Source organism: Allobacillus sp. SKP2-8 (genome assembly GCF_007559355.1).
Taxonomy (GTDB): Bacteria; Bacillota; Bacilli; order Bacillales; family Alkalibacillaceae; genus Allobacillus; species Allobacillus halotolerans.
Map to the genome: position 1 here is coordinate 589,478 of NZ_VMHF01000001.1, position 41,815 is coordinate 631,292.

Consider the following 41,815-nt stretch of genomic DNA (forward strand, 5'->3'; position numbering starts at 1 on the left):
GCTTAAACAACGTTTCATACACTTGGTATGTAACGTTAGAAGAAACTGAATCGTTTGTATCAATCGGTGAAAGTCCTGCTGCATCAGAGGTCGTCGCATAGGTGACTTCAAACGCCCCTTCATTATCACTTTCAGCACCTTCTCCGTTATTTCCATCACTACTACTTTCACTGTTGCTACAACCTACGAACAATAACAGTACTGTCATTAAAAGGAACAATAAGCTAATCGTTTTTTTCAATCTCATCATTTCTCTCCTCCGTTTGTTAGTTATTTACGTCCATATTCGGATCTAGTGCATCTCTCAAACCATCACCAACGACATTAAATGCGAAAACTGTCAGCATGATCGCAATTCCTGGGATAATGGATATATGTGGTGCATCCCACATAAAATCTTGTCCTGCTGCAATCATAGCTCCCCATTCTGCTGTTGGTGGTTGAGCACCTAATCCAAGGTAACTTAAGGCAGATGTTGAAAGAATTGCCGTTGCCATTCTCATCGTTCCATAGACAATTAATGGAGCTGTACAGTTAGGTAGGACATGCTTCAAAAGAATTCTTAGATCACTTGCACCTACCGTTTTCATCGCCTGAATATATTCCTGGTTCTTAATGGATAACACACTACCTCTAACAATCCTTGCGCACCCAGGTATGGACCAGATACTTATTGCGATAACAACATTCACTAAACTAGTACCTAACATGGCAATAATGAGCATGGCGAGTAAAATACCAGGGAATGCAAACAGTAAGTCTACGAATCTCATAATGATACTATCTAATTTACGATAATAGCCGGCAAGCAACCCTAGAATGATTCCACCAAATAAACCAATACCGACAGAACTTAATCCAACTAATAATGAAATGATTGCTCCATGTGCAATTCTCGACCACATATCACGGCCATAATTATCCGTACCTAGGAAATGACCTTCCGATCCAACACCTAGTTTTGTCCTTTCTAAATTTTGCTCGTATGGTCCATAACTCGTAATAATCGGTGAAAATATAGCGACTAGAACAATCAATGTAATGATGATAATCCCTATTAATGAAAGTTTATTTTTCATAAGACTTTTAGCTACTTCAACGAACCGATTTGTCGTTTTCTTTTCGGTGTTTATATTCTTCTCTGTTTCAGTAACTGCAGACATCTGATCCCCCCTTTCTAGTCATAACTGATCCTTGGGTCAATAAGCGTATAAATAATATCTACGATTAAATTGACTACTACAAAAATGGCCGCTATCAATAATACGGTGCCTTGAACGATTGGAAAATCACGCGCTGCAATGGCGTCGATCATTAACCTTCCGATACCATTAATTGCAAACACCTGTTCAGTGACGATTGTTCCTCCAAGTAATGAACCGAAGTTAATTCCAATAATTGTGAGTACTGGTATCATTGCATTTTTCAACGTATGTACCCAAATCAGCGGCCGCTTTCTTACACCTTTTGCTTTTGCCGTTCGAATATAGTCAGAACGAATTACTTCAAGCATCGAGGACCTCGTCATTCTCGCAATCAAAGCTGCAGAAGCTGTTCCTAACGTTATTGCCGGAAGAATCAATTCTTTCATACCTTCAAATGTATAAAAGGGTGAATTTAATCCTCCAACAGGCAAAAGCTGAAAGTTAACGGAGAAAATTAGAATGAGTATAGTTCCTAACCAGAAGTTCGGTATAGAAACACCAACTAACGCGAAAGTTGTACTCGTCACATCGACCCATGAATTCTGTTTTCTTGCAGAAATAATTCCAGCAATGATGCCGATTAAGACTGCAACGACCATACTGGCTACCGCTAATTTAACCGTTGTAGGAAATCGAGTAATAATAGCCTCTGTCACTGCCTGATTCGTTTGGTACGAATAACCGAAATCCCCTTGCAAGATTCCACCTAGGTAATCAAAATATTGTACGAGAACTGGACGATCAAGGCCCATTTTATCTCGTATAGCCTCCAAATCTGAGGAAGTAGCATTCGGTCCCCCTATAACGGTAGCTGGATCACCTGGAGCTAAATGCATGCTCATGAACACCAAAAAAGAGATACCTAGCAAAAGGAAAGTTAATTGTAATATACGACGGACGATCATCCCGATCATTCGTTCACCCCCATTCATCAGAATTTTCTTGCTTTTTTATGTATTCTATTTTACATATGTTCGAAAGTCAACCTATTATTCTGAATAAATTTAATTTTTTTTAAAAAACGCTTACATTTTTTAAGAAAATGAGACGTATTAACTACATTTTGTTATCTAGAGTATAAAAATGTATAAACAGTTAAATTGAATTGTGTCCTCAGTTTGTTTTGATAAAGGATATTGTCCCTTATAAAACTGTCAACTTAGACTTATTTTGTTCTGGATTGAGTTTAGACGCGTTTTTTCTGTGACATCAAATTCCATATCATTTAAATTTCTAAATCTAATTGCCTAATACATTGATCCTAAATTTCTTAAAAGGAATACAAAAAAACCTCCATCCTTAAAGGAAAAGAGGTTATAATATTGCTCTTATTTAATTTAGATTAAACCGTTGAATCTGCTTATTTAAACTTTGAGCTTGGCTTTCTAATTCATTTGCAAAGTGATTAACATCTTCAATTGTACTCGCTTGTTCTTGAATCGAGGCATTGACTTCCTCGGTACCAGCTGATGTTTCTTCTGCGACTGCGGCAACCTCTTGTGACTGTGAAGCCGTTGATTGAATGGCTTCTAACTGTTCATTTACTAATTCGGAAATCGAATCAATCTCTGTTGCGACTTCTTCTACAGAATCGGCAACTTCTTCAATCGCTGCATTTGTTTTAACACCGTTTTCTGACTCAACCCTTGCTGTCTCTACATTTTCATTGATTCGCCCAACAACATTACCGACATCCTTTTGAATCGCTGCAATCAATTCAGAGATGTTTTTAACGGCTTCAGCACTTTGATCCGCCAGCTTCCGAATTTCCTCAGCAACAACTGCAAAACCTTTACCATGTTCTCCTGCACGAGCCGCTTCAATGGACGCATTCAATGCAAGCAAGTTTGTTTGCTCGGCAATATCACCAACCATCGTAATAATCGTTTCTACTTGCTTCGTATTTTCTTTTAAGCGATTAACATCCGTCAAAGAAATTTCCTGGTTCTCTGTTAACTGCTGGATGCCATTAACTAATTGATTGACAACCATTTTCCCATTTTGCAATGTACCTAACATCGAACGCGATTTATCCCTTGAAGTAGAGGCTTTCTCTTGAACATTTTCAGCTAGCTCAGTAACCCGCTCAACCGACTCAACTGTTTGTTGGATTGCTTCTGAAGAACTTTCGGACCCACTGGCAATTTCATCGGTCGCTGAACGAATTGTATTTGAATAACTCGCAAGTTCTTGTGAAATAGATTTCATTTTAATAACTGTATCATTCGTGTGTTCAAAATGCGTATCAATATTCGTAACGGTATCTCTTAGATTTGTCAGCATCTGATCAAACGCCTGTCCTAAGGCACGAATTTCATCATCCGAAGAATGAATATCAATTTCTTGGTTCAACTGTCCATCGGCGGCTTCTGAGGCTGCGTGCTCTAATTTTTCCAAAGGCTTTGTAATGAACCGAGCAGCAAAAAAAGCTAAAATTCCTGACCAAATAACCCCTAACAATAAGGTTAAGGTCGTAAATACTTCCATGGAAACAGACCAATACTGCGTAATGTAATCATAGACTACATACAAAAACAAAGCACTCATCGAATATGTAATGATTGCTAAAATTGTTGTGAAAAATATTAATTTTTTACGAAGTCCAAAACGATATTTCTTTTTCATGTACTCTCCCCCGATTGCTAGATTGATCAAAAGCTACGTATATATAAATTCCGATCTTCAATGATACAATTATTTCGATCGGAGTTGTTACCTTAGTCCTATAATTATATCGGAGTATTCTACGTTTATTTAACAGTCATTTGGACAATTATTTAACAATACAACGACACCTTGTTCACTCTATGGATCATATCGGTTGGATTTTGCAAATTTGAAGTATAGATACGGATTGAGAGATTCGAAAGGTGAGAATATACTAATTTGTGAATTGGAGAAATTAAAAACGCTCAAGTAATAAATAGTGGTTTAGGAATCTATACGCTAGCAAAATTCCAAGGGGTACTAAATTGTATACAACCGCTGATCAATACGAGAAAGGTGATGCCCCATTCATCATTTTGGTGGAGTATAATGATGAAGTGCTTGTTTATGATGCACTTGTTGATGGGTAATTGGTGGCTGGATACCAATCTATGCTTTCCATATTTCAGACATAAATAAAAATCCCCCAACACCAAATGTGTCAAGGGATTTCAGGTATGACTCCGATTGGACTTGAACCAACGACTTCCACCCTGTCAAGGTGGCGCTCTCCCACTGAGCTACGGAGTCATTTGAGATAAAGTTTTTGTCGACAATTACTAATATAATGTTTTATACTGAACTTGTCAATCTTTTTTTGGAGGTTTTATTATGATCGCCAGAATACTTACTTTTCTGTTAATTGGCGGACTACTATTGGCAGCAATTGCCGTAGCAGCACCTCAATACTTAACTGAATTTTGGATTGTTTTAGCGCTTTTATTTTTAATTGGTATATCGACCTTAGTTATTATTTACTTAAGAAGGGCTATATCCTTAATCAAGGAAATGAATGCTAAGGAGTAAATTGATTCATTTTTTAGATATTACTTTCAATTCGCACTCCCTTCGAATAAACTATAGGTAAAGAGAGTCTTTGGGAGGGGTTATGATGTCAAACCAATTCGTAACAGCAATTAATTGTATGGATGGCCGTGTACAAGAGCCGGTCATTAAATGGATGAAAGAAAAATACAATGCTACCTATGTCGATATGATTACAGAAGCAGGTCCGAACAAAACACTCCTTTATGGAACCGACGAAGATAGAAAAAGAATTAGGGATAAAGTGGACATTTCCTATCATAATCATGGTTCTAAAGTTCTCGCTATCGTTGGCCACCATGATTGTGCAGGTTATTCACTTGAAGACTCTAGAAAAAAAGAAAAAATTAAATCAAACGTACAAATGTTTAAAGATTTGGGTTATGAAATGGAAATCATCGGACTTTTTGTAAATGCAGATTTTGAAGTCGAAGTTGTAGTTGATTAATAAGATGCCGTTCAAGTGATTCATCATGCTTGAGCGGTTTTTAAATGCATATTTTTAATCCGTTTGGGGAACCTCGTTTGTATGGGATTGGGGTGTAAAAATGGCAGATGTTCAACTGACAAAAGAAACAATTGAAATCAATCATACAAAGATCTATTGTGAGCATGCAATAAACGATCGGCCACCGTTATTCTTAATACACGGCTTTCTTGCCTCTACATACACGTTTAATCGAATAATTCCATTATTGGCTGAAGATTTTTCAATAGTGGCATTCGATTTACCAGGGTTCGGGAGCAGTGAGAAATCTACTTCTTTTAATTATTCATTTGAGAGCTATTCACAGTTCGTCAATGATTTAATGGATTACTTTCAATTGGATAAAGTTTTTATTGCAGGACATTCCATGGGTGGCCAAGTTGCTTTGTACACTGCGAAAAACTTTCCTGATCGTGTAAATAAGCTCGTATTATTAAATAGTTCTGGTTACTTAATGAGACCTGCACAAAAATATGTGACAGCTTCTTATCTTCCTTTTTTCCCATCATTTTTAATGCGTTATTTTAAACGAATAGGTGCTGAAAAAACATTACAAAATGTTTTATATGATCACTCGCTGATTAATCAAGAAATGATTGATGTATACGAAAAACCTTTTTTAAAGAAAGATTTTTATCGCTCATTAGTACGTCTCATCAGGCAGCGGGAGGGCGATCTATCTCCCGAACAACTTCGTTTAATTCATCAACCTACATTGTTGCTTTGGGGGAAGAATGATAAAATCACCCCCCTTCGAACAGGAAAACGACTGGCAACAGATTTACCGAATGCAACCTTGAAGGTATATGATCAGACTGGACATCTGATCACAGATGAACGACCGAAAGAGATTGTTAAGGAAATGAAGCAATTTTTACTTGAATAGTCCATCTTTAATCACTTTTGATTAACTGGTGGTCGAGCGGTTGCATCACTTTGTCGAGCGGCTGCATCGCTTTGTCGAGCGGTTACAATGCTTTGTCGAGCGGTTGCATCGCTTTGTCGAGCGGCTGCATCGCTTTATCGAGCGGCTGCATCGCTTTGTCGAGCGGTTGCAATGCCTGGTCGAGCGGCTGCATCGCTTTGTCGAGCGGTTGCATCGCTTTGTCGAGCGGTTGCATCGCTTTGTCGAGCGGCTGCATCGCTTTGTCGAGCGGCTCGAGTGTTTTGCAATGCCGACGCCAAGAAAAAGCCCTGAACGAAGAATCACTCCTTCGTCCAGGGCTTTTATACTTACGTTTATTTTGTAACATTTCCCTCTGCAGGGATTGGTTTCGCATTCAACATTCGTGCGAAATGAGTAGTGTTATAAGCTAGCGTTGTAATGGCGTTTTGGGTGAAGTCGCTATCTGTGCCAGCTTCCATATAAGACGGACCTGGTCCTGCTTCGCCTACCCAATAGGCATCGGCGTTTGGTGGGATTGTAAATCCTAGATGGCTCAATCCATAAATGATGTCGTGTGAGGCATGCTTAGCGCCGTCCTCATTACCTGTAACGACTGCCCCTGCTACACGGTTATAAAATATTTCTTGTCCTTTGTCATTCGTTTGCCCACTGCTTCCGTTCAGTCGCTCTAAAGCCTTTTTGGCCAAGCTACTTTTCTCACCTAACCATACTGGTGATCCAAGGATAAAAATATCTGCATTAAGGATTTTTTGGAGGATTCCAGGCCATTCATCACCCTCACCTAAATCATCTGAAATTCCAACAGGAATATTGTAATCGGCCATCCGCAATACTTCTACTTCAACGCCTTCTTTTTCATAAACTTTTTTCTCCTCATCAAATAAGGCTTCTGTATTAGATTTTTCACCACTTTTCTTAAGTGATGTGTTTAAGAATACACATTTTAAAGCCATAAAAAATACCTCCTATCTATAAATTCTTTTCCCGTCAGATAGGAGGATTAAACGAAGTTGGTTACTGGACCATCTCTACAGCCATGACGTGACGTTTCGTTCGCATGCATGCTTCTTTATTAACATCCGATTTCGGACAACCTTTACAATACTTACCGCTATTTGTTTCATAATTAAAGCAGCATGTCCGGCGTACACGGACCGGTTCATCTTTACCTTCTACTTCAATTTTATTAGTATAAAAGCGTTGTAATGGGTTGAAGCTCGTTTGGAAGAATTCCCCCTTCAATTGGAGGAGATAAGCAAAGTCATTCCATGCTTCCTTTTGTTCATACAAGTTCAATACTTCACTTTGTAACTTCGATTCATATAATTTATAAATATAAACAGCCACATTCTCCCATAACAAAGGAGTTGGCACTTTTGCGACTTTGTTGATTGCCTGAACATAATAGGAAATCTCACGGATACTTTTTTCCAAATATGCATTGCGGTCTGCACGATTAATTACTTCTGTTACTTTATCTGTCTCGCTATATAAGTAAGGCATCCATTTTTGTTTTTTCATCGCTGAAATGATATATCGATTGTCGGCACTAAAGTCTATTTTTTTATTGAAAACAGCTACGGTATATAGAGCAGGAACGAATAGTATGTTTGTTAAACGTTTTATTAGTTGTGATCCTACAACCAATAACTGGTCTGTTTGCAAGATTTCACCCGTCTGCTTTAGATAATCATATAGATAGCCTTCATCTAATAATGATTGAACTACAACAGGTTGGTCAGTTAAGTTGTTTTGAAATAAAATTCGAAATGTTTGTTGTAGCTGTTCTTTTTCTATTCTTGTAAGCGTCATTTCCATATTGATCATCCTTTACGAATTAACCTTTTCATGATTTAACAAACCTCAGACATTTTTAACAACTCAATCTATACCTCATTATAGCTTAAATGATAATCATTCTCAAACATAGTATGTCAATGATTAAAATGACACAAAAAAAACCACAGCTTATTTACTGTGGCGTGAATGGCTCTATCTCATTGTTTGATTGCTTCTATAGGCAAAACCTGTCTTTTCGTTACCATACATGCAGCCTTATTGACGTCTGTCTTTGGACAACCTTGGCAATACTTTTTTCCAGCCTTTGTTTCATAGTTGAAACAACACGTTCGTCTGATACGGATCGGTTGATCATTTCCTTTTACATCGATTTTATTTGTATAAAAACGGTGTAATGGATTAAACTGTTCGTCAAAACACTGCGGATCAAGCTGTAACAAGTAAGCAAAATCATTCCATGCTTCTTTTTGTTGGAGTAATGTAAGGTCTTGATCCTTTAACCGTGTCTCATATAACCAGTAAATATAGACCGCGACATTTTCCCATAATAAAGGCCTTGGCACTTTTGCTACACGATGGACAGCTGTAATGATTTTTGCGATTTCTTGAATGACTTGTTGGAGATAAAGTTCACGGTCGGATTGATCCTCAACAGAAGTTGCATTCCAATTTTTCTGATATAAATGGGGCAACCATAATCCTTCTTTTATTCTCGATACTAAATATAAATCATCCATTTGTATGTTTAATTTCTTTTTGGAAGTGGCTAATAAGAAAAATGCTGGAACAGTTAAGATAAATCCAAGTCGTTTAATAAATTGAGAGCCCAGTGCCAATAGCTGATTTGTTTGAAACTGTTCCTTCAAATTCGGCAAGTAGGTTGATAAAAATTCTGCGTCACGTAATTGTTGGAATGAAACGGATGTATCTGTTTCATCCAAATCAAAAAGAATTCGAAATTGATTTTGGAATTGCTCTCGATTTTCAGGCATCCATTTTTCTTTCATGGTCAGCATCCTTTTTAAGTCTTCCCCTACTGAATGGAATACACATTGGTGTTCCACTATGCGGGTCATTCATAATTTGGCAACGAAGACCAAAAACATTCGCCACTAATTCTGGTGTTACGATAGTGTCTGGGTCACCTTGTTGATAAATATTTTTATTGCTGATTGCTACGATATGATCAGCGTAACGACAAGCAAGATTGATATCATGCAACACCATCACGATTGTCCGATTTTCTTCCTCATTCAAATCACTCAACAAATCCAAAATATCAATTTGATGCGTCAAATCTAAGTAAGTCGTTGGTTCATCGAGTAAAATAATATCTGTATCTTGCGCTAAATTCATCGCAATCCAAGCCCGTTGACGTTGTCCACCGGAAAGTGAATCTACTTTTCTTTCGGATAAATCTTTTACTCCGGTTACTTCCATTGCCCGCTGAACCGCTTTTTCATCTTTCTCAGACCATTGATTTAACCAACTCTGATACGGATACCTTCCCTGTTTAACAAGTTCAAGAACAGTCAAACCTTCCGGAGCTACAGGTGATTGAGGTAATATCGAAAGCTTCTGGGCAATTTTTTTCGTTGGCGTCCGCGCAATATCAGCTCCATCTAATACGATAGATCCATCTTTCGGTTTTAGCAAGCGTGCCAGTGAACGAAGCAATGTCGATTTCCCAGAACCATTCCCTCCGATGAATACAGTGATTTTTCCTTTTGGAATCACTAAATCAAGCTCTTCAATGATGTCTTCTTCTCCATAACCTAGCGTCAATGCATTCGTACGAATGGCATCCATTCCAAACACTCCTTTCAGGTCGATCATTCTGAACCTTTATTGATTTCTACTTTTGTATAGCAAATAAATGAAATACGGTGCACCGATCGCTGAAGTGAGCACACCTACTGGGACCTCAAGCGGTGCGAATGCCGTGCGTGCAATTAAGTCAGCCGCAATGACAATACATCCACCGACCAAAGCTGAGACTGGTATAAGCGATCCAAAAGATGAACCAACTAATCGTCTAGCCATATGCGGAGCCATCAAGCCAACAAATCCGATTCCTCCCGCAAATGCGACTGCGATTCCAGCTAAGGAAGTACTAAGGGTAATCAACATGAATCGGTCACGTTGAATGAGGCTACCTGCATTCGCTGCAAGATCCTCACCTAGCTCCTGAACATTTAATCTTCTTACATAAACAAACAAAATGGCCATCAAAAGAAAGAACCACGGAATAATTGTCCAAACTTCACTCCAATTTGCACCATTTACACTTCCAGTAATCCATATATTTGCTCGTGAAGCCGTAAATATAGGTCCTAAAATCATAATCATGGTTGTAAATGCTTGTACAGCAGCTGAAACTCCTATACCTATGAGTACTAACCGTATGGGTTTGATTCCACCTTTTTTCCAAGCAAGAAAATAAACAAGAAAGCCTGTGACAATCGCTCCTATAAATGAAGCAAGTGGTAACCACTGAATACTGACCGTTAATGTATTGCTCCGATCACTGAAAAAGGCTAAAAATCCGACGGTCGCGAATGCAGCCCCGCCTGTGATTCCGATAATATCCGGAGATGCCAATGGGTTACGAATCATGCCTTGCAGAATCGCGCCTGATACGGCTAATCCAGCACCTGCAAACAGGGCCATTAATACACGAGGCATTCGAAAAGATTGTACGACTAAGTTATTCATGTCTGAACTGGAGTCGAAAACTGCTCTGACTACTTCTAGTGGTGACACTTTTAATTGTCCAATGCCTAAGCTTAAGATAATTAATATGATTGTTAATAAAACTAAACCGATCACATAAGCAATAGATCGATAATTCATTAAGAAGGAAATGTTTCCAACCCGAAAAGGCACATATCTTTTCATTCGTTAATCCCCCTTCTCGCAATGTAAATAAAGAAGGGAACCCCGATGACTGCAGTCATGACACCTACCGGAACTTCTGCTGGCATAATGATATACCGTGCTCCAATATCGGCGATCAATAATAGTACTGCACCTAACATACCACTATAGGGAATAACCCATCGATAATCAATGCCAACCATCCATCTTGCGACATGTGGAATGACGATTCCAATAAAACCGATTGGTCCTGCAACTGCAACAGCTCCCCCTGCTAACAGAACAATTGTCAATGCGGCCAACACTTTGATTAACCATGTTTTTTGTCCTAAACCCTTAGCCAAATCTTCACCCATCGCAAGGACATTAATTTGCTTACCAATCAGTAAGGATGCAACCAAGCCAGTTAGTATATATGGAAAAACTGCAGTTAATATGTTCAAATCCCTTCCTTGCACAGAACCTGCAAGCCAAAATAACGCCTGATCTAATGATTGCTCATTTAATGTAAGCATCCCTTGTGTCAAAGATGAAAATAATGCCGCAATGGCTGCACCAGCCAATGTCATTTTAATCGGTGTCAAGCCATCTTTTCCTAATGTGCCCAATGAATAAACAATGATGACCGCTAATGTTGCTCCTAAAAAGGCCAACCATGTAAATGACATGAGTGATGTCATTCCGAAAGCGGTAATTCCAAGGACAACGAAGAAGCTGGCCCCAGCATTCACACCAAAGATACTTGGTGAAGCTAATGGGTTATTCGTGATCCCCTGCATAATGGCTCCAGCCATCGCTAAGCTTGCTCCGACTGCTGCAGCAATGAGCGAACGCGGGATTCGGGTATCTTGAATGATAATATGCTCATTCGATCCATCAAAACGAAGAAAAGAATCGATGACCATTTGCGTATCAACTTTTGTCAAACCCCAGATGACACTTCCCCACATAAAAAATAGTACAATAATTGAACCAATTCCTAGTCCAATCCATTTCCCTTTATTTTTTTCTATCATAATGAAGTTACCTTTCCACACTGAAACTCCGTAAGTACGGGCAAAAAGCACTAGCTTTCACCAGTCTAGATGAACGTGCCTAGCGTGTCAAAACAGAAAACGCTTATCAATTAGCTTTTACAAAAAAAGATAAATAAAATTTAATAATTTTGTTGACACTCTTATTATAAATGATTACGATTGTTATTGTAAATGATAATCATTCTCACCAAGGTGAATGGAGGAACAGAAAATGAAAAAAAGCATATTTTATTTAATTACTGGTTTACTCGTATTATTCTTAGCTGCTTGTGGCGGAGATGATTCGTCAGAAGAAAGTGGTAGCAATGAGAACGGTGACAACCAGACTGAAAGCGAATCAAGCAATACTTATGAAGTAGAGCATGCGATGGGCACAGCAACCATCGAAGAAAATCCGGAGAAAATCGTCGTATTGACAAATCACGGAACAGAAGCTTTACTCTCTTTAGGCATCACACCAACTGGCGCCGTCCAATCGTGGGTTGGCGATCCTTGGTATGAACATATTAGCGACGATATGCAAGGTGTTGAAGTCGTCGGTACGGAAAGCGACATTAATTTAGAAGCAATTGCTGCTCTTGAGCCTGACTTGATCTTAGCAAACAAAATGCGTCAAGAAGAACATTATGAAGCCCTTAACGCTATTGCACCAACGGTCATGGAAGAAACATTGCGAGGCGATTGGAAAGTAAACTTTGAATTGATTGCCGAAGCTGTCGGGATGCAAGACGAAGGCCAACAAGTACTTGATGATTACCAAAGCAAGGTTGAAGAACTTTCTGCAGATTTGGAAGACGCAGGTAAACTAGATACAAAAGTATCAATGGTACGCTTCATGCCACAAGATGTGCGTATTTATTATAAAGATTCATTCTCAGGAATTATCTTGGAGGAGATTGGATTAGATCGTCCAGAATCCCAAAAGAAAGATGAATTTGCAGCAAAAGGTGTTACAAAAGAACGAATCAATGAAATGGATGGTGACGTCATCTTTTACTTCACCTACCAAAAAGCTGAAGATGGTCAGCAAGTCCAAAGTGAGTGGACAGAAGATCCATTATGGCAAAACCTTGAAGCAGTTCAAGAAGGAAAAGCCTACGAAGTCAGTGATACAATCTGGAATACGGCTGGTGGCGTCATTGCAGCCAACATTATGCTCGATGACTTAAGAGAAAAGTTATTGAATGAAGGAGAATAATGCATAAGAAAAGTACCGGTGTTCATTTATAAGTAGTTCCGTTTCGGTGGAGAAAAGTTTAAATAACATACCATATGGGAGACCAAATCGCATAGCGATTCGGTCTCTTTAAAATGCTGTTATATCAATGCTTATGTTAAATTATCATATGAAATCGCATTGAAAATAGCATACTAAATAGCTAACTGACAATAGCTGTTGTCAATTGAATCTTTAGTATGCTAATTAGGGTTCTAATTGGAGTGTTATTTGGTGTGTAAACTTAGAATGAACAAAAGGCAGTTTTAGTGTTCAAAAGATAGCTGGCAACCTAAGTGAACGAATTGTTTTAAAGGTAAATGGAAATTTTATGTTAATATTAAAAATAGAAATTATGATAAATTGTACTTAAACTAACTGGTAATTTAGTGCAAGAGCTATGATTAACTGATATTTCAACAAACGGGCCATTTTGTTGAGAAAGGGGAACAGGATGAGTGTAATAAATATAATCGGCATAATTTTAGTAATAGTTCTGCTGGCATTGAGTTTGTTCAATGTTTCCTTAAGTAAAATAATTATAGTATTATTTATTAGTTCTCTTGGATTATTTGTTGTAAGAATGACTATTGAGAATAAGGATTTTTTAGATGCCTTTATAAATTCATTTGGTTTAATGACAATAATTTCGTTTGTCGTGGTTATCGTCAATTTTTATAAAAATCGTTCGTTTGAAAATAGCGAAAAGGAATAATGGGATTTCACCAACAGGGCGCGTTTGTGGAATAAAATGTGAAATGATGTACTTAAATTAAAGTGTGAATTAGTAATACAAGACAGTATAAAAGAGCAAACGCTTGGACATTAAAATGTTCAAGCGTTTTTGGTTGATATTTATACTGTTATTTTGATGTTAATTATAGTAATTTTTAGTGTGATAATCAGAATGTTTTTTCGCATTTTCTCCACAGTATCGGAACTACTTATGTTCATTTACCGGTACTTTTTCTTATTCCATTTGTATATGCGACCTAATTTCGGATATATGAGCCAAATACCTGGGATATGCTCCCTCGACCGCGACTTATGCTACCTTCTCTCTTGTTTATGCTCCCTTCATCGTATTTTATGGGACCAAGTCGAAAATATATGTACCCTGCTAACTTTTCAATGAAGAAACAGTCGATACTTTTTCATTCCATTTGTATATGAGACCTAATTTCGGATATATGAGCCGAATACCTGAGATATGCTCCCCCGATCGCAACTTATGCTACCTTCTTTATTGTTTGTGCTCCCTTCATCGAATTTTATGAGCCCAAATCGAAAATATATGCGCCCCTTTTCAAGCCTTCCCACAAAGAAAAATGCCCGTGAGTGACCACTCACGGACATTTTCTTCATTATATTTAACTAACCCGTCTTCTTCTCTTTTTTCTCGGAGGATTTTTTCTTGGATGTGCTTTTTTCGGATGATTTCTTTGCCGTCGATTTCTTTTGTGTCGACTTTTTCTTTATTCCGGTCGATTTTTTCTTGTTTTTTTGCAAGGATTTTTCTAAAGCATCCATCAGATCAGTGACATTATCCTGCTTTTTCGGTTCTTTTGGAATGGTGACTTCTTCCCCGTCTTTTTTCTGTTCGATTAAGTCCTCTAAATTTTCACGGTACTCATCTTTATATTGTGTTGGATCGAATTCCGCTGTTAGTTGGTCGATAAGCAATTTTGCCGTATCGAGTTCTTTTTTACCGACATCCTCTTGCTCAGGTACATTCGGTACTTCTCCGACATTTCTCACTTCATTCGGATAATGAATCGTTTCCATGATTAATGTATTTTCGTAAACACGAACGACAGCAAGGTGTTCTTTTGAACGAATCGTGATTTTAGCCACTCCTATTTTCCCTGTGTCTTCCAAAGCTTTTCTTAATAACGAATACGCTTTTGCTCCTCCTGAGTTCGGAGAAAGATAATAGCTTCGATCAAAATAAATCGGGTCAATTTCTTCCAATTGAACAAAGTCCAAAATCTCAACCGATTTATCATCATTTTCCTCTTTTAACTCTTCTAATTCTTCATCGGTCAAAATGACGTACTTCCCTTTGGCATATTCAAACCCTTTAACAATTTCATCGTTTTCAACATCATCGCGTCCACATTCTGGGCATGTTTTTTTATAACGGATCGGAGTCTTACATTCTTTATGAAGTTGGCGTAATTTGATATCTTTATTTTCTGTCGCAGAATGCAACTTTACGGGTATATTCACAAGGCCAAAGCTAATGGATCCTTTCCACATCGTATGCATAAGGGGCTTCCCTCCTAGTCGAAATCAAAGTATTGGTCCTCTTTATATTCCCGAATTCATACGAATTTATTCATTGGATAATGGTGTAAAGAGTTCATTTCTGTGGTATCAATAACTACGAGGCTTGTGTACATAAGGATGGTGATGGTCATGTGGAAACCAATGCTAACCACATACAGCGAGGATGCGCCAATTGGCGACCAGTGGCGCTATGAAGTGAAATACGACGGTTTTCGCTGTGGTTTGGAATGGAAAGCAAGTAGAGTTACCTTATGGTCCAGAAATGGAAAAGAATTAAATGATCAATTTCCTGAAATCATCAAAGCCTGTGAAGAAAACCAAGACGCCTTCGAAAATGACCTTCCTTTATTGCTCGATTGCGAATTAGTGATTCCCGTCACGAATTTGCGTACCAATTTTTCTGAGTTGCAAACGCGAGGTCGAATGAAATCAACGGAGGCCATAGCAAAAAAAGCGGCGGAACGGCCTGCCAAGCTTTATGTGTTTGATTTACTGAAACATACCGGAAAATCATTAAAGAAAAAAACGTACCAAGACAGGCGCAATCAGCTAGAGAAGCTATTCAAAAAGAACCCGACCAAAAGGTTAAATCTGGTAACCCAATACAAAGATTTAACCAGCATCGAAGAAGATGTATTTTTGCATCAAGCTGAAGGCATTTTAGCCAAGAAAGTTGATTCAACCTATCAAGAAAATACACGCTCAAAACAATGGTTAAAAATCAAAAACTGGCGGCAGGTTCAAGGCATCGTTACGGGATGGAATCAAGCGAACGATTATTACGACCTTAGCGTTTATGACAAGCAAGAACTTGTTCCACTCGGTAAGGTAAAAAACGGTTTTCCAGACGACGACCGACAGACGTTGAATCAATTCATCCGAGAAAATGGACAAAAACTGAACCAATCCACTTGGCAAATCCCTGAAGGCGTTTGCATTGAAGTAAACTGTTTGAATGCACGCAATGGAGAAATTCGCGAACCGTTATTTAATCAGTTTCGATTTGATTTAGTTCCAAAAGAGTGTACGTGGGACCGCGTTCAAGAACAACTCGCCCAACTTCCGGAAGACATTGACTACTCAAATTTGGATAAACAACTGTTTTCCAAAGCAAGGAAAGTGGATTTATTGATCCATTTACGAAAAGTTGCACCATTGATGCTCCCCCATTTGTACAATAAAAAATTAACGGTCATTCGCTTTCCAGACGGAATTTATGAAGAGTCGTTTTACCAAAAACATGTCCCAGAATACGCGCCTGGATATTTCCAAGGAAATGAACATCTTGTCTGCAATGATTTAAGGAGTCTGATCTGGTTAGGCAATCATGCGGCATTGGAGTTTCATGTCCCTTTCAATCGGTTGAATGAAAAAAATCCGAGAGAAATGGTATTTGACATCGACCCACCAAATCAAAGTAAGTTCCCGGTTGCCGTAAAAGCCGCACAATTGATCAAAGAATTATGCGATTATAAAGAGTTGGTCTCCATCGCTAAGACTTCTGGACGAAAAGGATTACAAATCCATATTCCGACTGACGGAGCAGGGACGTATGACGAAACGAGAGAGTTCATGGAAACAGTGGCTAAAGTACTTGTACAAAAATATCCCGACTTATTTACGATTGAACGAATGAAAAAAAATAGAGGCGAACGCGTTTATATTGATTTCTTACAACATGCTGAAGGAAAAACAATCATCGCTCCTTACTCCCCTCGTGGACAAGGAAATGCAACGGTATCCACTCCGCTATTTTGGGAGGAAGTGAATGAAGATCTAGATCCGAATGATTACACGGTTTTCAACGTAGCTGAACGCATCCGTAAAAAAGGATGCCCTTTTCAATATTATCAGCCGTAAGGAATACTTTTCACTGGGAAGGGTATTTGTTGTTATGAGGAGTGATAAACAATGCCTTATATCCAAATTAATGATCTCGATATTGAAGCCGTACCTTTTCAGGACTTAGCGCAAGCAAGACAGTTTTGTACAGAGGAACAAATCGTCGTGAAACATGAAGATACCTTTTATGTCGTGAACGAGACATTTGAAGAAGATCTAATCACTTATGGATATGAAAAAGTCTAATGCAATCATCACCGGTTGAGAAATTTCCGGTGGTGATTTTTTAGATTTGGCTCATATATGTTTGAATGGGTCTCATATTTCTGTTCAGCAGGTTCCTATTTTTGAAATTCATGCCTTTATATTTTTCTCATGGGAACATATCAGCCTAATTAGGCAAACACACGAGCAGGGTACATATGATCGCTATTAAGCGATATGACCTTGTCTCAGAAGAGGACTTTAATCAACGGTTATCGAAATAATGATTGTCGAGCAGCATGTCATGAACATATTAAGGTAACTTATCGCATCATTACAACGGGTTATGCAAGTGATCAACTACATAAATATTCAATCGACTATACTTTAATTACCGGGAGGAGGAACATTGTTGAAAGTAAAAATTGATCTGGATGAAAACCATCATGAAACGACCATCACGATTCATGCGAAGGAGTGGTCTAAAGAATTGGAACTCTTAGTTGAAAAATTAAAAGAACAAACAACCGGTAAATTGATTGGTACGGAAAATGACAAATCAATCCTACTACATCCAAACGAAATTGACTTCATTTATGCACAGGACCGAAAAGTATTTGCTGCCGTGAACAAAAGATCCATAGAGATTAACATGAAGCTTTATGAGGTGGAAGAATTGTTGGAGACTTATCACTTTACCCGCTTCTCAAAGTCAGTCATTGGAAACCTGCAACAAATAGATTCATTCGAGTTAAGTTTTAACGGAAACCTTTGTGTCTTTTTCCGTTCGGGTAACAAGGAGTATGTTTCACGGAAATACGTCATGAATGTAAAAGAAAAGCTTATACTAGGAGGTGGTTCGAAATGATGGCTGAAGCATTCAAAAGAAGTCTTGGCGGCATGGCGTTCGCAGCGTTAATCACGTTTATTTTCATTACAGTACTCTTAATTACAGAAACTGAATCAACTATTTTGGACATATGGAAAGGAATGTTCGGTTCTTTAATTATGGGGATTTACTTTGGCTCAGCGTCGTTGATTTTTGACAATGAAAAATGGAGCCCATTAAAACAGACAATCATTCATTTTTTCTTGTCCGTGACCGTTTGGCTTCCTCTTGCACTCCTTCTTGGTTGGGTACCTGTTGGAATCATTCCAATCGTGATGGGTTTAGTTGGTTTTGTATTTATTTACACAGTATTTTGGTTTGTTTTGCGGAGTTACTTTTCAAAAGTCGAAAAGGATTTAAATGAGCATCTCAAAAAAACGTAAAAAAATGGCTGGCAACCCATGAAGGGAGCCAGCCGCCTATTATCGATTTCTCATTTGTTTAAACAGCTGATGACTAAACACAGCAGCACCAGCAATCAAGATCGATTGGATGGTTGATTCAAACGAGAGACCTAGCATCACACCGGTTAACAGGAAACTCAGACCAAGCAATGTGATTGGGATAAAGCGTGTTGGTAGATTCGTTGATATTTTTAAAATCCGACCGATGATGATCAATACGGGAATCAAAATATAAGCTTCTTCCATAATAAAATCCAACATAGCCAATGTTATTCCCCCTTTACTTGCGAAGGATATCGATGAACGCTTCGTACCCTGCCTTCTTGAGCTGTTCGATTCTTTTCTCAGCATTCTCCCTTTTATGAAAGGAACCTGTGACAACACGATAAAATGTTGGGCCCTCTTCTGTCGGTTCCTGGGATGCTTGTCTATAAGGAACGCCTTCTTCAGCACAGATAGCTTGGATGACGCATTCATAAAGTCCTTCGCGATAATTCTTGTCTTTTAATCTATGCAGGTTCGGACCATCTAAGAAGCCATATTCTACAATTGTTGTTCGTGTACTCCCGGTTTCTCGATTCATATAATAATAGTCTTGTTCATTGTTACCTGGATACGTTTTTGTGAAGATCCGTCTGAATGGATACCCGGCTTTTTCAAACTTTCTTTGAAGACTTTTTTCAAATTCTCCATTCGCATAAATACTGTGAATCAATTCCGTTCCTGAGCCCCCACCTGCATTAAAGTGGTGAGAAATTGCCTTATCATATTCGGAAACAGTTGCAATTCTTTCTTCCCTTGTCAATGTTTGATCTGATTTTCGCGTAACATCACTTGTTACACCTAATTCATTTAACCGGCGATTGACATATAGAGCTGCTTCAAGTGTCCAATCCTTTTCAGCTATACCATCATGAGATGCTCCAGAGTCACTCCCACCATGTCCAGCATCTTGAATCCATTTACTCATAAAATCCCTCCCTCAATAATAGATTATGAAAAACCAATCAATCTGCTTGAGTATCTGTTCATAGAATCGTATGTATATCGAAAAATGGGTGGAAAAATTAATAAAAATAAAAAAAGTCAGGCGTATTGCCTGACTCTTTTAAAATAATTAATCGTCTTTTTCAACGTCTAATACTTCTCCTGTCTTAGCATCAATTTCGACTTCTACTTCTTGGTCATCATCTTCAAACTCAACCTCAAAGATATATTGCCCATCATCTTCGTCTAGTTCAGTCTCCTGAACGGTTCCGTTATGAGTTTCTTTTGCAATTTTTATGGCTTCTTCACGGCTAATTAAATCACTTTTTGATGTTTGTTCAGCTGATTTCACTTTTTTATCTTGAGTTGAATTTTTCTTATTTTCAGCAGTATTGTTATCATCATTGTCTACTTCTTGATCGTCGTCATCTTCTGCTTCTTCGTGATCGTCACGATCGTCATAGTCAACTTCGATGACTTCTCCAGAATACGCATCTACATATACATCAGCGTCTCTGTCTTCTTTGCTTTTTATTTCTACTTCGAATAAAAGCTTGCCATTTTCATCTTCCAGTTCAATTTCTTCAATCGTTCCTTGGACTTCGTTAAGTACGATATCTTCTAATTCTTGGGCACCGACTAATTTATTCGTGTCTATTTCCATATCGGTGTCCACCTCTGTTTCAATTCCATCTTTCCCATAACTTTTATCAAGTGCTTGATCACTCATTGCAGATACCCCAAAAGCTCCTCCTGCAGTTACAATCACTGCCACTGTGCCTAATAATATTTTCTTCTTCATTCAACTTCCTCCTTTGATTTCTTGGTATACTCTTACTGTAAACGTTCAATATGAGAAACAACGGATAGGATTATGAGAAATTGATTAGAAAAGGGTAAAAATCCATAAAAAAACGAACGAAGGATAAATAGTTCCTCGTTCGTTTTCGTTCTGTCGCATGCTTTGATTAATCATCTTTAGAAACGGAAATGACTTTCCCTGTGATGGCATTGATTCGAATGACATAATCTTCATCTTCATCGTCTACTTCTTTTTCTACTTCAACATGGTAATATGCCGTTCCGTCAACTTCTTTCAGTTCAATATCTTCTAGTTTTCCGGATATTTTATCCAAAGCAATTTGGCCTGCTTCTTTCTTTGTGATCAATGTTTGTTGCATCTTCTCTTCTTCTGTTGGCTGCTCTTTACTCACTCGTTTTTGCTCGCTTAGTCGACCTGATTCTGCATCCACATGAATTTGAATCGTTTCTTGGTCATTTTCAATCGTTACTTTAATGTACGGAGACTCTTCATCAATAAATTCGGATGAAGTGATCTCACCTTTGTATGATTGCTTTACCTTTGTTTCGGCTTCAGTTAAAGTCAGCTGATTTTCATCAGTTTCTTGCTTGTTTTCGTTCTCTTGAGTATTTTCATCATTTTGTTCTGTCGGTGGATCTGCGCCTTCTTCTATCGTGTAACTTTCTTCAGATGTTGATGAATTTTTTGATACTTCGTTAGACAGTGTTTGAATCTCGAGTACTTGCCCCTCTACAGAATCAACGAAAACTAAGTATTTTCCATTGCTTTCTTTGATCCTTACTTCGAATTGATCCTCTTTTTCTTCAATCGATAGCACTTGAGCTTGGAACCTTTCTTCCATTTGTTCCTTTACTTCTTCAACAGAGAGCTCTTCAGCAGAGGATTCACCGAAAAAGAATTGCTGAGCGATCAGAAAAAGAGTGATCGTCAGTATCGATCCTCCAGCCATCCAAAAGATTCTTTCTTTATTCAAAAGGCATTAACCTCCTTGAGTTGACCATTTATCCACAGTATAAAACATAGAGATTAAAATTTAATGAGAATCGAATGATGGAATCGTTAGAGTGACCGTTGTTCCTTTTCCGACCTTACTTTGAACATCGATTTGAATATCTAGGGCTTTAGCTAGATCACTAGCCAGGGCAAGACCGAGACCACTGCCTCCTTCATCACGTGTCCGCGCCTCATCCACACGATAGAAGCGATCGAACACCTTAACGATTGATTCTTCTGGTATACCGATTCCGTAATCTTTAATGTTGATGACATAGTTTGTCGCCCGGTTTTTTACATTGATTTCAATCGACTCTTCACTGTACTTACGAGCATTGTCGACAAAAATGTATAGTAATTGTTTGATTTTTTGTTGGTCTGAGTGAATCGGAGGCATCTCTTCATCTACGGTTAAATTTACTTTTCTACCATAAGAGTTCTCGATGTTTTGTGATACTTTTTGCACAACTTCTGCCAATGAAAATGATTCAATGTGTAATTGCCAGTCCTTTTGTCTTCGGGCCAACATGAGTAATTGCTCCGTCAAGTCTCTCATTCGAACGGCTTCTGAATGAATAGCTTCAATTGATTCCATAACCAACTCGGGTTTTTCCAATCCGCGCCGCTTAATTAAATTAGCATAACTTTCAATGACAGTAATTGGTGTTCGTAGTTCGTGGGACGCGTTGGAAACGAATGCTTCTTGTTTTTCATAGTTGTCTTTCAATAAATCAATCATTTCATTAAATGTACGTGTCATTGTATACAGTTCATCGCCCGACTTTTGTTGATATTCGATATGCTTAAATGATGAACTCGTTTGAATATCTTGCATGGTGCTGATGAGTGATTGAATTGGACGACTGATAAAATCAGCGAGCACTCTTCCCGAGACGACAACTGGGATAATCGCAACTAAAACGACCAAAAATAACACAAATCGAAGTGTCCTTAAATTATCTTGAACAGCGCTTAAATCTTCAAAAAGCTGCACATAAACAACTTCACCATCTTGCCAAATCGTCGGCACTTGGACGTAACCGATCTCTATGTTCGAATCATTGGTTCTTCCGCTTATTCGAACAGGATTAAATGGGACGGTTACATTACGTAATGCCAAATGATCGCCTGCGGTGATTTCACTAAATTGGTTACCTTGTTCATCTAAAATGCGCAACATACCATTTGACGGTACATACACTCCGAGCAAGTCGTTTACTGGAAAATTTTCATCTGCTTGAGCTAATCCTGTTAAAATATTCGTGACCTCATCTTCCATTTGGTCAATTTCCCGATCATAAGTAATATGAGAAAAAGTAAAATAAATTGTAATGGAAAGCATTACCGTAATCACAATAAACAAGACAGCGGTATATAAGAAGATTCTATTTTTTAGATTCATAAGCATCCTTCATAACATAGCCGACTCCTCGGACGGTATGAATTAATTTATCATCTCTATCCCCGTCGACTTTTTTTCGGACATACCTAACATAAACATCAACGACGTTTGTCTCACCATAATAGTCGTATCCCCATACGGTGTCCAAAATCTGCTCTCTACTCAAAACATGACGAGGATTTTTCATGAAATAAACAAGTAAATCAAATTCACGAGGTGTCAAATCGATCAACCGGTCACCACGATATACTTCTCTCGTACCCTCGTTCAGCTTTAAATCAGAGAAAATCAACCATTGATCATCAATCTCATTCTTGGACTTTTGTTTCAAGCGCAATGCTGCTCGAATTCGAGCAAGGAGCTCCTCGATTTGAAATGGCTTGGTGATATAATCATTGGCACCCAAGTCGAGCCCTGTCACTTTATCTTCAATGGAATCCTTTGCCGTCAACAATATTACGGCTACTTGTTCGTCTTCTTTTCGGATACGTCGGAGGATTTCGATTCCACTCATCTCAGGAAGCATAATATCCAGTAATACGACATCCCATTCGTTTGAACGATATTTTTCCAACGCCTCAAAACCCGAAGAAGCCTTCTCGACTGTATAACCTTCAAATGATAGCTCCAGTTCAAGCACTCTGGCAATTTTGTCTTCGTCTTCTATAACTAAAATCGATGCGCTGTCAGTCATTGCATTCACCTACTAATTTTCTACGTTAATGATATATACATCTTATCATAAGAGAGAAAAAGCCAGCACAAAACGAGTTTAATAGCTACTCGAATCGTGCTGGCACTTCGGTCGTTCATTTATTGATTTATTCGAAAACCAATCTTTCCAAAGTTTTTACTTTGCTCTAAATAATTAAAAGCATCCGCATAATTCTCCGCTTCAAACATTCGATCGATTTCTGGTTTAATCTCATGCTGTTCGATAAACTGAAGCATCTCACGGAACTCTTCTCTGCTTCCCATCGTCGAGCCTAGCAAGTTGTATTGCCCATAGAAAAACTTCCGTATATCAATCGTCACTTCATCATCTGTTGTTGCACCAAATGTGACAATCGTTCCACCGCGTCTGATGATTCCGAGAGATTTTTCAAAGGTTGCTGCACCAATCGATTCGATCAACAAATCAACTGACTCATCTTTCAACTCTTCATTCCAGTCAGAACCGGTTAAAATTCCACGGTCGGCGCCGAGCTTCTTTGCTTCTTCTAACTTTTCTTCACTCCGTGACGTAACAATCACACGTGCACCAGCTGCTTTCGCGTATTTTAAGGCGAACGTGAGAACACCGCTTCCAATTCCAGGAAGCATTACGGTTTCATCCTTTTGTAAGTTCCCTCTTGTAAACAAAGCTCGATAGGCTGTCAATGCAGCAAGTCCTAAAACACCCGCTTCATCCCATGATAATTGGGTCGGCTTTTTCTCCACTTGTGACTCTGGCAAAACGATGTATTCAGCGAAGGTCCCGTCGTCTGGAAAACCAACAATATTGAATCCTTCCGGTGGAACATCACTGTTTTGCTCCCACCCTAAACTTGGATTGATGATGACTTCTTGGCCAACATCAAATCGCTTCACATCATTTCCTGTCGCTTCAACAACCCCAGCACCATCCGAACCTGGGATTAAAGGTGGGTCATTTTCCTTGTGACGTTTTGTAATGACAGCTAGGTCCCTGCGGTTCATACCTGCCGTCTGCAACTTAATTAAAACTTCACCAGTCTTCGGTTCCGGCTTCTCTGTATCCGTCCAATTGACTCCCTCAACACCTGCAATTTTTTCATGAATTAAGGCTTTCATATGACGAAGCTCCTTTCTATACATCCTCTTCTTGTAATGGGTATCGTTCGAAAAATAGTTTTCCTCCTGGTGGCAATTGTGCTATTCGCCATAAATCTTCCGATAATACGGTTCCGATTGTTGGATAGCCTCCAGTTGTTTGCGCATCAGCAAGCAATATAATAGGACTTCCTTCCGCCGGCACTTGGATGGTTCCATACGTTGTCGCTTCTGACAAAATATCTATATTTTCCTTTCGCTCTAAACGATGTCCCTGTAATTGGCACCCCATCCGATCAGCTGCCCTGATCGTAAAACCTTCTTGGTAAAAGCGGTGAATGGATGAGTCTTTAAAGCTACTCTCATAATGACTTGGAACAACCCGTACCGTGACTTCCTTTGTATACGTCGGGATCTCCATTGGTTGAATGGATTTGGAAGACGCCGCTGCTGCCTGTCTCCCTTTAATGTTATCACCTTTTTGAAAGGCTTTCCCGAAACCTGCTTTCTCAAAGGTAGATTGGCTTCCTAAATAGCTCGTCGATTCAATACCACCGGGCAGAGCTATATACGTGCGCATGCCTGATTTTGGACCTTTAAACGTCAATTGATCGCCCGAGTGTACCGTCAGCTTTTTCCACATTGGAAGTGGTTGTTCATTGATCAAGCCATTTAGGTCCCCACCAGTGACACTTATATCTGTATCTTCCATGACATCGAATGTCACGCCGCCCATGGTAATTTCAATAACTGCTTCCTTTTCTGAATTACCTAATAAATAATTGGCACAATTCGCGGCGTAATGGTCCATGACACCTGATATGGGCACACCGAATGAACGATAGTTTTTTCTTCCCTGATCTTGAATTGTCGTCAAAATTCCCGGATTAATCACTTTCAACATAGATTTCTGCCTCACATTCCAAAAGTGGTCGTAATGTTGATTCCCTCTTTTTCAAAAGCTTCCTTGCACGCCTTTGCATGCTCGACAGCTTCTGGGGTATCACCATGAAAACAAAGCGTATCTGCATGGAGTTCAATGACCTCACCATCGACAGAAATTACTTTTCCATCTTTTGCGATACGTAATGCTTGTTCAATGACATCGTGCGTATCATGTAAAACAGCATTCTTTTCACTTCTCGGTGTAAGTGTTCCATCATTTTGATAGGTACGATCAGCGAAAGCTTCTTGTGCCGTTTCCAGTCCCACTTGTTTGCCTGCTCGAATTAACTCACTATTGGCCAAGCCGAATAACACAAGACGATCATCAAAGTCTTTGACCGCTTGAGCAATCGCCATTGCTATTGACGAATCCTTGCAGCCCATATTATATAGGGCGCCGTGTGGTTTTACATGGTTCAAGCGGCCACCATGCAACTGAACAAAGCCCTGTAATGCCCCTAGCTGATAGATCATCAACTGATAGATGTCTTCTGGTGTATGGGGAATCTTTCTTCTACCAAACCCGTGCAAATCGTAAAAACTTGGATGAGCCCCCATCTGCACCCCTTTTTCCAACGCTTTTTCGATCGTTTGTGGAATAGTTTTATAATCCCCTGCATGAAAGCCACAGGCAATATTGCAAGAGCTGATGATACTCAATAATTCTTCATCATTCCCAACAGAAAATGCACCATAACCTTCGCCAAGATCCGCATTAAAATCAATCGCCATCTTGAATCACCTCAATTTTCGGTTCAAATAATTTGTTTTGTCGAATGGATTCATACGCTTCTTCATCTATTGGATAAAAAGTGATATAGTCACCCGCTTGATAATAAAATGGATATTTTCTATCTAAACGGATCAGTTCCACTGGTGTCGTACCGATAATATTCCACCCACCTGGCGATGAAACAGGATAGATCCCGGATTGTGAATTGATGATTCCGACACTTCCTTTCGGCACTTGATTGCGTGGTTTATCCAACCGTGGAATTGAAAGCTGTTTAGAAAATCCACCGACATATGGAAACCCAGGTAAAAAACCAACCATGTAAATAGGGAATGCTTGATTCGTATGGAGTTGAATGATTTCATCTTTACTTAAACCTGTTTTTTCAGATACCCGTTTTAGATCCATTCCATTATAAAACACCGGTAGATAAATGTTATGAATGGTTTTTTTCGTATCGTAATTTTCCTCAACTTCCAACAATCGCTTTAATTCACTTCGCACCTCTTGATACGTTCGTTTGGATGGATCATAAAAAACAGTTACATTGGTAAATGTGGCAACTACATCCACGATAAACGACCAACTTTGACGAAGCAATAAATGACGAAAGTCTTGCACTCGTTGATTCGTTTGCTTGCTGAGTTCATTTCCGAAAGATACAATAATCGCTTGATCGCCTAATGGCTTAAATTGGATTGACTTCATACATTTCGACTCGCTTTCAATCTCAAAAATTATATTCTTTCTATATTTCTAATACCCTGTTAACCCTATAAAAGAAACGATTAACCTTCTGTATTTTCAGCACTTCCAAGACTATTTTAACATAATTCGGGTATAACAATATTTAGGCTGAGACTCATTTTAAGGAGACCTAATTACATGGCTATTTCTTTCGAGTATGCTAAAATAAATTTATATTCAGTAAATGGAGGTTTGTTTTGTGGGTAGAGCCGGAACATTGATTGACAGGGAAATCGAAAGTGATTTCCTGAACGAAAATATCACTATTAAAATTTATCAACCAGAAAATTTCAGCTCGCTGTATAAATATCATCTATGTATTATGCAAGATGGAGATGATTATTATCAACTTGGAAGAGCCGCTACTGTAAGCGATCGATTACATGCAGATGAACAAATTGAGAATACCATTTTTGTAGGTATCCATTATCAAGATCGCTATGATCGTTGGGATAAATATCACCCAGACGGAGAGAAAAACGCTGAATACATTAAGTTTTTACGGTCAGAAGTCGTACCACTCTTGGATGAAGAGCTTCCAGGATATAATGTAGGATCTTGTCGTGTACTTATGGGAGATTCACTTGGTGGAACTGTCTCTTTGATGACCGCATTGAAATACCCTAACGCATTCGGCAAAATTATCATGCAATCTCCGTACGTTGACGAACAAGTCTTAAAGGCTGTTGAGGCTTCTGAAGAAATTGCAAATATGACCATTTATCATACGATTGGAAAAGATGAGACCGAGGTTCCCACGACAAAAGGTAGTAAAGATGACTTTCTGGAACCTAACCGAAAGCTTCATGAGCTTTTAAGAAACAAAGTAACTGATTATTACTACAAAGAAAACGAAGGTAAACACACATGGAAACAATGGCAGAAAGATTTACCACAGGCCATTCAGACTATTTTTGGAAATTAATTTGCACATGAAAAGTTTTTCAGTCTCATTTCTGTTATAATAGAAGTTAAACAAAAATTGAGACGATTACAATTTTTAGGAGGGATGATTGAATGAGTCAATTAACTTATGGAATCGCTGTTTTTCCATCAAAAAAAATTCAAGACATTGCCAATTCTTATCGGATGAGGTATGATCCGCAATACTCCAAGATACCTCCGCATATTACGTTAAAAGAAAGTTTCACTGCTGATCAACAAACGATTGACAAATTAACTGAAGACCTTTCAAAGATTGCAAAAGAGACGGAACCATTTGACATTGAAATCAAAAAGGTTAGTTCCTTCAGCCCTATTACTCACACGGTTTATTTGAAAGTGGAACCAAATGATACATTAAGTAAGCTGAATGAACAGATGAATGCTGAAGGCTTTCCTGGCGAACAAGCATTCAGTTTTGTCCCACATATAACCATCAGTCAGGATCTATCCGAAGATGAACACTCTGATGTTTATGGCACGCTGAAGATTTCTTCGTTTGATCTAAAAGATACAATTGATCGTTTCCAATTGCTTTATCAGCTCGATGATGGTTCTTGGACCGTCTATGAGACATATAAGTTGGGTGAATAGAGAAAAATGATGAAGATAACGGAAGTAAATAGTGAAAGAGAAAAAAATGACGCTTTTCAGATTCGCCAAGAAGTCTTTGTAGACGAACAAGGTGTTTCGATGGAAGAAGAGATGGATGAATATGATGATCACGCCATCCATTTTGTCGGTTATATCGATCAACGACCTGTACTCGCAAGCCGTTTGAGATTTGTCGATGAATACGGTAAACTTGAACGAATTTGTGTCGTCAAGGATGAACGTGGGAATCATTATGGAAATCAAATCATTGGAGAAATGGAAGAAACGATCAAAAAGCATGGATACTTTAAAGCTAAATTAAATGCTCAAAAATATGCAGAAGAATTTTACAAAAAATTAGGATATCAAACAATATCGGATGAATTTCTCGATGCTGGTATTCCTCATATTACAATGGTTAAGGATTTATCTATTTAGTATTGGAAATTCATCGCTAAGACTTATATAAAGAAAGTCGGATCAACTTTATGTTGGTCCGACTTTTTTTATGAAAAAATGCTTCTATATAGTTGATTCGGACGATGTTCAGCACCAATTGAACGTGTCCGTTGATCATCCAGTTACCGAGTGTACTTCCATCGAGTGAAAACCCAGCAAAAATTATGTATGAATCACACCTTCCAAACGCATAATATTGATAGGATTTATTTACATGGAGGGAACAAAAATGGAGTTCGGATCCATTGCATTAGAAGCTATCGTTGGATTTATCGCACTGTTCATACTGACAAAAATTCTTGGTAAAACACAAATGAATCAAATCACCGTCTTCGATTTTATTTCTGTTTTGGTATTAGGTGAACTCGTCGGAAATGCAGTATTTGACGAAAATGTTGGTGTGCGAGAAATTCTATTTGCGGTAGCTCTATGGGGAGCACTCGTTTATTTCATTGATTTTTTTACCTTGAAAGTTCGAAGAAGCAGGAAAATCCTAGAAGGAATGCCTTCAATTCTTATTCGTCGAGGTGTCATCCAGTATGATGAATTAAAGCGAAATAAGCTAGACCTTAGCCAAATGCTTCAGCTTTTACGTAACAAAAATGTTTTTTCATTAAAAGAAGTTGAGTACGCTATTTTTGAACCAAGTGGGACCATTAATGTATTAAAGAAACACAAATACCAACAACCAAATCATCAAGCATTAAACATCCCAGAACAAGAAGTCCTCTTACCGATCACCATCATTGGCGATGGGAAAATTATTCAAGAGAATTTGAAAGAAATTGAATGGGATGAAAATCGTGTTACAATGGAAGTAGAACAACAAGGTTATCAATTAGAAGATGTTGTTTATGCAGAATGGGAGAAAGGGAAAGGCCTTTTTATCCTAACTTCTGAGTAGACCTTTCCCTTAATCTATATTTAGCATCCAGTCAATAATTTGTCTGGATGTTATTTTCTGTGTTGTACTATTACCCGGTTCATAAAAAGAGAAACCTTTATTATACAGAGTCACTAATAAACTTTCCTTTACCTGTAATTTCGGATAGTAGAGGTGTTTCCCTCTTCCCTACTTTCGCCTGTTCAGATACAACCACTGCCTGATGTTTTGCTCGATTCTCTTGATCTTGTGCCGCCTGTCTCTTCAACTGCTCTTTTCTTCGGTAAACTTCATCCAACTCTTGATGTTTCGCTAATTGTTCATGTAACTTTACACGATAAATACGTTCCCACGTAATTGGCTGAACTACATTTTGTATTGTTCTTAATTGATATTGTGCTGTTTGTTCCATATTGACAGGAGCTATATAACCCATTTCAACCGACCTCCTCTATCTACTAATCTATTCCCTTTATCCCGAAAAATATGCTTTCTCTTTACGACGTTTGTACAACTTTTACGTTACATTCATTTAACTTGTACTTTTTTAAAAAAAGTATGCTGAGATAAGAGTTTGTAAAAAAATCAAACCCGAACGAATTAGACCTAAATAAATCGTTCGGGTTTTTGAATCTCCAAATACACTGTGTTTTAATGGATAATTTTAAATCCAAAAAAAAGGCGGTCTTCTTCTTTCTCCATCGAATTCTTCTTTATCGTACCCTTCATTCTCATGCTCTGTTTCTAACTCTTCCCTCTTTTTTTGTTCTGTTCCTTTCCATAGATCTGGCTTTTCGGAACCAAAAAATGGTTCTTTTCTTTCTGGTGGCTCAAAGGATACATGATTCGCTTTAATCACTAGGTCATTTACGTGAATTTCTTTTTTGTCTTCTGACAAGTTGTTCAACCCCTTTTATGAAAATGTACATTAATACTATATTCATCAATAGACAAATGGGAATAGTCAAATGCCTTTCCATACCTAATAGGATTAAATTGATTTTCGATAAATACAACGTCCGCCCACACTCCACTTGGTAATTCGCATAATGTAGTAGCGTAGAAAGGTCAATTGACTAGAAAGGGGATATTAAATGAGTTGTCGCTGTGATAAGAAAGACAGAACGGAAAATTGTGTTTGCGATATACTTCGTCAAATCGTGGAGGCACAACGGGATACAGTTGATCATGAATGTCAGATTGGCTGCGAGCAATCGATTCAAGATTTGCTAGGTGATTCTTCTGCACCTAATAATCTAGATACGGTTCCTGTACTCCTATATTGTGGGTGTGAACCATTCAAAGGCTTTGGAGTTTATAACAACTCAAGCAGAACGGTTGTTGCAAGCTACTACTTCCGCGTCAAGAGTGTAGATAGTGATTGCTGTGCAGTTCTGGAACTCCTAAGAGATCCACAAGAATCGCAACAAAACTTTACAGATCCAACCCGTCAAAAGACTGCTAATCTTCAAACCACTGGAATCTGTATTACAGTTGACTTAGATTGCTTCTGCCATGTTACTTGCCTACCAGCAGTAAATGCTTGCGGTTTTTAAGTGAGTGAAAGAAAGCTGCCTTGAATTCAATCAAGGCAGCTTTTCTTATGCTTGTATTTTTGGATGCATTAAAAAACTGGCTCAGCCAAGGGCCTTGCCAGCGCATCTCCTATAAACCTGCCAAACGAATATCTTGGATAATCTTTCTGGATATTTTGAAAGCTGGTGCTTGCTGTGGTTTTAATGTTACCGAATCTTCATTGATATCCTTGATTGTTCCTTTAAAACTTGTTTCGTCAGTAATGATTTCACAGTTCATTTGTGGGATTGTTAATAATAACCGACTTAAATGCTTGAATTTCTCATCCAAATCGAATGATTCAAACGAAGACTTACTGGATTTATTTTCATTCGGTTGGTTCACTACCTCCTGATGTGGTTTGTCAGTTGAATCAAGTTCTTCTTCAGTTTTGTTATTTTTTTGAGTTGATTTTTTTGAGTAATAGAACGACTGCGCCTCAACTTCTGTTGAATGAGAACTTTTTTCTTCTATGAATAATAATGGTGGTTTTACGCGTTGCACGTATGGATCACTCCTTTGTCAGTTCTTCTCCATCATATGCAACGGATACATTCATGTGCGTTTGTACCGGGTGGTTTAGAAAAGATATTCATCAGCGACCACTGGAGTTAGGTAGTGGCACTGAACTTAGCTGTTTTGGTGGGTAATTGATTCAATTTCTAGCAAATTTAACGTCAATGAAAAGGGGCTGGGACAAATCAAGTTATAAACTCAGAAACACGAATATCAATCTAATTTAGCGTAGGAAATATACGGAGACTTCTGCGGGAGCAAAAGCCTAGGTGAGACCCCACAGTGCGAAGCACGAGGAGGCTCAACAGCTGCCCGCGAAAAGCGCAGTATATTTCCGAAGCGCGTATTTCCGCATTACTAAATTAGGTTGTTCGTATCTGAGTAAACTTTAAAGGGTTTGTCCCAGCCTCTCTAATTACTTTATTCTGTTAGTCCTAAAATATTGTACCCTGAGTCTACGTGTAATATTTCTCCTGTAATTCCACGTGAGAGATCGCTCATTAAGAAATAAGCCGTATCTCCGACCTCTTCTTGTGTAACAGGTTTACGAAGTGGTGCTCTTTCTTCGATTGTCTTCAAGATTGAGTTGAAATCTCCGACACCTTTTGCTGACAATGTACGAATAGGTCCAGCAGAAATCGCATTCACTCGGATTCCTTCTTTTCCAAGATCGTTTGCCAGATAACGCATGGTCATATCTAAGCTCGCTTTAGACACTCCCATAACATTATAGTTTTCAACTACGCGCTCACCGCCTAGATAGGTCATTGTCATGATGCTTCCGCCTTCAGTCATCAACTCTTTAGCCTCTCTGGATACCGCTACTAAAGAATAAGCGCTGATATTTTGAGATAGTAAGAAGCCATCTCTTGATGTATCAATGAATTCTCCTTTTAAGTCTTCCCGATTGGCAAAAGCAATACAGTGCGCCAATCCGTGAATAACTCCTACATCCTCTTTAATTTCGGAAAATGTTTTCTTGATGGCCTCATCGTCCGTGACATCACATTCATAAAAAAGAGAATCATCACGTTCTAGCGTTCCTGCTAACTCTCTTACCGGCTTTTCAAAACGTTCACTAGCATACGTAAAGATCAAGCGAGCTCCAGCATCATGTAAAGATTTAGAGATCCCCCAAGCGATACTTCTTTTATTGGCCACACCCATCACGACGTATGTACGACCTTCTAATGAGAATTTCATTTCATCGGCCTCCTATTTTAATAAATTAGCATTTGTTATTAGTACCTAGTCCTATTTTATAAGAAAGCGTACCATTTAACAATCTTTTTTAGCATTTATTTTTAAATGAAACATTTTACCCCGTTTTTTTGGTAGGTTTGTTCTCTCTTAAGTTTGGCTTTATATCAACAAATACATAAAGGAAGTGGCCAAGCCAAAATAAATCAATACAGAAATAATGTCGTTAATCGTCGTGATGAATGGTCCACTTGCGACCGCTGGGTCTATATTAAATTTATGCATCAATAATGGCATCAACGAACCGGCTATCGTAGCAACTAAAAGAGATGCAGCAATCGAAACACCGACAATGACACCAAGGTATAAATGATTCATCCATACAAGAATGATCAAAAACATCAATAAACCACATGTAATACCCGTAATGAAACCAGTTAATGTCTCTCGACGAAGTCGCTTAAAAAAGCCCTCTTTTGAAATCTCTCCTGTTGCCAAACCTCTTACTGTAACAGCTAGTGCTTGTGTTCCACTATTTCCAGCCATTCCAGCAATCAACGGTATGAATATAGCTAAAACCGCCACTTGGTCAAGTGTTTCTTCAAATCTTCCAATGAGGCTTGCTGTAATAAGTCCAAGAAACAGTAAAATAATGAGCCATGGCAAACGTTTTTTTGCAGCATTGAAAGCTGTTTGATCCCCAGGATCCATATCTGTAACAGCCGCTAATTTAGAATAGTCATCACTGGCTTCAATATCCATGACATCTAAAATATCGTCTACGGTAATGATTCCGAGCAAATGTTGTTGAAAATCGACGACAGGTAACGCTAAGAAATCATAGTCTCTCATTAACTGAGCAATATCTTCCTGGTGATCGCCAACATATGAAGAGACAACTCGGTCACTCATGACGTCACTGACTTTATCATCCTGTTCGGAAATGATTAAATCCCTAAGAGACATAACACCAACTAGTCTTTGTTCATCGTCAATCACAAATACATAGTATATCGTTTCTGCATCAGGTGCAGCCGAACGCAGATGTACCATCGCTTCTCGAATCGTCATATTTTGATTAATGACGACATATTCAGTTGTCATAATACTACCGGCCGTTTTTTCTTCGTAATGGAGTAAGCTGCGAATTTCATCAGCTTCTACTTTGTCCATTAACATTAACAAGCTCGTCACTTGATTTTTATCCAACAGATTCAATATATCAACTGCATCATCTGTCGGAAGATCATCGAGAATCCTAGCAGCATATTCTGGATTCATTTCAAGCAAACGCTCACTGAAGAAATCAAAATTCATATGTGTACTAAGTTCAGACATTTCTTCTGGTGAGAGATACGTATAGATTTGAAAACGATCTTCACTTGACACTTCTTCAAAAATCGTTGCCTGATCATAAGGATGAAGACTTAAGTAAGCTTCTCGGAATAGTTCTATATCATTGTCTTTTAACGATTTTAAAACATCACGATAATTTTCTTTTCGAAGGAATTCCATATTTTCTCCGTTGTTATTTTCCATAAAAAAACCTCCTCAAGGAAGCCAATCCGTAGTATTATTGTATAATGGGTCAATTTATTCGACAAATGACTCATCTATTTTAAATTGTCGAGAATTGACGTATGATTAAAAAGAAACAAACCTTATAAGGGGAATATACATGGAAAACTACTCTAAAGAAAAATATCCTTTAGATTCTTTTTTAATTACAATCATTGTAGCATTGATTGCCATCAGTTGCTTTACTTTATATACGTTACAGGATTTCTTGCCCGGTGACATATCAGGAATCAAATTTTCCATCCGGCAAATCATTTGGTTTTTAGTAGGTAGTATGGGTGTCGCCGCCATCATGATATTAGATTTTGATTGGTACCGAAAGATTGCTTGGGGCATTTATGGGTTCGGTGTGTTTTTACTAGCAGGACTGTTTTTCTTACCTTGGAGCTCGACATTGAACGGAGCTACACGATGGTATGAAATTGCTGGCCAAACCATTCAACCTTCCGAATTCATGAAAGTTTTCTTCGTTGTCGGATTGGCTCACATGATTACATCACACAATGAAAAATGGACAAAGAAAAATCTAACCTATGACTTGGTTTTGTTAGCCAAGTTATTAGCGATGTCTTTGCCTCCTTTCGTTTTAATTGCTCTACAACCTGATCTAGGTTCTGCTTTGGTAATTGTTTCGATCACTGGTTTTCTTACATTGATTTCTGGAATACGTTGGAGAACTTTACTTACAATTTTTGGACTTGCCTTTGGTACGTTGGCTGTCATTGTTGTTTTATATCTAACAAACACCGAAAGATTCATTGCCTTATTAATGGACAGCCCATTCGATCACGTAGCTTATCGGATTCAAGCATGGCAAAATCCTCATCTGTACAGTGACGGATCAGCTATGCAAGCAATTAAATCCATGCTCGCTATCGGTTCTGGCCAATTATTTGGTAAAGGAATTATGGGCTTTGAAGTTTATATTCCTGAAAGACATACGGATATGATTTTCACAGCAGTTGCTGAGCAGTTTGGTTTTATCGGTGCCAGTGTTGTCATCGTACTTTATTTTTTGATGATCTACCGAATCATTAAAATAGCATTAGATAGTAAAGATCCATTCGGTACGTACCTATGCGTTGGTATGGTTGGGTTATTTTCATATCAAATCTTTCAAAATATCGGAATGTCTGTCCAACTATTACCTTTAACGGGAATTCCATTGCCATTTTTAAGTTATGGAGGTACCTCCTTGCTTGTATATATGGCAGCCATCGGTCTCGTTCTAAATATTCATTCTCGTAAAAGAGAATTTATGTTTGAATCTGAACAATAATTCAATCATTATATTAATAGAGACATAGACAACAAATGAATTCTTATGATGGGGAAAACGGTTGATTAGCGGAGGGGAAAGTATGGACGAAGAAGTACAACGGAAGGTTTTGTGGGTGATCGGAGCGATCATCCTTGGAATCACTGGGATCTTAGTTTCATTAATTGGACCAAATATGATCTTGTACTATTTATATGAGCACAATCAAACAAATGTTTTTTTAATTGATGTGCCGATTATTGCTAATATCTTATTAGGTATTGGCACACTCTCTTTTGTCATGTTTTGCATTTTAATGATTTTCGAACGAAAAATGATTAAAGCAGCCGGGATTCTTATGTTAGTCATTGGTCTTGGCTTAAGTTACGTAAGTTTTAATTTGTACAATATGTTTGCAGTAGATGAAATCACCATAAAAAAACCGTTAGATAAAGAGAATTTTACATGGTCCGAAATTGAAAGTGCTGCTTTCACTTATGACGATGCAGCAAACGAAACAGAAATTTCCTTTCATCTTCCTGATGAAAAGAAAGATTTTACGCTTTCTCAGAAACATGCCGGGGATGTCGGAACCATGAAGGTATTATTAAAAAGAAATGATGTCCCTTATGAAGAGAAAGAAGCATAAATGGATTTCAAGTCGTTTGGCAAATGGCTATTAAAATGAATTCGTTCTTCGCTGTATGGGTGAATGAAACTGAGCGACTGGCAATGTAACGCTTGTCGACTTAACAACTGTGTTGAACCTCCATATAAATCATCCCCAACAAGTGGATGCCCCATATAAGAAAAGTGGACTCGAATTTGATGTGTCCGACCTGTTTCCAATTGAATCTTTATAAACGAGCAATTATTCTTTTTTTCGAGTAAACGAAAATGAGTAATTGCTCGTTTTCCTGTTTCTGAGACCATTCGCTCAATGATAGAAGTCGGTTTTCGACCAATCGGCAAATCAATGATCCCCTCCTCTTCTTTCATATCCCCTTCAACGATTGCTAGGTAATTTCGATCGATTGGTCTTTGTTGCAACAAATGGTGTGTATATCGATCTTTTGCGATAACGACTAAGCCGGAGGTGTTCCGGTCTAACCGAGTGACAATGTGAAACGTCTTCTCTATACCTCTTTTTTGATAATCATGCATAACGCCATTCGCTAATGTTGGCATGTTTGCATCATTGGGATTCGGTAAGACAGCCAATCCACTTTGCTTATTGACTACGAGGATAGCTGAATCTTCGTAAACTTTCTCAATCTCTAACGGCATGGGAGAAATCGTTGTGGACCGAACTTCTTCTGGAAATTGTATCTCCAATTGATCACCAGATATAAGTTTTGTACGCACAGTCACATGTTCCCCGTTCAACCGAATCTCTCCACGCTCTTTTACATCTTTCAATAATCGATTCGAAAAAAACCGTACATGAAGTAAATAATCACGTACGGTTGATTGGCTATATTCATCAGTGATTTTCCATCTCATTTTGTTTCACCCTTACACGGACAATTAATCATTTTCTGTTCTGGCATTAGAAATAAATGAATCATGTACTCGTTTCCAGAACGGAAATGGTCTGAACCGAGCAAAGCGTACTCGTTCTTCTGCAACACGGCATTGAATCGAATGCACTTGATTGAAACTCATTGTCAAATGATCGATCGTAATCAGGAATGTTCGATCATTCTTAGGCCGTAATACCGTTGTATGGTGTTTCGGCAATATTAACGGTGAGCCGACTGTACGGAATACACGATTGTTAATCGATGCCATCTCGGTAATTTGATAGGCTTCTAACGAGGGATGGATGATCGCTCCACCCAATGCTTTGTTATAAGCTGTCGATCCTGATGGGGTTGAGATACATAGACCGTCACCTCGAAATGTTTCAAAATGTTCCCCTTTGATTTCCACGTCCAAGACAACTGAGCCTTCCGCTGTCTTTACAGATGTTTCATTCAGTGCAAGATAACGGTGTTCATGTTCATAATCTTTTGGACGGATGATTAGCTCTAACAAAGGATACTCAATGACTTGGAATGGCGTTCTAGCTATTTCAATGATCAGTTTTTCCAATTCACTTGGAATCCAGTCTGCATAAAATCCTAAATGTCCTGTGTGAACCCCAATAAAAGCTGTTTCTTTCAATCGATGATTATAACGATGAAATGCTTCAAGTAACGTTCCGTCTCCACCAACTGAAATGACTAGGTCCGGCTCTTCTTCATCATAATCCATATCGAATTCAGATAAGTAGCTTTTAAATTTCGATTTGATTTCCTTCGAAACGCTATCTCCTCTACACTGTACATAAAATTTCATAGAAATACTCCTTTTCTCTTCGAATGAAAATCCATTAATCTTTTTTTCTTCTGAACACTTTTTGGGCGTCTTGGATTTCCTGTCTGATTTTTGACATTTCTTCATCCAACCGGAAAGCTGCTTCTGCTGCATTACGCAGTCTTGTTTGGACTTCCTCTGGCAGTTGCCCTGAGTATTTATAATTAAGTGAATGTTCATTGATCGCCCAAAAATTCATCGCGAGAGTTCGGATTTGAATTTCGGCTAAAAGGTTCTTCACCCCATAGATTGTTTCTACCGGATAGCGAATAACAATATGATAAGAACGGTAGCCGCTCTCCTTATTTTTTTCAATATAATCTTTTTCCTCGATAATTTCAAAGTCTTGTCTTTCCCGTATCAATTCAACGATTTCATAAATATCTTCAACGAAAGGACAGACTACGCGAAGCCCTGCGATATCTTGTACTTCCTCTTCCATTTTCGAAAGTGGTATTCCACGCCGCTTCGCTTTTTCAATGATACTTGTAATAGGTTTTACCCTTCCGGTTACGAATTCAATCGGTGAATGGCGGGATTCATAATCGAATTGCTTTCGCATTCCTTTTAGCTTGATCTTCAGCTCGTCAACGGTTTGTGTATAAGGCGCTAAGAAAATATCCCAATTCATAGCTGCATTCCTACTTTCTCCAACTTACTGATTTTCCATATTCCATTGTATCACAAATTAATTATGGTCAGAATCTTTGCCATATGCCTAATAATATCGGATAATAAGAAGAAGATTTGCAGCCAGGAGGTGGCTCTATGCAAGAAATTGAAATTGAACTAAAAAACGAGCTGAACGATGAAGAATATACATATCTAAAAAACACGTTATTTAAAGAAGCGCAAATGAAAGAGCAAACGAATCACTATTTCGAGACAAGTGACTTTCAACTAAAAAATGCCAGCTCGGCACTTCGTATTCGATTCAAAAAAGGAAGCTATGTTTCCACATTAAAAGAACCTCAGTCAGAAGGGTTACTGGAAACACATGACGAACTGGACGATGAAGTTGCCAAAGCATGGATGAACGGCCATGTGTCACTTGGCCCAAACATTCGGAAGCAAATCGAAAAACTAAATATCTCAGAGAAGTCGATTCAATACTACGGACAGTTAACGACCTACCGACAAGAAATACAAAAAGATGATTGTTTGCTCGTATTGGATCATAGTATTTATCATCAGCAAGAAGATTACGAGCTAGAAATTGAAGCACCGAGCACACAAAAGGCAGAGAACATGCTTCAAGAAATTCTGACAACCTATCAGATTGAACGACGTCGTATTGAAAGCAAAATCAAACGGTTCTTTTCAGCAAAACAATCAGACTCACAATAAATTGAAAATTTTTCAAGTAACGTCAAAAGACATAATATTTGATAGATAGAAAGAGCGTTGCTACAATAATGAAGTATCAGAAAGAGAGGATCTAATTCATGACTGTTCAAAGAGCGAATATATACGATGACATTGGGGGAGCTGAAACCATCAATAAATTGGTCGATGCTTTCTACAAACGAGTCGGCAAGCACCCTGATTTGATTCCAATCTTTCCAGAAGATTTGACAGAGACAGCAAGAAAGCAAAAATTATTTCTAACTCAGTTTTTCGGTGGGCCGAATCTGTATGTTCAAGAACGAGGCCATCCAATGATGCGCGCAAGACATTCACCGTTCCCTATTACGCCAACAAGGCGTGATGCTTGGCTAGCGTGTATGGATGCAGCGTTGGATGAAGTAGAAATAGAGGAACCATACCGAAGTGCAATGTTTGAGCGTTTACGTATGACTGCAAATCATATGATGAATACGCCCGAATAGTATTATAGGGGGAAAGGGGAAATCGATGTGGAAGAGAAGTCATCGCAAGTTATTGTCGAGCTAGCATCGAAAGAAGATTCCCAAATTGACCATTATCTAAATAAACCATTAGAAATGTACTTATTTATAGATCCGATGTGCCCAGAATGTTGGTCCTTTGAACCGTATATTAAAAAGTTGATCAGTGAGTACGGACATTATTTTAAATTAAGGCCGATTATTACCGGGTCACTGTCTTCTTTATATAATCCGACTCCAGCTTATATACGAGAGAAAATCAACGATTGGGATCAAACAGCAAAAATGACTGGAATGTGTTGTGATCCAGATTATTGGCTAGTCAATCCTGAAACATCACCTTGGCCTGTCTCTCTTGCAATTAAAGCTGCAGAGTTACAAGGACAACGAGCTGGCACAAGATATTTACGCAAGGTTCGTGAATATTTATTCCTAAGCAAGAAAAATATCTCCGAAATTGAAAATCTAGTAAAAATTGCCGAACGAGTCAATTTGGATGTCGAAGAATTTCAAAAAGATTTACATTCTGAAGCAGCCAAACATGCTTTATTGGGAGATTTAAACTTAACACGTGAAATGGAAGTTGACCAAACACCTTCAATTGTTTTATTCAATCGTGAAGATGAATATGATGGTCTCAAGATTACCAGTACATTTGACTATGAACTGTATGAGCGAGCTTTAATGGAGGTCATAGGAAAACACATTTCACCAAGTATTAAACCAAGTCTGATTGATTTCTTGGCCGAACATCAATTCGTCGCGACAAAAGAAGTCGCTTTTGTCTTTGATTGGTCAATGAAGAAAACAGAAAGAGAATTATTAAAGTTATCATTTAACAATCGAATTGAAAGAATTCATGCAAAGTACGGAAGTTTTTGGATGTATAAACAAACGACATAAATTTAATGATTCTAGTACTCATACTTTATCTACCTGCCCCGTAATATAATAGTAGACAGGAGTTGATCGCTATGTTGATCGTCTTAGGCTGGCTATTATTATTAATCGGGGCTTTTTTAGTGAACATCTTAGGAATGATGGAACTATTACCTCGTTTTTTTACGTTTCCACTTTTTTTCACTGTCATCTTTATATTTATTTACACTGTTTCGCAGAAGAACTCCATTCGACGGAGATAAACAGTATACGAACAGAAGTAGTGCGGTTAGCGCGGTGCTTTGAGCGTGAAATCTTAAAAGATGATAGCACTGCTTTGAACGATTAGCACACTTGATCGAACAATTAAGTACTTAAGAAATATTAATCCAATTCCTTTAACAGTGCACGACATCGTTTCGAGAATAATATTTCCCATAATCTTCGCTCTATAGGACTTTCTAGTACTTTTTTTCAACCGTTCGGGCGTATAGAGCCACTCTATAAGACTTTCCTGCAGGTTTTTTCAACCATTCGGGGGTATAGAGCCGCTCTATAGGACTTTCCTGTAGGTTTTTTCAATCATTCGGGCGTATAGAGCCGCTCTATAGGACTTT

At 38.4% G+C, this 41,815-nt stretch carries 51 protein-coding genes and 1 tRNA gene (1 of these 52 only partly in view); 21 read left to right on the forward strand and 31 right to left on the reverse strand.

Annotated features, from left to right (window positions below; all coding sequences use genetic code 11):
* From FPQ10_RS03010 to FPQ10_RS03030, 5 genes are all read right to left on the reverse strand, one after another.
* Positions 1–247: the 5' portion of a glutathione ABC transporter substrate-binding protein gene (locus tag FPQ10_RS03010; RefSeq protein ID WP_246569206.1), read on the reverse strand. Its footprint begins 1,316 nt before the window's first position; the window shows 247 of its 1,563 coding nt (coding positions 1–247); it begins with the start codon at positions 245–247; its stop codon lies beyond the left edge, outside the window.
* Between the two features lie 19 nt (positions 248–266).
* Positions 267–1,163 (reverse strand): ABC transporter permease, encoded by an 897-nt coding sequence (locus FPQ10_RS03015; RefSeq protein ID WP_144159992.1) that lies wholly within the window; start codon positions 1,161–1,163, stop codon positions 267–269.
* A gap of 14 nt (positions 1,164–1,177) precedes the next feature.
* Positions 1,178–2,119: a nickel ABC transporter permease gene (gene nikB / locus FPQ10_RS03020; protein WP_144159994.1), complete on the reverse strand. Its 942-nt coding sequence runs from the start codon at positions 2,117–2,119 to the stop codon at positions 1,178–1,180.
* A 418-nt stretch (positions 2,120–2,537) separates the two neighbouring features.
* Entirely contained in the window at positions 2,538–3,830 is a 1,293-nt protein-coding gene (locus tag FPQ10_RS03025; protein WP_144159998.1) for a methyl-accepting chemotaxis protein, read from the reverse strand.
* 540 nt (positions 3,831–4,370) lie between these two features.
* Positions 4,371–4,442 (reverse strand) — tRNA-Val (locus tag FPQ10_RS03030).
* Positions 4,443–4,523: 81 nt separating this feature from the next.
* On the opposite strand from FPQ10_RS03030, the gene FPQ10_RS03035 reads away from it, so the two are divergent.
* The 4 genes from FPQ10_RS03035 to FPQ10_RS03050 all read left to right on the forward strand — a co-directional run bounded on the left by FPQ10_RS03035 (position 4,524) and on the right by FPQ10_RS03050 (position 6,473).
* A complete protein-coding gene (locus tag FPQ10_RS03035) occupies positions 4,524–4,718 on the forward strand; it encodes a hypothetical protein (RefSeq protein WP_144160001.1) in 195 nt (64 codons plus the stop codon).
* Positions 4,719–4,803: 85 nt separating this feature from the next.
* A complete protein-coding gene (locus FPQ10_RS03040; protein WP_246569296.1) occupies positions 4,804–5,184 on the forward strand; it encodes a carbonic anhydrase in 381 nt (126 codons plus the stop codon).
* Positions 5,185–5,284: 100 nt separating this feature from the next.
* Complete coding sequence (locus tag FPQ10_RS03045; RefSeq protein WP_144160007.1) at positions 5,285–6,109, forward strand: alpha/beta fold hydrolase; 825 nt, start codon at positions 5,285–5,287, stop codon at positions 6,107–6,109.
* A gap of 40 nt (positions 6,110–6,149) precedes the next feature.
* Positions 6,150–6,473, forward strand: a complete 324-nt coding sequence (locus FPQ10_RS03050) for a hypothetical protein (RefSeq protein WP_144160010.1) — start codon at positions 6,150–6,152, stop codon at positions 6,471–6,473.
* On the opposite strand, the gene FPQ10_RS03055 is transcribed toward FPQ10_RS03050, so the two are convergent.
* From FPQ10_RS03055 to FPQ10_RS03080, 6 genes are all read right to left on the reverse strand, one after another.
* Positions 6,463–7,083, reverse strand: coding sequence for a flavodoxin family protein (locus FPQ10_RS03055; RefSeq protein ID WP_144160013.1), 621 nt, complete (start codon positions 7,081–7,083; stop codon positions 6,463–6,465). The two genes, FPQ10_RS03050 and FPQ10_RS03055, sit on opposite strands and share 11 nt — an antisense overlap.
* Before the next feature lie 61 nt (positions 7,084–7,144).
* Positions 7,145–7,948, reverse strand: a complete 804-nt coding sequence (locus FPQ10_RS03060; protein WP_144160016.1) for a (2Fe-2S)-binding protein — start codon at positions 7,946–7,948, stop codon at positions 7,145–7,147.
* A 179-nt stretch (positions 7,949–8,127) separates the two neighbouring features.
* Entirely contained in the window at positions 8,128–8,937 is an 810-nt protein-coding gene (locus FPQ10_RS03065; protein ID WP_186278511.1) for a (2Fe-2S)-binding protein, read from the reverse strand.
* A complete protein-coding gene (locus FPQ10_RS03070; RefSeq protein ID WP_144160022.1) occupies positions 8,915–9,739 on the reverse strand; it encodes an ABC transporter ATP-binding protein in 825 nt (274 codons plus the stop codon). Before FPQ10_RS03070 ends, FPQ10_RS03065 begins: the two co-directional genes overlap by 23 nt.
* A gap of 36 nt (positions 9,740–9,775) precedes the next feature.
* Positions 9,776–10,828: a FecCD family ABC transporter permease gene (locus FPQ10_RS03075; protein WP_144160025.1), complete on the reverse strand. Its 1,053-nt coding sequence runs from the start codon at positions 10,826–10,828 to the stop codon at positions 9,776–9,778.
* Positions 10,825–11,826 (reverse strand): FecCD family ABC transporter permease, encoded by a 1,002-nt coding sequence (locus FPQ10_RS03080; RefSeq protein ID WP_144160214.1) that lies wholly within the window; start codon positions 11,824–11,826, stop codon positions 10,825–10,827. Before FPQ10_RS03080 ends, FPQ10_RS03075 begins: the two co-directional genes overlap by 4 nt.
* 229 nt (positions 11,827–12,055) lie before the next feature.
* Between FPQ10_RS03080 and FPQ10_RS03085 the strand changes: the two genes are divergently transcribed.
* The gene (locus FPQ10_RS03085; protein ID WP_144088550.1) at positions 12,056–13,042 is read left to right on the forward strand and encodes an ABC transporter substrate-binding protein; all 987 of its coding nucleotides are present in this window, start codon (positions 12,056–12,058) and stop codon (positions 13,040–13,042) included.
* A 472-nt stretch (positions 13,043–13,514) separates the two neighbouring features.
* A complete protein-coding gene (locus FPQ10_RS03090; protein ID WP_144088551.1) occupies positions 13,515–13,775 on the forward strand; it encodes a hypothetical protein in 261 nt (86 codons plus the stop codon).
* 659 nt (positions 13,776–14,434) lie between these two features.
* On the opposite strand, the gene ku is transcribed toward FPQ10_RS03090, so the two are convergent.
* Positions 14,435–15,328 (reverse strand): non-homologous end joining protein Ku, encoded by an 894-nt coding sequence (ku, locus tag FPQ10_RS03095; RefSeq protein ID WP_144160028.1) that lies wholly within the window; start codon positions 15,326–15,328, stop codon positions 14,435–14,437.
* A gap of 150 nt (positions 15,329–15,478) precedes the next feature.
* Here ku and ligD point away from each other — a divergent pair, with 150 nt between their 5' ends.
* The 4 genes from ligD (at position 15,479) to FPQ10_RS03110 (ending at position 18,667) form a co-directional block, all read left to right on the forward strand.
* Positions 15,479–17,209 (forward strand): DNA ligase D, encoded by a 1,731-nt coding sequence (gene ligD / locus FPQ10_RS03100; RefSeq protein ID WP_186278512.1) that lies wholly within the window; start codon positions 15,479–15,481, stop codon positions 17,207–17,209.
* A gap of 51 nt (positions 17,210–17,260) precedes the next feature.
* A complete protein-coding gene (locus FPQ10_RS12915) occupies positions 17,261–17,437 on the forward strand; it encodes a hypothetical protein (RefSeq protein ID WP_186278513.1) in 177 nt (58 codons plus the stop codon).
* A gap of 370 nt (positions 17,438–17,807) precedes the next feature.
* Positions 17,808–18,263: a LytTR family DNA-binding domain-containing protein gene (locus tag FPQ10_RS03105; protein WP_144160034.1), complete on the forward strand. Its 456-nt coding sequence runs from the start codon at positions 17,808–17,810 to the stop codon at positions 18,261–18,263.
* Positions 18,263–18,667 carry a DUF3021 domain-containing protein gene (locus FPQ10_RS03110; protein WP_186278514.1) on the forward strand — a complete coding sequence of 135 codons (405 nt, stop codon included), beginning with the start codon at positions 18,263–18,265 and terminating at the stop codon, positions 18,665–18,667. Before FPQ10_RS03105 ends, FPQ10_RS03110 begins: the two co-directional genes overlap by 1 nt.
* Before the next feature lie 39 nt (positions 18,668–18,706).
* On the opposite strand, the gene FPQ10_RS03115 is transcribed toward FPQ10_RS03110, so the two are convergent.
* From FPQ10_RS03115 to pxpB, 10 genes are all read right to left on the reverse strand, one after another.
* The gene (locus tag FPQ10_RS03115; RefSeq protein ID WP_246065413.1) at positions 18,707–18,949 is read right to left on the reverse strand and encodes a phage holin family protein; all 243 of its coding nucleotides are present in this window, start codon (positions 18,947–18,949) and stop codon (positions 18,707–18,709) included.
* Positions 18,950–18,968: 19 nt separating this feature from the next.
* A complete protein-coding gene (locus tag FPQ10_RS03120; protein WP_144160036.1) occupies positions 18,969–19,658 on the reverse strand; it encodes an N-acetylmuramoyl-L-alanine amidase in 690 nt (229 codons plus the stop codon).
* 147 nt (positions 19,659–19,805) lie between these two features.
* Entirely contained in the window at positions 19,806–20,477 is a 672-nt protein-coding gene (locus FPQ10_RS03125; RefSeq protein ID WP_144160039.1) for a PepSY domain-containing protein, read from the reverse strand.
* Between the two features lie 166 nt (positions 20,478–20,643).
* Complete coding sequence (locus FPQ10_RS03130) at positions 20,644–21,471, reverse strand: PepSY domain-containing protein (RefSeq protein WP_144160042.1); 828 nt, start codon at positions 21,469–21,471, stop codon at positions 20,644–20,646.
* Between the two features lie 60 nt (positions 21,472–21,531).
* Complete coding sequence (locus FPQ10_RS03135; protein ID WP_186278515.1) at positions 21,532–22,893, reverse strand: HAMP domain-containing sensor histidine kinase; 1,362 nt, start codon at positions 22,891–22,893, stop codon at positions 21,532–21,534.
* On the reverse strand, positions 22,877–23,587 hold the full coding sequence (locus FPQ10_RS03140) for a response regulator transcription factor (protein ID WP_144160048.1): 711 nt from the start codon (positions 23,585–23,587) through the stop codon (positions 22,877–22,879). Before FPQ10_RS03140 ends, FPQ10_RS03135 begins: the two co-directional genes overlap by 17 nt.
* A 119-nt stretch (positions 23,588–23,706) precedes the next feature.
* On the reverse strand, positions 23,707–24,705 hold the full coding sequence (locus tag FPQ10_RS03145) for a zinc-binding dehydrogenase (RefSeq protein ID WP_144160051.1): 999 nt from the start codon (positions 24,703–24,705) through the stop codon (positions 23,707–23,709).
* 16 nt (positions 24,706–24,721) lie between these two features.
* The gene (locus tag FPQ10_RS03150) at positions 24,722–25,588 is read right to left on the reverse strand and encodes a 5-oxoprolinase subunit C family protein (RefSeq protein ID WP_144160054.1); all 867 of its coding nucleotides are present in this window, start codon (positions 25,586–25,588) and stop codon (positions 24,722–24,724) included.
* A gap of 11 nt (positions 25,589–25,599) precedes the next feature.
* The gene (locus FPQ10_RS03155) at positions 25,600–26,361 is read right to left on the reverse strand and encodes a LamB/YcsF family protein (protein ID WP_144160057.1); all 762 of its coding nucleotides are present in this window, start codon (positions 26,359–26,361) and stop codon (positions 25,600–25,602) included.
* Entirely contained in the window at positions 26,351–27,070 is a 720-nt protein-coding gene (gene pxpB / locus FPQ10_RS03160) for a 5-oxoprolinase subunit PxpB (protein ID WP_144160060.1), read from the reverse strand. Before pxpB ends, FPQ10_RS03155 begins: the two co-directional genes overlap by 11 nt.
* A gap of 238 nt (positions 27,071–27,308) precedes the next feature.
* Between pxpB and FPQ10_RS03165 the strand changes: the two genes are divergently transcribed.
* From FPQ10_RS03165 to FPQ10_RS03180, 4 genes are all read left to right on the forward strand, one after another.
* Positions 27,309–28,034, forward strand: coding sequence for an alpha/beta hydrolase (locus FPQ10_RS03165; RefSeq protein WP_144160063.1), 726 nt, complete (start codon positions 27,309–27,311; stop codon positions 28,032–28,034).
* 92 nt (positions 28,035–28,126) lie between these two features.
* Complete coding sequence (locus tag FPQ10_RS03170) at positions 28,127–28,645, forward strand: YjcG family protein (protein WP_144160066.1); 519 nt, start codon at positions 28,127–28,129, stop codon at positions 28,643–28,645.
* A gap of 6 nt (positions 28,646–28,651) precedes the next feature.
* On the forward strand, positions 28,652–29,083 hold the full coding sequence (locus FPQ10_RS03175; protein WP_370512017.1) for a GNAT family N-acetyltransferase: 432 nt from the start codon (positions 28,652–28,654) through the stop codon (positions 29,081–29,083).
* A gap of 250 nt (positions 29,084–29,333) precedes the next feature.
* Positions 29,334–30,008: a DUF421 domain-containing protein gene (locus FPQ10_RS03180; RefSeq protein WP_144160069.1), complete on the forward strand. Its 675-nt coding sequence runs from the start codon at positions 29,334–29,336 to the stop codon at positions 30,006–30,008.
* A 100-nt stretch (positions 30,009–30,108) separates the two neighbouring features.
* Here FPQ10_RS03180 and FPQ10_RS03185 read toward each other — a convergent pair whose 3' ends face one another.
* Complete coding sequence (locus FPQ10_RS03185; RefSeq protein WP_144160071.1) at positions 30,109–30,423, reverse strand: hypothetical protein; 315 nt, start codon at positions 30,421–30,423, stop codon at positions 30,109–30,111.
* Positions 30,424–30,651: 228 nt separating this feature from the next.
* On the reverse strand, positions 30,652–30,885 hold the full coding sequence (locus FPQ10_RS03190) for a hypothetical protein (protein WP_144160074.1): 234 nt from the start codon (positions 30,883–30,885) through the stop codon (positions 30,652–30,654).
* A 196-nt stretch (positions 30,886–31,081) separates the two neighbouring features.
* Here FPQ10_RS03190 and FPQ10_RS03195 point away from each other — a divergent pair, with 196 nt between their 5' ends.
* Complete coding sequence (locus FPQ10_RS03195) at positions 31,082–31,543, forward strand: CotY/CotZ family spore coat protein (RefSeq protein ID WP_144160077.1); 462 nt, start codon at positions 31,082–31,084, stop codon at positions 31,541–31,543.
* Here the strand turns inward: FPQ10_RS03195 and FPQ10_RS12920 are convergent.
* From FPQ10_RS12920 to mgtE, 4 genes are all read right to left on the reverse strand, one after another.
* Positions 31,506–31,649, reverse strand: a complete 144-nt coding sequence (locus tag FPQ10_RS12920) for a hypothetical protein (RefSeq protein ID WP_186278520.1) — start codon at positions 31,647–31,649, stop codon at positions 31,506–31,508. The two genes, FPQ10_RS03195 and FPQ10_RS12920, sit on opposite strands and share 38 nt — an antisense overlap.
* Positions 31,650–31,652: 3 nt before the next feature.
* The gene (locus FPQ10_RS03200) at positions 31,653–32,066 is read right to left on the reverse strand and encodes a CotO family spore coat protein (RefSeq protein ID WP_144160080.1); all 414 of its coding nucleotides are present in this window, start codon (positions 32,064–32,066) and stop codon (positions 31,653–31,655) included.
* Between the two features lie 432 nt (positions 32,067–32,498).
* Complete coding sequence (fabI, locus tag FPQ10_RS03205) at positions 32,499–33,281, reverse strand: enoyl-ACP reductase FabI (protein WP_144160083.1); 783 nt, start codon at positions 33,279–33,281, stop codon at positions 32,499–32,501.
* Between the two features lie 159 nt (positions 33,282–33,440).
* The gene (gene mgtE, locus FPQ10_RS03210) at positions 33,441–34,817 is read right to left on the reverse strand and encodes a magnesium transporter (RefSeq protein ID WP_246569293.1); all 1,377 of its coding nucleotides are present in this window, start codon (positions 34,815–34,817) and stop codon (positions 33,441–33,443) included.
* A 139-nt stretch (positions 34,818–34,956) separates the two neighbouring features.
* On the opposite strand from mgtE, the gene FPQ10_RS03215 reads away from it, so the two are divergent.
* Together FPQ10_RS03215 and FPQ10_RS03220 are read left to right on the forward strand one after the other, a co-directional pair.
* Positions 34,957–36,135, forward strand: coding sequence for an FtsW/RodA/SpoVE family cell cycle protein (locus FPQ10_RS03215; RefSeq protein ID WP_144160086.1), 1,179 nt, complete (start codon positions 34,957–34,959; stop codon positions 36,133–36,135).
* An 82-nt stretch (positions 36,136–36,217) separates the two neighbouring features.
* On the forward strand, positions 36,218–36,763 hold the full coding sequence (locus FPQ10_RS03220; protein ID WP_144160089.1) for a hypothetical protein: 546 nt from the start codon (positions 36,218–36,220) through the stop codon (positions 36,761–36,763).
* Here FPQ10_RS03220 and FPQ10_RS03225 read toward each other — a convergent pair.
* The 3 genes from FPQ10_RS03225 to yjbM are packed head-to-tail and all read right to left on the reverse strand — an operon-like array spanning position 36,742 to position 39,103.
* Positions 36,742–37,617 carry an RluA family pseudouridine synthase gene (locus tag FPQ10_RS03225; protein ID WP_144160092.1) on the reverse strand — a complete coding sequence of 292 codons (876 nt, stop codon included), beginning with the start codon at positions 37,615–37,617 and terminating at the stop codon, positions 36,742–36,744. The genes FPQ10_RS03220 and FPQ10_RS03225 overlap by 22 nt on opposite strands.
* A 24-nt stretch (positions 37,618–37,641) precedes the next feature.
* Positions 37,642–38,454 carry an NAD kinase gene (locus FPQ10_RS03230; RefSeq protein ID WP_144160095.1) on the reverse strand — a complete coding sequence of 271 codons (813 nt, stop codon included), beginning with the start codon at positions 38,452–38,454 and terminating at the stop codon, positions 37,642–37,644.
* Positions 38,455–38,488: 34 nt separating this feature from the next.
* Positions 38,489–39,103 carry a GTP diphosphokinase gene (yjbM, locus tag FPQ10_RS03235; RefSeq protein ID WP_144160098.1) on the reverse strand — a complete coding sequence of 205 codons (615 nt, stop codon included), beginning with the start codon at positions 39,101–39,103 and terminating at the stop codon, positions 38,489–38,491.
* 137 nt (positions 39,104–39,240) lie between these two features.
* On the opposite strand from yjbM, the gene FPQ10_RS03240 reads away from it, so the two are divergent.
* The 4 genes from FPQ10_RS03240 (at position 39,241) to FPQ10_RS12925 (ending at position 41,461) form a co-directional block, all read left to right on the forward strand.
* Positions 39,241–39,819, forward strand: a complete 579-nt coding sequence (locus FPQ10_RS03240; RefSeq protein WP_144160101.1) for a CYTH domain-containing protein — start codon at positions 39,241–39,243, stop codon at positions 39,817–39,819.
* A gap of 98 nt (positions 39,820–39,917) precedes the next feature.
* Positions 39,918–40,301, forward strand: coding sequence for a globin domain-containing protein (locus tag FPQ10_RS03245; RefSeq protein WP_144160103.1), 384 nt, complete (start codon positions 39,918–39,920; stop codon positions 40,299–40,301).
* Positions 40,302–40,328: 27 nt separating this feature from the next.
* Positions 40,329–41,222 (forward strand): DsbA family protein, encoded by an 894-nt coding sequence (locus FPQ10_RS03250; RefSeq protein ID WP_255439647.1) that lies wholly within the window; start codon positions 40,329–40,331, stop codon positions 41,220–41,222.
* 71 nt (positions 41,223–41,293) lie between these two features.
* Positions 41,294–41,461, forward strand: coding sequence for a hypothetical protein (locus FPQ10_RS12925; RefSeq protein ID WP_186278516.1), 168 nt, complete (start codon positions 41,294–41,296; stop codon positions 41,459–41,461).
* Positions 41,462–41,815: the final 354 nt, after the last annotated feature.

Excerpts from the sequence above, each read along its gene's own strand:
- FPQ10_RS03015 (WP_144159992.1), bottom strand. The coding sequence starts at position 1,163 with ATGTCTGCAGTTACTGAAACAGAGAAGAATATAAACACCGAAAAGAAA.
- nikB (WP_144159994.1), bottom strand. The coding sequence starts at position 2,119 with ATGATCGGGATGATCGTCCGTCGTATATTACAATTAACTTTCCTTTTG.
- FPQ10_RS03025 (WP_144159998.1), bottom strand. The coding sequence starts at position 3,830 with ATGAAAAAGAAATATCGTTTTGGACTTCGTAAAAAATTAATATTTTTC.
- FPQ10_RS03035 (WP_144160001.1), top strand. The coding sequence starts at position 4,524 with ATGATCGCCAGAATACTTACTTTTCTGTTAATTGGCGGACTACTATTG.
- FPQ10_RS03040 (WP_246569296.1), top strand. The coding sequence starts at position 4,804 with ATGTCAAACCAATTCGTAACAGCAATTAATTGTATGGATGGCCGTGTA.
- FPQ10_RS03045 (WP_144160007.1), top strand. The coding sequence starts at position 5,285 with ATGGCAGATGTTCAACTGACAAAAGAAACAATTGAAATCAATCATACA.
- FPQ10_RS03055 (WP_144160013.1), bottom strand. The coding sequence starts at position 7,083 with ATGGCTTTAAAATGTGTATTCTTAAACACATCACTTAAGAAAAGTGGT.
- FPQ10_RS03060 (WP_144160016.1), bottom strand. The coding sequence starts at position 7,948 with ATGGAAATGACGCTTACAAGAATAGAAAAAGAACAGCTACAACAAACA.
- FPQ10_RS03065 (WP_186278511.1), bottom strand. The coding sequence starts at position 8,937 with ATGAAAGAAAAATGGATGCCTGAAAATCGAGAGCAATTCCAAAATCAA.
- FPQ10_RS03070 (WP_144160022.1), bottom strand. The coding sequence starts at position 9,739 with ATGGATGCCATTCGTACGAATGCATTGACGCTAGGTTATGGAGAAGAA.
- FPQ10_RS03075 (WP_144160025.1), bottom strand. The coding sequence starts at position 10,828 with ATGAAAAGATATGTGCCTTTTCGGGTTGGAAACATTTCCTTCTTAATG.
- FPQ10_RS03085 (WP_144088550.1), top strand. The coding sequence starts at position 12,056 with ATGAAAAAAAGCATATTTTATTTAATTACTGGTTTACTCGTATTATTC.
- FPQ10_RS03090 (WP_144088551.1), top strand. The coding sequence starts at position 13,515 with ATGAGTGTAATAAATATAATCGGCATAATTTTAGTAATAGTTCTGCTG.
- ku (WP_144160028.1), bottom strand. The coding sequence starts at position 15,328 with ATGCATACGATGTGGAAAGGATCCATTAGCTTTGGCCTTGTGAATATA.
- ligD (WP_186278512.1), top strand. The coding sequence starts at position 15,479 with ATGTGGAAACCAATGCTAACCACATACAGCGAGGATGCGCCAATTGGC.
- FPQ10_RS12915 (WP_186278513.1), top strand. The coding sequence starts at position 17,261 with ATGCCTTATATCCAAATTAATGATCTCGATATTGAAGCCGTACCTTTT.
- FPQ10_RS03110 (WP_186278514.1), top strand. The coding sequence starts at position 18,263 with ATGGCTGAAGCATTCAAAAGAAGTCTTGGCGGCATGGCGTTCGCAGCG.
- FPQ10_RS03115 (WP_246065413.1), bottom strand. The coding sequence starts at position 18,949 with ATGTTGGATTTTATTATGGAAGAAGCTTATATTTTGATTCCCGTATTG.
- FPQ10_RS03120 (WP_144160036.1), bottom strand. The coding sequence starts at position 19,658 with ATGAGTAAATGGATTCAAGATGCTGGACATGGTGGGAGTGACTCTGGA.
- FPQ10_RS03125 (WP_144160039.1), bottom strand. The coding sequence starts at position 20,477 with ATGAAGAAGAAAATATTATTAGGCACAGTGGCAGTGATTGTAACTGCA.
- FPQ10_RS03135 (WP_186278515.1), bottom strand. The coding sequence starts at position 22,893 with ATGAATCTAAAAAATAGAATCTTCTTATATACCGCTGTCTTGTTTATT.
- FPQ10_RS03140 (WP_144160048.1), bottom strand. The coding sequence starts at position 23,587 with ATGACTGACAGCGCATCGATTTTAGTTATAGAAGACGAAGACAAAATT.
- FPQ10_RS03145 (WP_144160051.1), bottom strand. The coding sequence starts at position 24,705 with ATGAAAGCCTTAATTCATGAAAAAATTGCAGGTGTTGAGGGAGTCAAT.
- FPQ10_RS03150 (WP_144160054.1), bottom strand. The coding sequence starts at position 25,588 with ATGTTGAAAGTGATTAATCCGGGAATTTTGACGACAATTCAAGATCAG.
- FPQ10_RS03155 (WP_144160057.1), bottom strand. The coding sequence starts at position 26,361 with ATGGCGATTGATTTTAATGCGGATCTTGGCGAAGGTTATGGTGCATTT.
- pxpB (WP_144160060.1), bottom strand. The coding sequence starts at position 27,070 with ATGAAGTCAATCCAATTTAAGCCATTAGGCGATCAAGCGATTATTGTA.
- FPQ10_RS03170 (WP_144160066.1), top strand. The coding sequence starts at position 28,127 with ATGAGTCAATTAACTTATGGAATCGCTGTTTTTCCATCAAAAAAAATT.
- FPQ10_RS03175 (WP_370512017.1), top strand. The coding sequence starts at position 28,652 with ATGATGAAGATAACGGAAGTAAATAGTGAAAGAGAAAAAAATGACGCT.
- FPQ10_RS03180 (WP_144160069.1), top strand. The coding sequence starts at position 29,334 with ATGGAGTTCGGATCCATTGCATTAGAAGCTATCGTTGGATTTATCGCA.
- FPQ10_RS03185 (WP_144160071.1), bottom strand. The coding sequence starts at position 30,423 with ATGGGTTATATAGCTCCTGTCAATATGGAACAAACAGCACAATATCAA.
- FPQ10_RS03195 (WP_144160077.1), top strand. The coding sequence starts at position 31,082 with ATGAGTTGTCGCTGTGATAAGAAAGACAGAACGGAAAATTGTGTTTGC.
- FPQ10_RS12920 (WP_186278520.1), bottom strand. The coding sequence starts at position 31,649 with ATGCGCTGGCAAGGCCCTTGGCTGAGCCAGTTTTTTAATGCATCCAAA.
- fabI (WP_144160083.1), bottom strand. The coding sequence starts at position 33,281 with ATGAAATTCTCATTAGAAGGTCGTACATACGTCGTGATGGGTGTGGCC.
- mgtE (WP_246569293.1), bottom strand. The coding sequence starts at position 34,817 with ATGGAAAATAACAACGGAGAAAATATGGAATTCCTTCGAAAAGAAAAT.
- FPQ10_RS03215 (WP_144160086.1), top strand. The coding sequence starts at position 34,957 with ATGGAAAACTACTCTAAAGAAAAATATCCTTTAGATTCTTTTTTAATT.
- FPQ10_RS03220 (WP_144160089.1), top strand. The coding sequence starts at position 36,218 with ATGGACGAAGAAGTACAACGGAAGGTTTTGTGGGTGATCGGAGCGATC.
- FPQ10_RS03225 (WP_144160092.1), bottom strand. The coding sequence starts at position 37,617 with ATGAGATGGAAAATCACTGATGAATATAGCCAATCAACCGTACGTGAT.
- FPQ10_RS03230 (WP_144160095.1), bottom strand. The coding sequence starts at position 38,454 with ATGAAATTTTATGTACAGTGTAGAGGAGATAGCGTTTCGAAGGAAATC.
- yjbM (WP_144160098.1), bottom strand. The coding sequence starts at position 39,103 with ATGAATTGGGATATTTTCTTAGCGCCTTATACACAAACCGTTGACGAG.
- FPQ10_RS03240 (WP_144160101.1), top strand. The coding sequence starts at position 39,241 with ATGCAAGAAATTGAAATTGAACTAAAAAACGAGCTGAACGATGAAGAA.
- FPQ10_RS03245 (WP_144160103.1), top strand. The coding sequence starts at position 39,918 with ATGACTGTTCAAAGAGCGAATATATACGATGACATTGGGGGAGCTGAA.
- FPQ10_RS12925 (WP_186278516.1), top strand. The coding sequence starts at position 41,294 with ATGTTGATCGTCTTAGGCTGGCTATTATTATTAATCGGGGCTTTTTTA.